This is a genomic window from Prolixibacteraceae bacterium (assembly GCA_019856515.1).
Lineage (GTDB): Bacteria > Bacteroidota > Bacteroidia > Bacteroidales > Prolixibacteraceae > Halosquirtibacter > Halosquirtibacter xylanolyticus.
Genome location: CP082230.1, coordinates 1787816 through 1845486, shown reverse-complemented (window position 1 = coordinate 1845486; position 57671 = coordinate 1787816). Strand labels below are relative to the sequence as shown.

The window sequence follows — 57671 nt, the reverse complement described above, 5'->3', positions numbered from 1 at the left end:
TAGATGCATTTTTTTTCAAATAATTGAGTACCTAATGTTTTTTCTGCCCTCTTGTAAATGAAACGATCGTTAGAGGTAGGTACAATATCTAGATATATGTCAGAAATAAATAGTAAAATATATAATAAACTTTTAATGGATCACTCATTTGTGTGTTATGCACAAGGTGATTTAGAACATCGTCAAAGATGGGATGAGTGGATTCATAAGCACCCAGAGTATGCTAATGAGGTTGAAGAAGCAAAATGTGTTGCTGTGAGCTTAAGATTTGTACAGACTAAAAGTAATGCTTTTAGTCTTCAACAAAAATGGGAGAAGTTGAAGCAGTCTATCGATAATGTCTCTCACCAAAGATTGCTTCGACATCTTAAGTTATGGAGATATGCAGCGTCTATTCTGGTTTTAATTTCATTGGGATTTGTATCGATGTATTTTAAGCAACGAAGTGAAGTCAATGAATATCTTACTCTATCTTCTTTGCCTATAGAGGTTCAAACATCTACTGGTGCTCCATCAAAAGTGGTCCTTCCTGATGGAACGGAAGTGTGGATTAATTCAAGTTCAAAATTACGTTATCCTTCTGTGTTTTCTGAAAAATGTAGAGAGGTGCACTTAGAAGGAGAGGCATTTTTTCATGTGACTAAGAATGTAACTCCCTTTGTTGTTCATGCCCCAAGATGTGATGTAAAGGTGTATGGAACAAAATTTAATGTTGATGCATATCCAGAAGAAGATAAATCGGTTGTGGCCTTGAAGGAAGGAAGTGTTTCTATTTCAGGTGAGGAGATGAAGGAGTATTTCTTAAAGCCAGGTATGGTTGCAGAGATTAAAGATGATCAAAAGGTGGATATAAATAAGGTTGAACATCTTCAACAATATGATGATTGGAAGGATGGAGAGATATCCTTTAAAGGGAGATCACTTATTGATATTACGGATCGATTAGGTCGAAAATTTGGAGTGGAATTTCAATATCTTAATCCTGAAATTGGGAATTATACCTATGACCTAAGTGTGACGACTGAGTCATTAAAAGAGATACTTGAGCTGCTTGAGTTTACAGCACCTATTAAATTTGAACATGATAGTGTAGAGGATCGAAAGATCATTGTACGTAAAAAATAGATTTCATAAATAGGATAAGATATATTGTCCTGTAAGGTAATACTAAATCAATCAATAATTAATTAAATACCAGAATATGAGTAGGTTATATTTTTCTGGCAGGGTGAGTTATGCCCTCAGGAAAGGACTTCGTAAACACTTGATGGCTGTTTCTGTAATGGCTGTAACCATGTGGAGTATGCCTGCAATGGCATCAACATTCGATTTAGATTCTGATATTGTGATACAGGCGAAGCAAACTTCCTTGTCGCATGTCATATCTAAGATAGAGCAGATGACTCCTTATACTTTTGTATATAATAAGGATTTTGTGGACCCTAGTATGAGTCTTTCAGTCGATGTGAAAGAGGATAATATTATGAAAGTGCTTGATAAGGTTTTTGAAGGAACTGACATTGAGTACAAGATCTCTGGTAAGCAGGTGGCTTTAAAAAAAGTAACAAAACAGCAGAAGGAGACAAAAGTGAAAGTTTCTTCTACTATTGTGGATGAAGGTGGACTTCCTCTTCCTGGAGTGAATGTTATCGTGAAAGGAACTTCGCAAGGGATTATCACAAGTATAGATGGAGAGTTTACTCTAGTGTGTGATCCAAATGTTGTGTTGAGTATATCATTTATGGGGTATGCTACACAAGAATTCTCTTTAGTTAATAGTCTACCCGCAAAAATTGTTCTACAAGAAGAGAATCACAATATTGATGAAGTAGTGATTACTGCTTTGGGTATTAAGCGTGAGAAGAAGGTGTTAGGTTATTCAGTTCAAGAAGTTTCGGGAGAAAAATTGAATGAAACCTCTAACTCAAATGTAACAGGTGCATTACAAGGTAAAGTTGCAGGAGTACAGATTACACAGTCGAGTACTGGAATGGGTGGTTCTTCTAAAATTACAATTCGTGGAAATAGTTCTTTGGGGCGTAATAATGAGCCTTTATGGATTGTGGATGGAGTTCCTTTTAATAACAACTCTGATTCGGGAGCATCGCTTTATGGTGGTTATGATAGAGGTGGTGCTTCTGTTGATATTAATCCAGAAGATATAGCGTCTATATCTGTGCTGAAAGGGCCAAATGCTGCCGCACTTTATGGATCGCGTGCAGGTAATGGTGTGATCTTAGTTACGACCAAAAAAGGTGTAAAGAAAGCTGGTTTAGGTATTACCTATAACGGTAGTTTTACATGGTCAGAGATGACTGATCAAATGGATATCCAAAACCAATACGGTCAAGGTACCAATGGGGTATATGATAATAAATCTCGTTATAGCTGGGGTGCTGCGTTAGATGGTAAAGAGGTTGAAGCATGGAACGGCGAAAAAAGAGCTTATTCTGCATTAAGCAATCCTGTACAAGATTATTTTACAACTGGCTTCTCTCAGAATCATAATGTTTCTATGGGAAAACAAACTGAAGAAGGACATTATAGGGCTAGTTTAGGGTATGTTAAGAATGAAGGTGTTTTCTCGGGAAATAAGCAGGAGAAGATGTCTTTAGATATTAATAGCGGCATGAAATTGGCTCCTTGGTTTGCAGTGAATTCAAAAGTTTCGTTAGTTGATTCAAAAAATACCAATCGTCCTATTTTCGGTAATAGAAGTGAAATGTACCAACTGTTGAATATACCTACAAGTGTAAGTATGGAGGATTTAAAGCAGTTTTCATCGAAAGATGAAGTTCATCGAAATTGGTATGGTCCAGATACTCAAATTAGAAACCCATACTACACTCGTGATGCTTTAATGAATGAAGATGAAAGACTTCGTGCTTTTGGATTCTTTGGACTAACAATGGATTTCACACCAGAAATTAAGTTGACATTGAAACAAGCTTTTGATATTCACAAAACGGGTACTGACGAAAAAGATCGTGGTGATGGTATTGGGAAAACTGATGTGAAAGATATTGTAAATGATTCATTTGTAAGAAGGGAATCAACCTATCGTGAATTTAATAGTCAATTTTTGTTGACAGGTGATTTTGAGAGTAACAAATCACAATATGGTTTTACTTTTGGAGGAAACCGAATGTATTATAAGAGTGAAGGTCTAAATGCAAGAACTAGTAATTTGTTTAAAGGTTATTGGTTGTTGCAAGGGGCAAATGATCTATTACGTTCAATAGCCTATAATACATTGACCGAAAAAGAGGTGCAGTCTCTGTATGGTTCTGCACATTTTACCTATAATGGATATGCAACGATTGATGTTACAGCACGTAATGATTGGTCTTCTGCACTTCCAGAGCAAAATAATTCTTATTTCTATCCTTCTGTGAATCTAAGTTTTGTGTTGAGTGAGTTCTTGGAGAAGCAGGATGTGACTATACCTTCGTTTATTGACTTTGTTAAGTTTAGAGGGTCTGCAGCTTCAGCAGGTAAAGATTGTGATCCTTATGAAATACATAGTCTAGTAGACATTGTTGAAAAGAATGGTAAGATGGAATTTCAAGTTCCTGATACTAGACCTAACGATGATCTGAAGCCTGAAATAAGTACCTCTTATGAAGTTGGAGGTGAAGTGAAACTTTTCCGTAACAGACTAGGGCTTGATGCCACCTACTATACGACTAAAACTGAGAATCAAGTAATGGTTGTGGATGATGGTGTGGATTATAAGTATAAGACAATCAATGCTGGTAGTATTACCAATAAAGGTTTGGAATTGATGTTATATACAACCCCAATTCGTACCAAGGATTTTAGTATGGATATTGATGTGAATTATTCTCATAATACAACGAATGTTGAAAGCTTATGTGAAGGGACTCCCAAAGTGTATCTTGGAAGTACAGATGAGTATATGGTGAAAGTTGCAGCTGTTGAGGGACATGAATTGGGAGATATTGAATCGATCAATACTTTCTTGCGTAATGAAAAAGGACAGGTAGTTGTTGGAGAGAATGGTGTGCCAATTAAAGACTCTAAGAGTACCGTTATTGGTAATATTCAGCCTGATTGGATTGGTTCCGTTAGATTAGGGTTGAGATATAAAAACCTTAGCTTCTCGGGATTAATTGATATGCAAAAAGGTGGTGATATTGTTTCTATCAGTGAGGCAATAGCTGCCAATGCTGGAGTTGCTAAAATTACAGAAGATCGTAGTGCATTTGTTTATCCAGGAGTCAAAAGAGATGGAACGGCTAACACAACTGAAATTAGTAAAGAACAATATTATCGTACGGTAGGAGGTGAGCAAGGAATTGCTGAAGAGTTTGTTTACGATGCATCTTTTGTTCGATTAAAAGAGTTGTCAGTAACTTATTCTCTAGGAGCCCATGTTCTAAAAAAGACTCCTTTTAGCTCGGTGAAATTTTCGTTTATTGGTCGCAACCTAGGTTTCTTAAGTAAGAATACTCCGGGTTCACCTGTTGGAGGTTTTAATAGTAGTATTTTCTCACAAGCTATTGACTATTCATCGATTCCTAATACACGTACTTTAGGTTTTTCTGTTAAACTAGGTTTCTAATTTTTCCAATGATCAAATAAAATGTTCAAACTAAGTAATATAAAACGAATAGTTCCTGTTGCACTTCTTCTAGGAGGAATGGTTTCAGGATGTACTGATGGATTTGAAGACATCAATACTTCGATTAAACCAGAGTATTCAACTGATAATGCAGTGGTATTTGATGGCGAACATTATGATGAGGATATTAATAAGTTGATATCTCCATTTATTTTCGAAGGTCCTTATGCTGATTACCAGCGAGCTACGAATCTTTTTCATGATATCTATGCACACTATTTTTCACATAACAAAGCAGATTTCTCTGGATTGTCACCCAATTATGTGTACAACGATGGTTGGATTGGTAAGCGTTGGGAGCACTTCTATTATGAAAGAGTAAAAGAGTATCGATCATTAGTGAAAAAAATGAATGCTGCTCCTGTATGGAATGCGAAAGCTAAAGCTGTAGCAGATATTAATTTCTCTTTCTTGACGAGTATGATGGTGGATACATATGGTTATATCCCATATAAGTATGTTTTTGAAGAGAATATTTCAGAAGCTACAAAGTTAGAGTATGATTCGGATAGAGATATCTATATAGATCTATTTAAACAGTTGAAGAATGCTTCTGCGGTTCTTGCTAAAGCTTCTGATGTAGATCAGTTTCATATTGCACCTGGATCTGATAATTACTACCAAGGTGATTATACAAAATGGCGTAAATTTGCGAATACATTGAGACTGCGTTTGGCTTTAAGAGTAAGTGGTGTGGATCCTATTTTAGCTAAAGAAGAGGGAGAGAGTGCTATCGCAGATGGTGTGTTTTCTTCGAACAGTGATAATCTAGCGACCCATATGATCACTCAAGAAAATATCTATTATCTATGTAGTAATGCATGGTTAGATGCTGTGATGACTAAAGATCTTGAAATTGCTTATAAGTCATGGAGTGAAAATTTAGATCCTCGATGTGGTGCATTATGGTATAAAACAGGTCCAGAGAAAGCAATACGTGATGGATTCGAACTACCTGCCCTTCCAGGAACAACATTTGGACAATATATAGGGCATAAAGTAGGGCAAACCGAAAATCTTATTCATAGCACTACAAATGTGTCAATTTTAAAAACAAATGCACTACAAGACCCTAAAGGGTGGTTCTCAATTCATAGAGAAATTGTATGGTTAGGTTATTCAGAGACCTGTTTCTTAATGTCTGAGGCTAGCTTAAGAGGATGGACAGGAGCTTCCATGACTCCAAAGTCATATTACATAGATGGAGTAAAAGCATCAATGGAGTACTTCCAAATTTCTGAGGATAACGCAAATAAGTATGTATCAGGATTGAAGGATATTCAAGATGGAATATTTGAAGGAAGTGATAAAGAAAAAGTGTTAGAAGCAATACACAAGCAGAAATGGTTGGCTATTTTCCCTAATGGAAATGAAGGATGGGCTGAATTTAGAAGAACTGGATATCCACGTTTACTAAATAATGATAATAATATGTCTGCTACAGTTAAACAAGGTTTGTTTATCAAACGTATTCGCTATACGGTAAAACAGCACGATTATAATGAAAAAAATATACCGTCAGATATTTACGGAGCTGATGATCGAATGGATGTTCGAATATGGTGGGACGTAGATAATTCGAATGACGATAGTGGAAAACCTAAGCCACAAAATAATTTTAGATAGGGTTACGTAAGCGCACATATGCGTATTGAGTTTAGTTGAAGGCACAATCATTTTTGGTTGTGCCTTTTTTTATAAAAAGATCTATGAGAATGAGTACTTCTTATTTATATATGACTCTTATTAATGTAATTAAATGATTGGCCTTTCATTAAATAACCAAATTTCGAAGATGCTTCCTTTACATCTTCTAACTAAAGATAAAACTAAGTGATTTATGAAAAGAAATTTATTCTTAACGCTGCTGTTGATCTGTTCTACATTTTTTAATGTAGTTGCACAACAGCCAATGGGAGGATGTTGGCATCCTGAAGATATTACTAGCTGGACTCCAGAATCAGACCCTCTTGCCAAGTTTAATAGAAGTATGGTTGCTCTAAAACCTCGCTTTAAAGATGAAACAACAAAGGCTGGGCCATATAATTATTATGAGTCACAGGTGACCGCATGTCTTACAATGAATCCTTCTTGTAGTAAGACTCCTGCCCAAGGTGCAAATAATTTTATTGGATATACATTTAATTTCTGGCAGTATCTAGATATCCTAGTTTGGTGGGGTGGTTCAGCTAGTGAGGGTATTGTAATTCCACCTTCAGCACCCGTAGTTGATGTTGCACATAAGAATGGAGTGCAGGTCTATGGAAATGTGTTCTTCCCTCCTGGAGCATATGGTGGCGAACGAAGATGGGTTCGTGAGATGTTGAGAAAAGAGAATGGTGAGTTTATCTATGCAAAGAAATTGGCAGAGATTGCAAACTATTTTGGTTTTGATGGGTGGTTTATTAATGAAGAAACTGGTGGAAGTTCTCACGATGAGTGGGCTGGTTTTGCTGAGGATTTTAATAAATATAAGGCTAGTGCTCATATGGGATTACAGTGGTATGACCAAGGAACGAGTACTGGTGGAACTCTATTTAATTCAGATAAGAGATTTAAGTCAAAGTTTTTGAACTATGGGTCAGCGAGTTCATATAATGTGAAATCAAATGATGACCGAGTTCGCTCATGGGGGAAAAATCCTTTTGAAGTAAACTACTATGGTCTTGAAATTGGTGGTGGCGGATTCTCACATAAGGGTGAATTTGTAGCATTATTCGGAAAAGATAAAAATAATGGGTCTATTGATCTATTCTGTCCAGAAGAGAAGACATGGAAAGATCAAACGAAGAAAGGACATCTGAATCCTTATGAACAGATGAATGAATTTTATAAGACCGCAGGTCGTTTCTGGGTAAATAAAGAGCATGATGTTACTTCATCAAAAGCATATGACGATGCTAACTGGCCTGGAATGTCGGTTGGGGTTGCTGCACGTAGTGTAATCAGTGAATTTCCATTTGTGACGAATTTTAATACAGGAATGGGAAAAAAACGTTACGTTAAAGGTGATGTAAAAGGTACTGGAGATTGGTATCATAGAGGGATACAATCTATTCTTCCTACATGGAGATGGTGGGTTGAAGGTGCTACTAAAACAGTTGCTCCAGAATTTACTTGGGATGATGCTTACAATAGTGGTGCGAGCTTAATGTTTGCTGGTAGTATTAACGGTAATGTTTCAAACAATGTTCGCCTATATAAAACTAAACTTGAAGTAAAAGGATCAGAGCATGCTAAGCTCGTTTTAAAGGGAGCAAAAACAGGATACAAATGTTCTCTAGGTCTTGCTTTTAGTGAAGACAAAAATGCATTTACATATATTCCACTTGAGAACTTTGCTAATGGTACATGGACAACAGTTGATATTCCTCTTGCTGCTTATGCAGGAAAAACAATCTCAATGATCTCTTTGAAATTCGAATCATCATCAAACGTACAAGATCTTGATCTTAAATTAGGTGAAATATATTTGGGAGATGCTGTTCCAGCATGTGGTGTCGTTTCAAATGTCAAAGTTATTGATGACCTAGGAGATATTAAAAAAGTTTTAGGTGATGATCAAGGTGATGCTCGTGTTATCTGGGATGCTGCAGATGGTGTAATAAGCCATTATAATATCTATGTTGAACAGAAAGGTGCTGAGACTCTTGTTGGACAGACAATGGATGAAGCTTTCTATATTGAAAATATTCAAAGAACATCATCAGATGAATTGTCAGTGAATATTATTATCAAAAGTGTAGACCTTTTGGGTGACGAACATGGACGTGTAGTAAAAGTAGCTGAATGGGTGAAACCTACTGCTCCTGTAATTAACCTTACTTCAGATAAGTCATATATTGAAGCAGGCGAGACTGTTGTATTTACCGCTCGTGCTACACAATACCCTGAGTCTTATAAGTGGACTCTTCCAAAAGGTGCAGAGAAAGTTAATGGTGAGTACGAAGAGAATCAGGTTGCATGTCGTTTTCCATCTGCTGGTAGTTATAATATTACTGTTGAAGCTACGAATAAGATTGGAAAATCAACAAAAACTGTTGAAAATGCAGTGAAAGTTGTAGATTCAAGTCAATTAGAAGTGGTTAGTGTAGGCAAAACGATTGATAGCTTTAGTAGTAACATGGGTAGTGAGCATCCTCGTTTCTTAATTGATGGAGTGAATGTTCCTGGATCCGTAGGAGATAAATGGTGTGCTGGTGGCTCTAGATCGCATTGGGTTATCGTAGATTTAGAAGAGCCTTTTGATATTTATGGTTTCAAAACGTTTGATACTGGTCATAAGGAAGATGCTAGAGGCAACTTCGACTGTTGGAAGGTCGAAGTAAGTAACGATAAGCAGAGTTGGACTGAGGTTGTAAACCAACAGGGGCGTAAATCTGAGAATACTAAGGAAGCTGCTATTCCAGGAACGGTTGGTCGCTATGTGAGATTTACTCCATACGACAAAAATGAAGGAATTACAATTCGTATTTGGGAGTTCCAAGTATTAGGGGTTTCTATGGGTATGAAGTTGTCAAGTGTCAAGAATATGAAACTGAATGACACTGAAACAAAAACCGTAAAAGTTACTTATGATTTAGGAACTATAGCAAAAGCCTCGGACTTTGGTTTTAAGGCGACTTCTGAGAATGGAAACATATTGATTTCAAATGGTGTTGTTGATGAAGTAAAATCGACATATCATTTTGATGTTAAGTCTAAAGCTGGATTCTTTGGAACAGAGAAAGTAAATGTTGTATTTGTAAATAATGGATTGTCAAAAGATGTCTCTTTTGATGTGACTGTTGCTTCTCAAAATTGGTCAAATGTATTGGTTGGAAAGACTCTAAAGGCTTATAATACGAGTTGGGACTGGTCATCACTTACTGGTGCGATTGAGGGAGCTGAAAAGTTGGTTGATCAAGATCCAAAAACAGGGATCACAACAAGTTATTACGGTGTTGTTCTTGAGGCAGATTTAGGGGAATCACATTCACTTGCTTGTTTCAAATATAATGGTTCTCAAGATGGTGAAGACCTTAAAATTAAAGTGACTGGTTCGCATGATGGCAAGAATTATGAATTGATTACATCAAAAGATCACTATAATGGTGGTTCGATGTTGATTTTAAATAAAGCTGTATCGTATCGATATGTACGTATCTGGTCATCTGTAAATGGTTATGGAAATGTAACAATCAATGAGATGGTAGCCTTAGGTGAGTCGAAAGATATCTCATTTACTAACGTGAAGAAACAAGCACTTCATTTTGATGAGACAACAGTAATTCAGATTCCATTTACGAATAAAGTTGACTTTAAGTCTAATCAACTAAATGCGAAGGTGCTTAATACGAAATTTGCTAAAGTGACGAATGTCTCTCTTGATATGACTCAACATCTTATTAATGTTACTTTGCAAACCAAACATGCAATTGGTTCAACTCAATTAGAGCTGGAGCTAAATGTTAATGGAAAAACTTTTATTCATGATGTTGATTTACTCGTAACACCTAAAGATGCTGCTAACGTGGCATTAAATAAGAAAGCAATTGACTTCTCTGGTTCAACAGCTAGTGAGTTGCCTTCATATCTATTTGATGGAGAGACTAATCCTCAAAGTGCCTCAAATAAATGGTGTGAAACGGGTGATGGACCTCACTATGTTATTGTAGATCTTGAGAAAGTATACAGTGTATATGAATTTAAGATGTTTGATTGTGGAAATGTTGAGGATGCTGGTTGGAATTCTCGTGGATATACGATAGAAGTGAGTGAGGATAATAATACTTGGACTACAGTAGCTGAGAATGATACAGATGAATCAACGACCAAAGATATTATGACCAATGGAGTGAAAGCTCGTTATGTGAAGTACACAACTGGTGGTGATGATGGAAGAGGTACAATACGTCTGTTTGAGTTTGAAGTTTATGGAACTGAGGATTTAACAACTTCGAATATGTCTTCTGAAATGGCATTGATTAGTGTTTATCCAAACCCAACAACAGATTTTATTCAAGTGCATGGTGTTGGTATTGCAACAGAAACATCGATTGAGATATTTGATATGTTAGGACAATTAGAAAAATCTATTCCTAATTATTCAGGTGAAGAGATCGATATGTCAGGTTTATCAAAAGGAATTCACGTGGTAAGAATTAAAACAAATGATAAGGTGACATACACTAAGGTTATGGTATTATAATGCTTTCCCCATAATACATTAATCTAACTATAAGAGGTAACTGGCTACGGCTTGTTACCTCTTTTTAGTTAATATAATTGTTGTTTCATATCCTTCTATCTGATTTTCACCATTTAAATTAATTTTGTATGATCATCATTCTTAAATGACATTTGACCGATTTTGTTTTATCAATATTTGAGTTTACATAATATTTGATTTTATATTTATTGATACATATATGTTAATAAATATGACATTGTTCTAATATTGTTATTATTAGTTAAACAAATGAATAAAGAGATAAGAGATAAGTAATTATATTTGAATTGAACGACTAAACATTTCATTGATAACTTAGACTACCTAATTATATCTTCTCTCCATATTAACTTGTAGTTGTTCTCTTATTAATATTTCACTGTTTATATCTAACTAAGACTTTATGGGCATCAAAAACTTACGAAAGCTATTACGCTTAATTCAATCAGTAACATTTATATGTTGTATTATATTTATTTGTTCTTCAATAAATATTTGTTTTGCTAATAAAAACACTTCATTACAAGATAAACAATTAACCAAAGTTCAAATAACCAAACATTGTGATTCTCTTAGACTAGTCTTAAGAGACTTGAGGCGGCAATATAATAAGAAGAGAGATTTGAGTTGTACTTTAAAGAGATGTGATCAGTTCGTTATTCAAACAGAAATAAAGGATATAAAGAGTGCGACGGAAATTTCATCGGAACAAGAACTTTCATTGCGTAAAATAATATTAAAATATCGTCAAGATTTTCGTCATTTGCAAGATGAAGACTTCGTAGATAGATTAAAGAGGAAACAGGTTTTTAAAACGGCATTATTACAGAAAGAGAAATCGATCTATGATGTCATTGGTGCCCGTGCCATTCATGATTATCAGGAGATAAAGACAGAGAATAAAAAACAATCAAGAACCTTGTCAAGAACTATTTATAGTCTTAAAGAAGAGATTTCTCAGTTTGAAAATGGGACGCGAACAACTCCTGTTAGTAGAACAAGTAAAGCCATTAGCAAAGATCTTGATGAAATTGAGAGTGAAAAACAATCTACTTTACTGAAAAACAATCTAAATGAAGAAAATGCAAGAGTTCAAATTGCTTACAAATATACTGGAAATGCAAGAGATTCGTTGTATCAAACATTAAATGACATAAATGAACAGAAGCAAAAATTCTCGATATATCATTCAATGAAAGAACAGGATGATGCGAAAGTTGTGAAGATAGAACTTGGTCTCCTTAACAGTGTTTGTGAACTATCACAGAGCCAAAGACAACAGTTTACTACGAATTCATTGGAGAGTAGAAGAAAAATAAGAGAGGTAAAAAATAAATTCAAAAAACCTGAGCTTACTGAAGAGATTAAAAAAATTCAGGTCACTTATATTCGACAACTAATCAGTGTGGTTGGTCCTAAAACATTAAATCATTTTTTTAAGGCTAAGAAGGATTACGAGCGTTCTTTTAAAGAAATAAAGAATAAAGAACGATTAGTTCGTAACAAACTTTCTTTGCGTAAAGATCATGTTGATCCATCACCAGAAAATACAACAGAATTCACTGCAAACAAAGAGGTTGCTACGACGATAGTTCAACAGAGATCAACCACTAATGATTCCCTAAATCATGCAGTTGTTAAGCTGCAAAAACAGTTGAATCTTTTTCAAAGGGCTTTCTTTTTGTATAAAAGGAATGATACTTATGGAACCGATAAGCATATTGAGATTATTTCTAAAATCAAAGAGTTAAGTCCCAAAGAGGAACGATTAATACGTAAATCAATAACCACGTTTCGAAAGGATTACCGGAAGGCTATTTACTCAGTACATCATCCAGAAAAAAGAGCTGCTGTATGTGATGAGCTTAGAAGTAAAGAGATGAAAAATATTTCTGAAGTTATAGGTTCCACAGAAGCTGAACAATACCAAGGAGCTTGCCTCTTGGTATTAAATATGATGGCTACCACTGAAAGAAAATTAAATGATTTGAAACGTTTATTGAACAAAGAAGGAGGAGTTTCAATTAAAGATAAAACTTTAAGTAATAAACAAGAGGTAACAAACTTAGGTGCGGGAATAAAGAGAGATTCATTAATGATTCTTCTTGATACATATAAGGAGACTCAAAAAGAGTTAGAGAAGCAGTTCGATCTGAATAAGAAATTTGACCAAAGCATCATTAATAGTTACATTGAATTAATTTATTCTTATAAGGATATAAATCGTAATAATGATAAAGCTGTTAGAAATGCTTTTATCGTATATCGAGATGGACTTCGTAGTTTAGAGCATCTAGATGATGAAAAGAAGAAGCTTCAATATCATGATGATTATACCTCGATGTTAAAGTTCAAAATAATAGACAAGTTAGGGGAAGATGTATTTGATAAATTTACAACACAACAGGTTAAAGATGAGAAAGAGTATATGAACCTTTGTGTTAAGATCACAAATATTGAGAAAAAGCTTTCTTTGTAGTTTTTCACGGTTTAATAAATGCCGATAAATATTGATATTAAAACTTAAAACAGAAGAATTAGTTTGGATTAAGAAATAAAATGATCAATACATAACATTAGGAGAAGTCGCTCTCTCCAAAATGTTTAGAGAATAAATAGGATGATGAATGTCTGTATATTTAGCATGGATTGACAGTAGAATAAAAATAGTCTTAAGATATTATTACTATATAATATTCATCTATTTAACATTTTTGATGAATCAAGTATCAACGAAGTATCAACAAACTACGGAGGAAACATTTGGAGATCCTCTGCATCATTTACTCATTCTAGTGATAAATTTGCTGTCCTTATCGTTGCCAATTACTTACAACAACTATTTAATAAACACAAAAAGAAGCCATCTCTTCAGTAAAAAGGAGATGGCTTCTATGCAATTTAGTTTACTACGGAAGCAATGAATTAGTTCATGAACATCTTCATGTCTTCATCAACAGTTCCAATACCACCAATGCCGAATGTGTCAACCAAAACTTTTGCGACATTTGGAGAAAGGAACGCTGGTAATGTAGGTCCTAAATGAATATTTTTTACTCCTAAATGAAGTAGTGCCAATAGAACGATAACCGCTTTCTGCTCATACCAAGCAATGTTATAAGCAATTGGAAGTTCATTAATGTCATTTAATTCAAATACCTCTTTCAATTTCAAGGCGATCACTGCTAGTGAATATGAATCATTACATTGACCTGCATCTAATACGCGAGGGATCCCTCCGATATCACCAAGTTCAAGCTTATTGTAACGATATTTTGCGCAACCAGCTGTAAGAATTACAGTATCTTTTGGAAGTTTTTCTGCAAATTCAGTATAGTAGTCACGGCTTTTCATACGTCCGTCACAACCTGCCATTACAAAGAACTTACGAATAGCACCTGTTTTTACAGCATCCACTACCTTGTCTGCCAATTGAATAACTTGGTTGTGTGCAAAACCACCTACGATCTTACCTTTTTCGATCTCAATAGGAGCTTCACATTGTTTTGCATGTTCGATGATTTGGGTGAAATCTTTCGCGCCATCTTTTGCTCTATTTGGAATGTGTTTTACACCAACAAATCCTGCTGCTCCTGTCGTATAAACACGATCAACATAAGATGATTTAGGTGGAGTGATACAATTTGTTGTCATCAAGATAGGTCCATTGAAACTAGCAAATTCTTTATCTTGTTTCCACCATGCATTACCATAGTTACCAACAAAGTGGCTATATTTTTTAAATGCAGGATAGTAGTTTGCAGGAAGCATCTCACTGTGTGTGTATACGTCCACACCTGTTCCTTCAGTCTGCTTCAATAGCTCTTCCATATCCTTCAGGTCATGACCTGAAATCAAAATACCTGGTTTATCACTTACTCCGATATTTACTTCAGTGATTTCTGGGTTACCATAAGTCGATGTATTGGCTTCATCAAGTAGTGCCATTACATCCACTCCGTATTTCCCTGTTTCAAGAGTCAATGCAACCAATTCGTCTGCAGAGATATCATCACGTGTAATCTCATAAAGGGCACGTTGAATAAATGAATGAAACTCTTTGTTTTCAAAGTCTAGATTCCAAGCATGTTCAGCGTATGCTGCTGCACCCTTAAGACCATAAGTAATCAACTCTTTTAATGAACGAATATCCTCGTTCTCAATAGCTAATATTCCTACAACAGAACCTTTTGCTACATAGCCTGCTGTTGTTTCTGGATTCCATGTCGTTGCACCGAAAGATGAAATATTTGCATCCCCTCCTTTTGCAATATACTCCTCTTTCAGGCGATTACGGATTGCTAAACCTGTTGTAATAACCTCGGTGATCTTTTCTGGATCAAAATTAGCATTTGTAATTGTTGTAAAAAGAGCATCGATAATATATTTATTGGCAATGTCATCCTCCATACCTAATGCACGGCCATGGTGTGCATAAGTCGCAATACCTTTAACTACATACATTAGTAGATCTTGTAGGTTTGCTACCTCTTCGTTCTTACCACAAACTCCTTTAATAGTACAACCTGTACCTTTAGCAGCCTCTTGACACTGAAAACAGAACATACTCATAATCTTTATTTTTTAATGTTTTCGAATCTTCCGATGAATTCGAAAGGGTTAAATAAACTTTTGAAATATTTTGTTGGGTTTAAAGTCGTAATACTTATACCAATTCTATCATTTCAATATAGTTATTGGTAATAAAATATCATTTCTCTCTTACTAAGCCCATGATTCATCAAGGATCTTGCCTTGAATACTTACTGTAATCACTTTTACTGGGACCTTACGTGATGCTTCTAAACAAGCCTCTTGTACCAATCGTAATAGTCCACCGCAACAAGGTACTTCCATAAGCATCACCGTAATCGTGTTGATACGAGCTTCATTAATCATCATGATTAATTTGTCAATGTAAGTTTGTTGTTGTGAATCTAATTTTGGACATGCAATAGCCAATGCTTTTCCTGGTAGGAAATCTGAATGAAAGTTACCTACTGAAAATGCGACACAGTCCGCGGCAATCAATAAGTCCGCATTCTTAAGGAATGGTGCATTGGGGTTTAATAGGTGCATCTGTACTGGCCATTGACGTAGTGCACTTGGGGTGGCTGATGTTATATGCTGTGCCATTCCTGCAGGAGCATCAAAAGCTACATTCTGGGATCCAGGACATCCTGATCCTCCCGTACCGCATCCTCCTGCTTGTGCTGGTTCCATAATTAGTGATGATTTCATATTTGTTGTTTTCTCTTCTACTTTCTCGGTTTTTTTTGTTCCTCCTTGGTGGTTGTGAACTATCTGTTTTATCTCTTGTAGATCAAAATCAAAAGCATCCTGGTTTTGAGACATCCATTGAACCCCTTGACGAACAAACTCCATTTCATTGTAATCCTTAAGGTGGCACAGATGGGCAATAACAGTGTTCTTTCCCTTATTAACCATATCTTTGATTACTAAAATTTCGTCATAAGGAGCAGCTTCTCTTGTTTCAATCTCAATAGCACCCTTTGGACAGTGTCCAATACATGCACCAAGACCATCGCACATCAAATCACTTATAAGGCGAGCCTTCTTATCGATGATTCTTAAAGCCCCTTCATGGCAGTTTGGAATACATAATCCACATCCATTGCACAATGATTCGTCTATTTTGATTATCTCTCTCATATTTTTTCCCATGACACTTTTTATTTAGATCTTGAAAGAAATTCCGTAACTCTCTCGATTAACTTTCAATGGCAAATATAGGCTAGACATGAGACCTAAATTGTAACAGTTGTTACACAGGTGAAGTTTTTTTGAAAAAAAGATCTTTTTGTATCTTAAATTGTTTTTTCTACTATATTCACCATGAATTTTAAATGTATCCCATTACCTGTGTTGAGGTAAAATTCAAAATATCACAAAAGTTATGATGGAACAAGTACTGCAAAAGACCATGTTATTTAAAGGTATTCCAGAATCAGAGATTGCTGATATCCTGAATGGTTCAAGATACCGAGTAACGAAATTTACTAAAGAGAGTTTGATTGCCCATGCTGGAGATCCTATCGAAGAGATGATCATTCTTATGGATGGTACCTTAGAGGGTGCGATGTTAGATCTAGCTGGAAATAAATTAAAAATAGAGCTTTTAAATGGTCCAATGCTGATTGCTGCAGCTTTTGTTTATGGTAAGAAAAATAGATTTCCTGTAAATTTACTAGCTAAAACAGATGGCAGATTACTTCGTATTGATAAAAAATCTTTTACTCAATTGTTGACAACACAGTCACAACTTTTAATCAATTACCTAAATATTATTTCGAATAAAGCCCAATTTCTGACGGAAAAGATCACATTCCTCTCTTTTAAGACAATTAGACAAAAACTCGCTTTTTTTCTGTTGAAGAGAGGTCAAAATGAGATTGAACTAAAGGAGTCTCAATCTGCACTTGCAGAACTGTTTGGTGTGACACGTCCTTCTTTAGCAAGAACTATTGGCGAGCTTACTTCAAATAACATCATTTTATGGGAGAGAAAAAAAGTCGTTATATTAGATCTTCAAGCTTTGAAAGATATTCTAATGGAGTAGCTAATTATATTTTTTACAAATGCTATCAGGGTATGAATTGAACAAGAAGTTTAACCGAAAAAAAAGAACCATGAAATTTTATTATTTATCGACATGTTCGACGTGTAAACGTATAATGAATGAAGTAGAACTATCTGAAAATGTAATCAAACAAGACATAAAAACAACTTGCTATACTGAGAAAGATCTTGATGAGATGTGTCATTTAGCAGGAAGTTATGAAGCTCTTTTTAACAAAAGAGCACAGAAGTATAAAGCACTTGACCTGAAAAATAAAAACCTTACAGAAGAGGAGATAAAGCAATATATTTTAAGTGACTATACTTTTCTTAAGCGCCCAGTATTTGTAGACAATAATGTAATCTTTATTGGGAACAGTAAAAAAACAGTCTGCGACCTAAAAGAATATCTAGATGAATTTTCATCAAAGTAAAGCTTTGGGGTCATATAAATTGATTATATTAACCAGCTCATAAATCATATTATAACTCAAAACACATGACGTCAAAAAATCTTAAGATTGCGAAGATAAGTACGCCTAAGAGCATGACAGAGGCTGCTGCTTTATTGGAGAAATTAGAACAAAATAATGTAGATACTGTAAACTGGAATGATTATCCTGTAAAACCAGAGGTTACCTTTCATATTGGTCATGATGATGAAGCCTTTTATATCCATTTTCATGTGCAAAATGAAGAAGTGAAAGCTGTTACAACAGAGATTAATGGAGAGGTATACGAAGATAGTTGTTGTGAGTTCTTCTTTGCTCCAGATGATCAAGGTTATTACAACCTTGAGATGAATGCGATAGGAACATTCTTATTTGGTTATGGCTCTGGTAGAGATCGTGAACGTATTGATGCTTCTAAATTGAATGGAATTAAAGTGTTTAGCTCCCTAGGAACATCACCTGTAGAAGAGACCGAAAAGATAACGACATATACGCTTACTGCGAAGCTTCCTTTTGATGCTTTTGTTAAACATCCTAACTTTAAGCTAGATAAAGAACTATATAAGGGTAACTTTTTCAAGTGCGGCGATAAAACTCCTAAAATGCATTTTGTAACATGGAATCCTATCGGTACTGATCAACCTGATTACCATCGTCCAGAATACTTTGGTGATTTAACTATCAGCTAATTTAAATTTGTTCGATATCTTATGTAAGATATCGAACGAATTTAGTGAGTTTAGAAGCTCAGAACCAAACCGAAATTGACTCCAAAGTTATTGTATTTGATGCCAAGACCATCTTTTAGTGTAAATTCATGATTGGCTCCATTTAATAGACTGTTAAATGTTTTACTACTTGTTCTAAAATAGCTTCCTCCAACGTTAAAATATACATTCTCTGCAATGGAGATATCTACGCCAGCTTTCCATAAAACCCCCAGTCCATTAAAGCTTAAGTCATACTTATTGGGGGTATTATTCCGATCAATCATATTACACGAGGCATAGCCGGCACTGATAGCTGCATAAAAGACCAAATAGTTTGATGCAGCTGTTGTACGTGTCATAATTGATGGGCCGACAAAGAACATACTCGTTTGGTGTTTTAAATCTTGATCAATGACATGTGTCGTGGCTTTGTCCTCATAACTGAAGTCTCCATTATCAAACAGACATTTGTTAAGGTTGGTTTCCATTCCAATACCTAATGATTCAATGATAAAATGGTAATAGCTAGCATCAAAAGCATAGCCACTGTTCTTCGATTCTGTTTTAATTCCTGAAAAATTATTCCAATTCATGCCAAAACCAAAGTTTACTCGGTTTTCCCATATTGATTTCTTGCGATATTCCGATTTAGTTTTTCTCCTTCTCGGTTTTACATATGGATTTTGTTTTAAAGGGGATATCTCTTCATACTGTTCACTTTCGAATTTATTCCCCACTTTATCTTCTGATGAAGCACTACTTATGTTTATATAAAACACAAATGCTACTATTACTAATAATACTTTTCTCATCTTGTCAAAACATTAACTAGAACCATTTATTCAGCTTGATATGTAAATACAATATATCAACACAATAGGTTATCAAATATAGATAAAAAATTATGTTGATTAGTAAACTATTGTCATATTTATTCTCTATCAAATTGATTAGATTTTATTCAAAAGAGTAGAAAAATCAAAAGATTAACAAAAAGAACTAATATGGTGGTATAGTTTTTGAAAGTATATTATCTTGTAAAGGAATTCATTTAATTAAAAAATTGATCTAATTTGAAATCAAATATACTCCTAATTCGTAAGAGATTAATTGTGGTCGTTGCATTAGTTATCCTATGTCTTATAGCCAATCGAAGTTTTGCTCAGTTTAATACCCAACAATATTTCTATCATGGAAGAAGTAAGCTTCATTTTCAAAATTATATAGGATCGATCAAAGATTTTAATATTGTTATTCGCCTAGAATCAAATAATTATGAAGCCTATTTTTTTAGAGCAATAGCAAAACAGTATCTTGAAGATTACTATGGGGCCAAACAGGACTTAGATAAAGCAATTGATATTAAACCATATTATCCTTTGGCATTTATGCAAAGAGGGATGGTAAATCACTCATTAAAGAATTATGAAATTGCTCTTGATGACTATAATCGAGCGATGGAACTTGATGTAAATAACTACTCTATTTACAATAATAAAGGTATAACTGAGATGGCTCTAAAAGATTATAAAGCTGCCATTAAAGACTATTCTCATGCCCTCAAATTGAATGATCGGGCAATCAATACCTATCTAAATCGTAGTATAGCTTACCAAATCGTAGATAGTTTAGATCTCGCTATTAAAGATTGTACTTCCGCAATTAAAATACGGCCTCATTACGATCATGCTTATCTTATTCGTGGGCGTATTAAATTAGAAAAAGATGACTATGCGGGGGCCATTAGTGACCTTAATGAGGCGATTAGACTTAAGCCTCGTTCATCAAATGCATTCTTTGTGAGAGGTCTTGCGAAACAACAACTCGGAGAACTTGATGGTGCTTTGATGGACTATAACATGGCAATTCAGCTTGACCCAAATTTGGCCTCTGCATATTTAAATAGAGGTCTGATAAAGCAAGATCGAAAACAACCAGATGCACAGCGTGATATTCAAATAGCTTCTGCTTTAGACCCTCGTATCGCCAAATTTCAACAACAGCTAAAAGAAGAGGAGAAGAGAAGGGCTAATCCATGGTATTATGCGATTAGTCAAAAAGCAAAAAAGAAGAACCAACAGAAGGTAAACAAAAATAATCCTAAGGTTCAAACAACTCCATCTTCTTCAGCGACGAAATCGACTTCTCCAGATATTATAGAACAGAAAAAAGAGACGATCGATCCTAAGAATATGGATATTGCTCAAAAATTAGAGCGTGGAAAACTTCGTAGGCAGGAAGATAGAACAGGGGCACAACCACCTCTTGTTGTTGGAGATAATGGGAAGGTAACATTAACTACTGAGCAGCCGACAGAAGGGCTTGTCCAAAATATTAATGTCATTATTGAACTAAGCCCGAACTTCGATTTTACTTATTTTGATAAAAATCACCTCGACTATTCTCAGATGCAATATTTTAGTGTTGAGGTCGATGACTTAAACGAGAAGAACCAGCAGAATCCATTCTTAGCCCTAACAAATCATGTGCAGACCTCTGTGTTTAAGTATGATGAGATGCAAAAGTATAAGGAGCATATTGCACTTTTCGATGCATTAGTTGCTACCAGGCAGAATCCAGAGTTGTTCTATTTAGATCGTGCGATATTAAAGAACCTATCCTTTGAGTTCGAAGAAGCCAAGGACGACTTTGAGCAAGCCAAAGAGTATGCGCCTAAAGATATACTTACCTACTTTGGTGCTGCAAATAACCAAGTGGATATGGCTGATTATCTTCGCTCTATTTACAAAACTCAGAAAAATATTCTGATCAATCCAATTAAGGAAGATGGAACAAACTATAGCAGTTATAGGCATGCCATTGAGGATTATAAGAAACTCTTGCGATTGAATCCTAAATTTCATTTTGCATGGTTTAATATGGCAAACACCTATATTAAATTAGAGAATTACCAAGAGGCAATAGTTCATTATAATAAATCAATAGAAGTATATCCAGCTTTTGCGGAGGCATATTTTAATCGTGGATTGACTAAAATCTATTTGAAAGATATCGAAGGCGGTGCTCTAGATTTAAGTAAAGCAGGTGAGCTTGGGATGATACAGGCTTATAATATTATTAAAAGGTACTGTGATTAACCCAATACAATTTGTTGAGAATTTACCTGTTCTCCATAGAATTGGGTAGCTCTCTCATCAAAAAGAGTCGAAGATTCAGTGGTCAAGAAAGATACTACTCCATTCTTTGAACATTGTGAGTCCATCCATGTATGTCTCTCTAGATACGATTTAAGGCTCTCTGCGACAAGATCTCCTTGTGATAACACCGTAATGTAGTTGGGGATGTTGAGCTCTATAATAGGCTTAATTAACGGGTAGTGGGTACATCCCAATAGGATGGTGTCAATATTAGCGGATTGCTGTAATAACTCTTCTACATTTTTTGTTACAAAAAATGCTGCTCCTGATGTGTGAATACTTTGATTCTCTATTAAAGGAACCCACATCGGGCATGCTTGTTGAAATACCTCCATATTTCTTTTTAAAGAAAATTTTGAGATCTCTAATGGATACGATTCTGATTTTACGGTTCCTTCTGTCCCAAGAACTCCTATTACACCAGTTCTGCTAGATTCTATCACATACTCCACACTCGGACGGATTACCCCTAATACTCTCTTATTAGGACCCCAACGATGAAGATCGTTCTGTTGAATGGTTCGAAGTGCTTTCGCACTGGCAGTATTGCAGGCCAGAATTACTAATTCACATCCTTGGGAGAAAAGATAATCAACAGCTTCCTTGGTGTATTGGTAGATAACCTCGAACGAACGAGAACCATATGGATTTCTAGCATTGTCTCCCAAGTATAGATAATCATATTTAGGTAATACATCTACGATAGACTTTAAAACAGTTAATCCACCATAACCCGAATCAAATACTCCAATTGGCCCCATATCTTTTTCTTATATAAACAAATAAAGGTACCCATCGTTCATGGATACCTTTACTATAAGTAAATTCTTTATGTACTTATTTAATACCTAAAGCAACTTTTACTAGAGGTAAAATATCAATGCTTTCGTTTGATTGATACAATACAACACCAGTACTAGTATCCAATACATAAGTCATTCCTTGCTCTTTTGCTACTTTCTTCACTGCAGTTTGAGCTTTCTCTAGAATAGGTTGGAACAATTCTTGTTGTTTCTTTTGAACATCTTGTTGAGCTGCTTGCTGGAAAGTTTGAATACGTTGTTGCATATCTCTCAATTCACCCTCTTTCGTAGAGCGAACAATATCTGTCATGGTTGTACTTGCTTTTTGGTATTCAGCCAATTTCGTTTGGAAATCTTTCTGCAATTCAGCCAATTGATTTTCCAAATTCTTACCATGAGTCTCCATCTGTTTTGTTGCGGCTGCTCTCTCTGGCATCACACTTAACAACTGTTGGAAATTAATATGCCCAATCTTAGTTTGCGCTGAAACCGATCCAGCGAAAAGAACAAAAAATAGAACTAACGTTCTCAATGCGTTTTTCATAGTTATCTTATTTGCGATGTTTTCAACAAATATACTTTATTAATTTTTATATCCAAGTCTTTCAAGTACTACATCACTCAAATCATACTTCGGATCGGAAAAAATGATATTTCCTTGCAAAGCTTTATCCATAATAATTGCATAACTTCCCTCTTCGGCGATGCGTTGCAATGCATTAAAGATATCATCTTGAATTGGTTTTATCAATGATTTTCGTTTCTTAAATATAGATCCTTCTTTACCAAAATACTTTTTCTGAAGACTCTCGTAACTTTTCTGTTTTGTTATGATCACATCCTTACGCCTCTTAATCATATCTGGAGTGAGTAAGATGGACTCTGTTTTTAATTCTGAGCGCATCTTCTCAATCTCTTGGTGTATTTTATCAAGCTCCTCTTGGTATCCCTTTGATGCTTTATTCAACTGCTCTTTTGCAGAGTGAAAGGCTGGAATATTATCCAAAATATAATGACTGTCTACATAGGCAACTTTCTGTGCATATAAACCAAATGTAGTGGCAACAAGCAATAAAAACGATAGAATTATCTTCTTCATGGTGATCTTTTTAAACATTCTTCAATGGTTCAAACATTACATACATCTAACGAATAGATCCATAAATTAGTGTGAATAAAACACTAAAAAAGGGCTTGGTGCTCCAAGCCCTTTTTTAGTTGTCATTAGAATGTTTGTCCGAAGACAAAGTGGTATTGACTTCCGCCATCTGATGCACGCTGTGTATTTGGAATATCAAATCCATAACCCCAATCAAATCCAATTTGACCGATCATTGGTAGGAAGATACGAATACCAGCACCTACTGATCGTTTCAAGTTGAAAGGATCATATGTTGTGGTGTCATACCATGCATTACCCGCCTCTGCAAATGCCAAACCATAGATTGTAGCACTTGGCGATAATGTTAATGGATAACGTAACTCCATCATATATTTATTGTAGATATAGGCTGCACGACCATTCTCTGGAGTGACAGGTGTTAGTGAGTTGTTTCTATAACCCCTCATTCCAATAACACTCGATCCATAATAGCTATATCCCGACATTCCGTCACCACCAACTTGATAAGTCTCAAATGGTGATCTTAAGTTTTCATTATAGTATCCAAGGAAACCATATTCGAACTTAGTTCGTAAGACTAGCTTACGATTCTTTGAAAGTGGAGTATAGATATCTCCAGAAAACTCTGTCTTATAATACTCAATCCATTTATATTTTTCACTATCCTTCATATTTGGATCGCTCCAATCCTTGTTCGAGAATAGAGAATATGGAAGGGTAAATTCAAACATCAATTTAAAGTCTGAACCACTACGTGGATATAGTGGACTATCTACCGAACTTCTTCGTAATAAAGTCTTAAATGTTAGATTATTTGAAACTCCATCCTGCATAAGGAACCCATTCCAGTTATCTAGAGAATATCTTTGATACGAGATTTCATGATACAATGTGAAGAAATCATCAGGCCACTTTAAACGGTGTCCCAATCCAATAGAAGCTCCAAAGACCTGCATCTTAGATGTGATTTCATAGTCCGTAGGATTACCTCCATAACCGTTGCCATAACCACTATTATAACTATTATATCCTGAATAGTAGTTGTAGTTTGAATCGCCACTAGTCTGTTTCGAATAGTAGATATTGAAAGAGAACGAATTTGGCTTCTTACCACCCAACCACGGCTCAACAAATGAGAAGTTGTAGTTCTGATAATACGAACCATTGGTCTGTGCTCTAACACTTAGTGTTTGCCCATCTCCTGATGGTAGAATAGATCCTCCCCAGCCATCATTACTAAATAGTCTTCTTAGTGAGAAGTTATTAAATGTCAATCCTAATGATCCAACAAACATACCAGCTCCCCAACCTCCAGAAAGCTCCACTTTACTATTTGATTGCTCTTCCAATGAGTATTCTATATCTACTGTTCCTTCTTCAGCATGAGGAATAGGAGTAGGGACAATCTTCTCAGGGTTGAAATGTTGTAGCTGTGCTAATTCACGAACCGAACGAATGATGTCTTCACGACTAAATAACATACCTGGTCGGGTACGTATCTCTCTTCGTGCTACGTGCTCGTTGGTTTTGTCATTACCTTTAATGATCACCTTGCTGATGGTTGCTTGACGACCCTCAAAAATTCTCATCTCAAAGTCAATCGAATCATTCTCTACATTTACCTCCACAGGAGTTACGTTGAAGAATAGATAACCGTTATTCATATATTGGTTGGCTACCGCATCATCTTCAACACGTAGACGATCTTCTAGTAGTTTTTGGTCGAAAATATCTCCTGTTTTAATACCCAGTACATTGGCTAGTTGCTCCGAAGTATAAACGGTATTACCTATCCAACGAATATTTCTAAAGAAATACTTTTGACCCTCTTCAACTTCAATCTTAATATCAACACGATTAGAGTGCTCTAAATTAGGAACTACCGTATCCGAAACGATAACCGCATCACGATATCCCTTTTCATTGTATTTATTGATCAAATTGATCTTATCCTCTTTGTATTTATCTTCTAAGAATTTCTTAGAACTGAAAAAGTTCTTTAACTTCCTAGCCTTTGTCTTTTTCATTGCTCTCTCTAATACTCCATCAGTAAGAGCTTCGTTTCCTTCAATAAAGATATCTTGAATTTTAACTTTCTCCTTTTTATCCACTCGGATATCTAGAATCAAGTAATTTTTCATGTCTGGATCATCACGTTGAATAATCGCAACTTCAGTATTGAGGAAACCTTTTTCACGCATCATTGATTGAATAATACGTTTTGCAGTGTTTACACTGTTGTCAGTTACCTGACTACCTTTTAGCAGAAGAACTTTCTCTTCAATATCTTCTCGTTCTCCTTTCGATACTCCTGTAAAGTTAACCTTTGACAAACGTGGACGTTCTTGAAGAAAAATATCAAAATAGATCTTTCCTCGAACAATCTTTGTCGCGGTAATTTTTACATCTGAGAAAAGTCCTTGTTTCCAATACTTCTTAATCGCATTGGTTACTTTCTCTCCTGGAACCATGATGGTTTCACCAACCTCTAGTCCTGAAAGTTGTAAAAGGGTTTCTGTGTCTAGATACTTAATACCTGAGATTTGCAATCCGCCAATCTCATATTCTTTAGGTGTATCATAATATATCGAAAAGTTGGTGCTATCTGAAAGCTGTGCAAACGTGGACAGACACCCCAAAAAGGCAATTACAAAAACTAAGAGCTTCTTTCGCATATGTTATTTATTGATTTGTTCGCTAATTTTACCAAAACGTCTCTCTCGTGACTGATAGTCTTTTAGGGCATCGACTAAATCTTGTTTACGAAAATCGGGCCATAGCACTTCAGAGAAGTAGAACTCACTGTATGCCAATTGCCATAGTAAAAAATTACTTAAACGATATTCTCCACTTGTACGTATTAATAGTTCTGGATCTGGAATATTGCTTGTGTTTAATGAAGTGCCAAATAGGTCTTCATCAATATCTTCGATTTGAAGTTTTCCTTCTTTTACTTGCTCTGCAATTTTCTTTGTGGCATCCACAATCTCCCATCGTCCGCTATAACTCAATGCCAAAACCAAAGTTAGTCCATCATTCTGAGATGTTACATCAATACACTCTTGTAATTTATCTCTGGTCTCCTCTGGTAAACTCGCTACATCACCAATAGTTGTCAGTCTTATATTTTGTTTTAACAAAGTAGGCGTCTCCATTGCAATAGCCTGTACTAACAATTGCATTAAGGCTTGAACTTCCTCTTTTGGACGGTTCCAATTCTCTGTTGAAAAAGCATATAGTGTAATAAACTCTAGTCCAATCTCAACACTTGCTTCCAATGCTGCTCGAACGGATTCCACACCTTGCTCGTGTCCAAAGGATCTGTCGTTCCCCTGCTTTTTTGCCCATCGTCCATTACCATCCATGATGATTGCAACATGGCGTGGGATATTACTCTCATTTAACTGACTTTTTAAACTCATCAACAATTAATTAAAACCGGGACATGCTCTGCACCCGTGGTATACTTGAAAAAAGAGTGAAACTTTCAACTCAAAAATCCAATCATTATTATGTAATGCATCGTTTGCCTTAAACGATGTCGGATATGCTTCTGATAAAATCTTATATGGGTCATCAATATTGTCCGCAGCATCACTAAATAGTTTTTGTGCTATGAATGAAACACTAATACTGCGATAATTTGATAATCTCCATTTTCCTCCTAACTTAAATGGAACACCAACGGTAAAGACCGATTGTTCACCATCAATAGCTGGAGAGAATACATAACCCACATTTTGTGGACCATGTCCATTTTCAGGAAAATATAGAAAATTAAAACCTAGTCCTGTAAAGAATGTGAAATGATTAAAACGACTCTCAACTACAAAAGGTTTCCAATTGAAATCCCAAGATGCACCAATTTCATAATAGTAACGGTTATATTCATATGCTCCCGTACTCGTATTGTCAAGTCCCATCCTGGCGATATTTGGATCAATCGTTCCTTGGTCATATAAGAACCCCACTCCAAAGTGACCTTGAAGTGTGTAACGATCTTTCATATTATATCGTGCTGCTATTCCGAATTTTGGCCGTTGAGCTGAAAATATTGAATTGGAATTAACATCCCCTAACAAATAGTTTGTGGATAAAAAACCTCCTACATCAATAGTGTTTTTATTCTGCCCTATACAACTGCCCATCCACAGCATTCCTAATAAAAGTATTAAACCACGAATTCTAATCATGTAATATGCGATTTATGTGTAATTCTCCTTTATTAGGTAAACGAATGAAATAGAAATATCGTATGATTGGAAAAGCCTAATTATGAATCCAAAATTAACAATCATCTACATTTTCGACTCTAAGATGGGGAATTAATATGAAACGTAAAAACAGATTTATCAATTTCTTTTGTCCGCACCCCACATAAGCTTATTTCTTAACGTATCATAAAAGGTTACGTTCTTTAACTTTAACACTTTGATAACAAATGGAGCTTTATCTATGACAAATTCGCTCCCTATTTCTGCTGGAAAACATCGTGCATCTATGGAAGCCATTATTCGTTCTCCTCGACCTGTAATTTTTAACCTAATCTTTGCATCTTCATTTACAACTAGTGGTCTAACGGTTAAATGATGGGGTGCAATTGCGGTAATCACCAAACTTCCTGTGTTGGGTGCCAATACTGGACCTCCTACACTTAGAGAATAGGCTGTCGATCCTGTGGCTGTGGATACGATCAATCCATCAGACCAAAATGTTGTAAGAAATTCATCATCTACATAGGTCTCTATTTGAATTACTTGTGAGCTATCCTGTTTGTGAACAGTAAAGTCGTTTAATCCAAAAGGAAATGTGCGAAAACATCCATCACTACTTTTGACTCTTAATAACGAGCGAGTCTCTATGCGATAGTCTCCTTTGATAATCGACATTAATGCCGCCTTTAACTCCTCTTTAGGGATATCTGCTAAGAATCCAAGTCTCCCATGGTTAATACCTACCATCGGTATCCCCGAATTTCTTACTAATGCGACACCATCTAAGAACGTGCCATCTCCTCCAATCGAAAAGAAGAAATCACAATCTTCATCTAATTCACTGGGAGTGCTAAATAGTTTGTCAGGTTGTAGATCTTGTCCAATTTCATCTTTAAGATATTCACAGAAAGGACCATAACCTACCACTTCTATATCCTCATCTCTTAAAAACGTAGAAATGCCCTCTAACTCTTTTAAAAAATCCTCTTCCACTGTCTTTCCAAAAACAGCAATTTTAAGCTTCTTGCTCATGTGGACAAATAAATGGTTAAAAATCAAGATATTTCATGAACTCTTCAAAACGATCATGGTACAGATCATTGACTCTTGAGTCATCATTGTAAACACCTTTAATTTTGTAAGTATATCGTTCAAATGTTGCGACAATCGAGGAGACATCCATCACATTCACTTTGATGGTGACCCACATAATTGAGTTGTTAGATTCACTTTTTGTTACAAATAGTGACAATACTTTTGCATTATTGCTCTCTACAATTTGAGATATCTCTGTGAGTGAATAGTCTGTTATCGGCATCTCCAATACCAACAACGCTCCAGGATCTTTTACTGTAGCCAAATCACAGAAGTGCTCTAATACTGTATCTCGTCGAATCGACCCAATATATCTATGTTGATCGTCTAAAACGGGCAATATACTTATTCGAAAACGAAACATCAAACCCAAAATCTCAAATAGATGTTCATCTTTATGTACATGCGGTCGAATAAATTGCATTCGTAAGGACTCAAAGGATGACTCCATATCATTTAATTCTAAGACTCCATTCTCTGAGATGAGGCCAATATAATTCATCCCTTGTATTACGGGTAGGTCCGTAATACGCACCGACTCCATTAAGGATAGTGCTTTTAGTCCATTATCCACCTCCGATAAAGTTGGAATGTCCACTTCTAATAAATCTTTTGCAATCAAAATAATATTCAGTTTATGAAAAAATTAAATTCATTACCTTTGTGATACCAATTCTATGATGAAAGTAGAGGTAATTGGTTTCGAATATATTTCGTCTATGACATGTCAAAAAATGGTAGTACAATCTTTTCCATGGTGATAACTAAAAACGCAGTATATACAAAACCGAACGTAATAACCATCTTCATTTCAATAATGGTATTGTTATAATATAAGAAAGGTCAAAGGTCCTCTCTGTTTTCTTTTAACATTAAATCTCTATCTAAAATGACTAGACTTAGTGTAAATATAAATAAAATTGCCACGCTTAGAAACTCTCGTGGAGCAGATATGCCGAATGTGGTTAACGCAGCAATAAATGCTGAAAAATTTGGTGCAGAAGGGATCACTGTTCATCCTCGTCCTGATGAAAGACATATTACATACCAAGATGTAGACGATCTTTCGAAGGTGGTTACTACCGAATTTAATATTGAGGGATATCCCAATAAAAAATTCATGGAATTGGTTTTGAAATACAAGCCAACCCAAGTAACCCTTGTTCCTGATGCACCTGATGCCATCACTTCTAATGCAGGATGGAATACTATAGACAATAAGTCATTTTTGTCCGAAATTGTTCAAGAATTACGTAATGCAGATATTCGTACTTCTATTTTTGTAGATCCAGACCCTAAAATGGTCGAAGCTGCTGCAAACATCAAAGCCAGTCGTGTGGAACTCTATACTGAACCCTATGCTGCGATGTACTCCATTGATCGTGATGCTGCGATCAAAGATTATATCGAAGCTGCTGATGTTGCTTATATGAATGGTTTGGCAATCAATGCAGGACATGATTTGAACCTTGAAAACCTGGCGTATTTTGCACAACAAATACCAATTCTTGCTGAAGTGTCTATTGGACATGCACTCATCTCCGATGCCATTTATCTTGGCATGGAGCTTACTATATTGAAATATAAAGAGTGTCTCCGACGCTAAAAAATACCGAGGGAATTCACTACTACAATTGAATTCCCTTTTTTAGTTTCTCTTTCCATATCCACTTTGAGTTCAGCCTTTGTAATGATAGATTCTCTATGAAATGATGGAGGATCTCTACTGTATTTAATAGTGGGGTGGTGATAAAAAATTTAAATAAATGAATACCAACATAGCAAACCTTCACTATCGCAAGATGGGCAAGGGGGATCCGTTGATTATTCTTCATGGTCTATACGGTTCATCTGATAACTGGATCTCTATTGCCAAAGCATTAGAGTCAAAATTCACAATCTATCTTGTGGATTTACGTAATCATGGTAAGAGTCAACATAAGTCTACCCACTCTTTTGAGGATATGACGAATGACCTTCTCGCTTTTATCAATGAGCAAGGGATTCAGAAAACGTCACTTCTTGGACATAGCATGGGAGGAAAAGTGGTGCTTCATTTTGCACTTCAATATCCTGAAATGGTTGACCATCTTATTTTGGCAGATATCGTACCACGAAACTATCGAGATAACCCTGGTCGTGCAAATCAAGCAGATCAACATAAAGAAATTCTTCAAGGACTTTTATCTGTCGATTTAGAGAAGCTAAAAAGTCGTAAAGAGGTCGATGAATTCCTTCAGCCTATCATTGAAAATGAGGCATTAAGAGATTTTCTTTTAAAGAACCTAAAGAATAATCTTTCGGAAGGTAAACTACAGTGGAGACTTAATCTTCAAGTTCTATTCGATGCCATTGGCGGTTTAATGTCTAGTGTTAATTATCAGGATATTCAAAATATGGATAAGATCCCACAATTAGATATTACGCTGATTAGAGGATTGCGCTCATGGTATATTGCTGACGAAGATGTAACAAAAGTGAAAGAGTTGTTTCCATCTCTTCGAGTATACAATATTCCTGATGCTGGTCATTGGTTACATGCACAACAACCACAACTTGTTGTGGATGCCATTTTAGATACTACGAATAAGAATTAAAAGAGAACCCTTTGTCCGATTGATTTATCATAATCAGACGAAGGGCTTTTAAATGCTTCTTGTCTTACATCAAAGCACTCTGCTCATTTTTACTCTTGCAACCAGAATATATTTTCGATTCTTGATCTAACGTCGAACTAAATCTCTTTGACGTCGATCTGAAGAACGGAAGCCATTTGATTTGGTATATCATTCGGCAATGTAATGTAAAGACCTTCTTTTTTAAGTCTCCATTTAACTTTTGATGAAGATCCAACCAACTTAATATCTTTAATTTGTTTGAAATTATCTTTATGAGAGCGGTCGAATGATTTTAAATGTACAACTCTTTCTGGTGTTGCTTTCCCAAGTAAGGTGGCATAAATAGTGTTGCCATTGGTCGTATAACGTATATCTTTTTCTGAGTATTTGATCTTAAGAAACTTCTTTCTATTGTCATAATGGCCTACAGGCTCTTTGGTTGGCCCTTCTCCATAAGTGTACCAGGGGTGAGTTTTATATATTGCTTCTCCATATTTTTTTAACCATTTCCCCATCTCTCTCAATACTTCTTGTTGGTCAAAAGGAATAGTTCCGTCTGCTTTAGGGGAAACATTTAATAAGAGAACTCCATTTTTACTAACGATATCTGCTAATACATGTATGAGATCTTGTGCTCTCTTTATCTTTAAATTATTCGTATAACACCAGCTACCTTTACTTATTGTTTCATCAGTCATCCAGATGTGGTCCTCTTTCTTATTCTTACGTGACTTTTCTAGATCATCAACAGTGAAACTTAGTGGAAGGTCTTGTTGTTTTCGAACAATAACTACTTCCTTGCCCCATTTTTCTGCTTGATTAAGATAATAAGCACAAAATTTCTTTCGATACTTCTCCGGAATTTGATCTAACCATGAATCAAACCAAATAATATCTGGTTGATAATTGTCGATTACTTCTTTTAGTTTCCCATACCATACCCTTTCATTCCAATCTTCTTCTGGAAGGTTACCATACAAAAGTGCCAATAGAGAGTCGTTACTTGCAGTAGCTGTGCCAGGTATATTTCTATAATGTGAAGCTCTGTTCCTCCCTGTGAAATTAGTAGGATTATTACGTTGTAATTGTCTTGCATGGTGAAATGTCGCGATGAGTTTCATATCACGTTTTTCTACCTCTTTTTTGATTTCACCCAGTATATCACGATGTGGTCCAATATCCATCGAGTTCCATGGTGTAACATTACTTTCCCACATGGAATAACCATCATGATGTTCGGCTACAGGGCCTACAAATTTTGCACCAGCATCTTGGAATAATTGAACCCATTCTGATGCATTAAAATATTCGGCTTTAAACATTCTAGCAAATTCATGATACCCAAAGCTCTCAATAGATCCATATGTCTCTTTGTGATGTTTTTGGATATCGGTCTCTTTGGTTTGATATAATCGAAATGGATACCACTCATCTCCATACGCTGGAACAGAATAAATACCCCAATGAAAATAAATACCCAATTTTGCATCGGCAAACCATTCAGGTGATGCTTTGTGTTTTGATAAAGATTCCCAATCTGCCTTATACTCCATTTTATCTTGTGCATGGACACCAGACAGTGTAAAACACGATACACATATGAATGCGATAAACTTTCTTATGTATTCACACTTAAGTTGATTCATTTTGTTATTGTTTTATAGGTTACTCTTGATATTTAAATGACAATATGTTTCGATATTTAAATATTTATCAAAAATAGTATAATTCAATGGATTGAATTGTGTGAATATGTAGTTTTATAACATATTTTTATGCAAATAACTATATGTGAAAAGATGTGTATTTAGCGATCATAGATGTCAATCATCTCTTGTAGCCATGAGATCTCTGGAAGGAGCTTGTCTGTCATGCGCCACTGCCAATTTCCTATTATTGTACCTGGCGTATTCATTCGAGCACTTTCGCCCAAGCCCAATAAATCTTGCATCTGTAAGATCACACCATTGGCATGGGATTGCATCAATAACCGAACGACTTGTTTAAATGAGTCATTTGCAGTTCCTACATAAGCTTCAAATAGACTTACAGCCTCTGGCGCGAGTGAATCCACCCATTCAGTATAAGTAGGATTGTCATGGGTGCCAATATAAGCACAACATCTATCGCTATAGTGCATCGGTAGATGTACATTCGATCGATCTCCATTAAAACCAAATTGAAATACGCCCATGCCATCGAATTGGAAATGATCTCGTAAAGCTACCACTGGTTTGTCAATCACCCCTAGGTCTTCTGCGATAATACGATCATGAAAAACAGTTGGTAGTTTGGATAGCATCTGTAGTCCATCTGCTTCCATCCACTCGCCTTCGATACCATCTTTACGACTCGCTTCAATGGCATAATATGAACTTAATCCTCTAAAGTGATCTATGCGTAAACGGTCATATAGATGAAGTTGGAAACCTAGTCTTGAACACCACCATTGATAATTATCCTTGGCCATCTGATCCCAATCGAAAAGAGGATTACCCCAATGTTGACCTTGGTCGTTAAATGAATCCGGTGGAACACCTCCAACATTCACCATTTGAAAGGCATCATTCAATTGAAATTGATCAGGATGTACCCATACATCTGCACTATGATATGCAACATATAGCGGCAGATCTCCCATCATTTCAACACTCTTACTCGAAGCATATTGACGTAGAAGTTCCCACTCCATAAAAAAAACATACTGAACAAAACGGTGATAAAGCACATCTGACTCCAAGTCATAGTAGGCTTGAGATAAAGCACTTTGGTTGCGTTTAGAGATCTCTTCAGGCCACTCATCCCAAGTTAAACCTTCATAATGTTCTGTTAAAGCCATAAAAAGGGAATAGTCCTCTAACCAATAACGATGACGTTCCCAAAAACTAAGGTAATCTCTACTATCAAATTGATTTTGATAACGGAAACCTTCAAAAGCGTCTAACAATGAAATTCGTTTTCTCTTCTTTACTTCATCCCAATCAACCCTATTCGTAACCTCTTGGTTTCCGAAATATGTAGGTAGTTCAGGTAACCATCCTCTTCCGTGAAGAAAGGCCAGATCGATATAATATTCATTTCCTGCAAAACTCGAATAACATTGGTAGGGCGAATGTGAATTATCTGTTCGTCCTAGAGGCAAGATTTGCCAAACCTTACTTCTTGCGTGATGAAGAAAATCAACAAATTGATAAGATTCCACTCCCAATGTCCCTGTCATATCCGCTCCCTGTAGTGAGCTAATATGCATCAATACGCCACTATATCTCTGTTTCTTATTCATAGACCATACATTTGGATATCCCAAGAAACAAACTTTTTTGCGGAACCACAACCTTCTATGATTCTCTTCGTTGGTTTAAGTTTCGAAGAAGAAGTCGAACAGAGAATACAACGATGATAAGTAACAGAATCACAAAAGCCATCCCCATAAAAAATAGTCGGACAAAAACATCTCCCTTACAAGCATAGATCACCATCGGTGCCAAACTCTGGGCAAGAAAAACAACCGTCAATAATTTGTATTTCCAAAGTCCATAGACATCACTAGGAATATGGTGACGGATGGAGCTGTAGGCAGTAGTGAATAGTAAACCTGCGCCAGTTCCTACAAAAAGCAACGACAGAAAAACACGGTTTATATCAAAACTAGTACTTAGAATATAGGTTCCTAAGCCGATAATGACTAACGTGAGATAGTATATCTTCTCTCGTCCAATATAGTGGTAAATAGGACTGTAAAATGTGCCTCCTAGAATAAATAGTATAACGAGTAGACCTAAAAGACCTGCGGTCTGCATATGATCGGTATAGGGGAGACGTTCCACTAAGAATGGCAGTTGTAAGAAATAGAACGTCATATACATCACAAACAAAAATACTCCCCCAATCAACATCCAGAACTTTTGATTCATAAAATATTTCTGTGGTCGATCCACCTTTCTTGGGTGTAGTCCTATCCCTTGGATATACATCCATAAACCATACATGATTGGTACAAAAGCTAGCAAGTAGATTAAAAATGGCATATTCCAACTCATCTCACTTAACCATCCTGAAAGTAGAATTAAAAACATGATCGATATACCAACAACAATACCTTGTGTTCGTACAAAAATACGTTCTTTGGCTTCGCTCATGTATAAATGACCTCTTTGCACCAGTAACATTGAAATCAGCCCCATGGCAACACCTAATATTAAACGAGTGATAAACATCGCAGTAAAGGTCGATTCCCAATAACAAAGCACTCCTGTTATGCCATAGACCAATAAGGAGATAAGAAACAATAGCTTACCCCAAAAATGATGCGGAATCCTAATTTTGGTCCATACCACTGACAGTAGTAAAGCACTTAGTGCAGGGGCTACTACCAGTAATTGACTCTTAATAATTGCATCGGGACCATCAAATAAACGTGCCATTGGCAGAAGATTCGGCGCCAAAATAACACACGTCATAAACGTGATGATACTGATGCAATACATAAACCAGATGATGTTTTTGTTTGATCTCATATGTCTCGTTTTAAGTCAATTATATCTCGAAATTGATTGTTGTTGTTTCGAATCAATTTTGTTTAAACCAAATGAAAGATAGTGATAATCGATACCAATTAAAATCTTAAATAAACCCTAAATTATTACGACTCTCTTTTTTAAATCACTGTGAATATTGTCGTATAACGCTACTTTATTTGATGTATTTTAACACCGTGAAACTAAAAAAAGAACATAAATTTAAACTTTCTTCCCAAGTATTATTGGCATTTGCATCGATGATGTTTTTAACGTAAAAAAACAAAATTGATCTTACTTATCATCTTTTTTCAATATAGTAATTGATGTTTATCTTTTCAACATATGATACCTTAAATTGTTTGCCAAACTCATCTATTTTACAACATATTTACTTTAATCAAAACAATAACTCATTTATAGCTTGTTTTTTTCTGTCTATTGGCGACATCAAACACTCATTGTGTCCCATCTAATAAACAAAAAAGAGTATACCATCTAAAGTGATATACTCTCCAACATCGCCAGAAAACAAACTATCTTTTTTCTAAAGATTATTCCACATTATTCCTTCATCTGACTTTTATATCTATGTATTTCGTTAAATCGAAACTATACCCCAAAGAGCCGAACCATTGGTTTAGGTACTCAAAGTTTATCATAAAAAATTTGATCTTCTCTTTTGTATACCATACCTCCGTTGGTTCTACGAATCTAATTTCCTAAATATTACCTCGATGAAAGTGTCAATAATTAGATGTTAAAATACAGATAAATGCCATTTCATAGAGTCTTAAAAAGAGGAACCATATACTTTAAAATATCGTGTAGGTGTCCGTTTAACTATTTAAATGTGTACTATGAATCTCTCTTTTCATAAAGATGTACCTCCATCCCAACGAATAGATATATCGCTCCTGTATTGATTTAAACATCTCACATGAGAAATGGTTTATGTATGAACTATTTAATTTGATGATCAGTATACAATCTTATGGCAAGAGTGACCAGCTCACAGAATGAGGCTGCCATTCTTACATGTTGATATGATTAGAAAGGTTGCTCTATGCAATCTTATCTAAGGTGTCATCGGTCATGTAACACATCACATCATTTTCAAAATAACTGTCGTTATCGATGACAAAACAAAATATACATGAAAATGATTATGGTCTATTCTGTATGGAAATAGAGTGAAAGTTGCGAAATAAGTTGTATTTGTCGATAGAATTTACGATCATTAATGTGGATAACAATTCTATTTTGTATAATGAGGATTAATCTGTTTCGAATATAGGTTGTTTGCATAATATCACAAAAGACGCTAGTGCTTTATTTATGTTGATTTATGCTTTGAAGAACAATCTAAAACGAACAGTTAATGATCATTTTAAATAGTATAACTATTAATCTATAAAACACAAACTAATGAAATTTAAAGAACTTGTCTACAGTACACTTGCTGTAGTACTGCTTATGTCATGTGGAGTCAATAAAGAGACCTTTATTAAGTCTAATACAGATTTTGCAGACAAACAATTTACCAATGCAATCAATGCATCTAATGACATAAACCTAATTCCGAGATCAATCAAGGAAGATGGCAGTTTGAAGAGTGTTAAGGTGTATAATTGGACAAGTGGATTTTTCGCTGGCGACCTGTGGTATATGTATAAGTTAACAGGCGATCAAAAGTGGAAAAAAGAAGCGATCAAAAGAACGGAAGTATTAGATACTATTCAATATTGGAGCGGCAACCATGATGTCGGTTTCATGATTGGGGATAGTTATGGTTTAGGATATCGTTTTGCAGATATGAAAGAGTATGGTCCTGTAATTGTTCAAACGGCAGAATCTTTGATAAAACGATATAGCGACAAAACAAAGGCAATCAAATCATGGAACTACAGAAAAGCATGGGATAAGAAAACAGAGTGGTTCTATCCTGTGATCATCGATAACATGATGAATCTTGAATTGTTATACGAAGCAAGTATTATCAGTGGTGATAATAAGTATGCTAAGATTGCAACACAGCATGCTTTGACCACCATGAAGAACCACTATCGTAAAGATTTTTCATGTTTTCATGTAATCGACTATGATGTAGAGACAGGAAAAGTGAAGGATAAAGCCACATGTCAAGGGTTTGCTGATAATTCTGCATGGGCTAGAGGACAAGCTTGGGGACTGTATGGTTATGTTTTGTGTTACAGATATACCAAAGACAAGCAGTTTCTAGAATTTGCAGAGAATATTGCAGAATATATTCTTAATCATCCTAACATGCCTGAAGACTTAGTACCTTACTGGGATTATAATGTATTTGATAAAGGATATACTGCAGAGTGGAATTATGATCCAAAGCATAAACTGATCGGATCAAGAGATGCTTCAGCAGCTGCCATCACCTCTTCTGCTCTATTCGAATTGGCCGAATTAACTGGTAATACTCACTATAAAAAGAGTGCAGAGAAGATGTTGATCTCTCTATCTGATAATTACAAGGCACGACCAAATAACAAATATTTTATCCTGGATCATAGTGTAGGAAGTTTTCCTCATAATGGAGAAATTGATGTGCCACTATCGTATGCCGATTACTATTTCCTTGAAGCACTATACCGTTTTAAAGAAACAAAATAGATGTGAGGTACCATTTAATTTTTTAATGAGTTATAAGGCTTGCCAATATATTTGGTTCTGACAAATCACAAAAATGGAAACAAAGCCATCTTTACAGTGATATCTCTTAACGACGGATAAATATTATAGAATGCAAGGATATCATTCATTTCATGATTTAATTGGTCTAAAATAGAACATAAGAATAAGTAGTATTTTTAATGTAGTATGATAACAAAAAAAGAGTGTCTGATGGGACACTCTTTTTTTTGCCATTTGGTCAACTATATGATGCAAGAGATGTAAACGTCCCTTTTTTGTGATCAGTTTAATTATGTTTTTAACCTTAGCTTTGAAGTCTTTTATACCCTATTTGATGTGTTAACTATTTTATGGCTAGTTGTTTGTATTTGTGTGATTTAATCTGTTATATCTTTGTGCTAATGAGATTTATTTTATGTCATTAGCACTCTCTCTATGGATTTTAGTGAAGATCAATATCTAAATTTATGTGTTACAGATATTCATATGTTAAAAAAGGCATGTATAAAGAGGCTTATTGTAATTATGAAATATTCCCGATACTAATATGATGTTTATCCATTATTACAGTGTAATGCCCCTTATATCACAGGGAGATTACTATACTTAAGATCGTATTTAGAACGGATATTTAACGGTTCAAGAACGGTGCTCTTTCATAGTTGCCTCATAGTTCTTTCATAGTTGGTTCGATAAAAACGGCAAATCTTCGAATGAACTTCGAATGAACTTCGAATGAACCTCGACCGATGTTCGAATCATCACCGTATTCAAAGCGTTAAATATCCGTTTTGAATACGGTTTGATTATTTGTTTAGGAATAGTCAATTAATGGGATAGTCATAGTCCTGTCAATACTAGAGATAATTACGGTCCAATATAGAGAGGCATTAAACTTCTAAAAATAGCCGATTCTAAATAAGGTTTTTTTGCCTATATACCCTTTATATATACTATTAACATTTTTGGTAAATTTATTTAGTCTAAATAGTGTGTGTTGTAAGATGAAGTTAAGTATTTCCATATTTATATTTAGCGTTATCTACACTTTAAATATTTTTGCTAGTAACAGATTTATTATAAGCAAAATAAAATGTTTTTTGACTAAATGTAATAGCATAAACGAAATAGATTGATATTCTTGTCTCTATTTAGTGGCGTTATTTAATGACGATATTTGGGAGAAATTATTTTACCAAGAGACCTAAGATTCGTAGATTTTGAAATGTGAGCATTATGTTTGTTTTGTCAATAATTAACAACCATGATATCTTTTTAAGGGGGGTAAGAGGTGTGGTAAGCTCACGCCGAATCACGAAAAATCGCGCAGAATCATACATTATCATACAGGCAGTCTTGATTTCCTTGTTTTTCAAAAAACTATTCTATAGCTTAAGTACGAAAAAATGTATTTATTAACTAAAAATGAGGGTCTTATGGCTGTCTTGTTTAATGGAATCCTTGGTGGATTTAAAGGAAAAGTTGGAAGTGTTGTAGGTGCAAAATGGAAAGGTATTCAAACCATGCGTTCTTTGCCAGAAGTGGTGAAAAGAAGACACAAGTCAGAGAGATGTCGACATGATAGAGCGTGCTTTGGGAAGGCTGCTATTCTTATGAGAGATGCTCTTAAATTGGTTCGTGTAGGTTTTGGTGTGCAAAAAAAACAACGAACGGCATATGTTGCCGCAATGTCTGAGAATAGAAAATTCTTCTATTGGGAGGATGACCAAGTTAAAATAGACTTTCCACAAATAAAATTATCCAGAGGTAATTTGCCTCGCCTAGACCATTTTACAATCCATAATGATCTCGAAGATAAGTTAGTGGTGCAATGGGATTGGCATGAGAGCTTCTATTTGAATAAGGTGTTCTGTGATCTCTTTCTTTTTGTTTGTAGAGAAGATCTCGATTATACAAAGTGCTATAAAGCAGATGCAAAGGCTTCAGATCTCCATTTTGAAATTCCAATAACCAATGATATGAAAGGGCATCAACTACATATATATGGGTTCTATGGGATTAATAATGAACTTAAGACAGATCGTTTTTCTGGAACCTCTTACGTTACTATTACGTTGTAGGTGGATGTCTCTTTTCCTATGATGATTGAACCACATTAGGACATATGATTTTCTTGGATCTATTGTATTTAAGATTTTCGAGTTTTATTCTTTGCTTCAATTTGATTTAGATGGGGGACTGTTTCTACTCTTATTCTGAATACCTTCAAACAATAGCCATATGTTTTTAGACATCGAACTGTGGCTATTTTAGTTACTTGTACTATCCAATAGGAGATACTATAGGTTGATAAAAAGGTAGATTATGAGATTATTTAGATGTACTGTATTTTTTTACTGTCTGTTATGCTGCTTATATTATGTTAGAGGTGAGGATAATAGACCTAATGTCATTTTGGTGATGGCAGATGATATGGGCTGGGGAGATACAGGATATAATGGACACCCCAGAATAAAGACCCCTAATTTGGACTCTATGGCGGAGGCTGGATTTTGTTTGAATCGTTTTTATGCGGCAGGACCCGTTTGTTCTCCGACTCGAGGAAGTTGTTTGACAGGGCGAAATCATAATCGATTTGGAATATCTCAAGCCAATAAAGGGCATCTAAAGAAAGAAGAGATCTGTTTGGCAGAGGTGTTTAAGATACATGGATATCAAACGGGTCATTTTGGGAAGTGGCATTTAGGAACTTTGTTTGATAATTATAGTGGAAAAGGGGCAAAGCGACAACCTGAGTTGAATTATATGACGCCAGGTATGTCTGGTTTTGATGAGTGGTTTTCGACTGAATTTGCTGTGGCAACTTATGATCCTTATAAGCAGAGTAAATTGCATGAGTTTAAGGGCGATATGAGGCGAGGCTATGTCCATAATGGCAAGGTTATACCTCAGGTGTTGAATGGATGTGATTCAAAAATTATTATGGATAAGGCTTTGCCATTTATTGAAACATGTGTGAAAGATACCAAACCATTCTTTGTTGTCGTTTGGTTTCATGCACCGCATGCTCCAATTGTTGGACATCCTAAGTATATGAAAGAGCTCTATGCGGATTGTGATAAAGATAAACAGAGTTACTATAGTGTGATCACAGCCCTTGATGTTCAAGTCGGGAGATTGCGAAAAGAGTTGAGACGATTGGGTGTTGCGAACAATACTATGGTCTGTTTTAGTAGTGATAATGGCCCCGAAGGTGATGGTAAGATGAAAGGAAGATATCAAGGTTCAGCATCCGTTTTACGAGGGAGAAAGCGTAGCTTATATGAGGGAGGTATTCGTGTTCCAGGAATCATTGAATGGCCTGATAGAGTAGAAGAGGGGATGGTCTCAGATGCTCCAATGGTGAGTAGTGATTATTTTGTCACATGTATGGATATTTTGGGATACACGGTGGCTGATGATAGGCCGTATGATGGGATTAGCTTGATGCCTCTCTTCGATGGGAAGAAATGTAAAAGAGGTTCTAATATTGGCTTTTGGTTTGAGAATGGACATCAAGAGGCATTGATCGGAGATCACTATAAGTTGGTTCATAATAGATCCACGAAGCGAAGTAGATCGGACAACTCAACAGTGCCTTTATATGAGTATGAACTGTATGATGTTGTAAAGGACCCGAGTGAAACAGAGAATATTATCTCTTCGGAGCCTTCTGTAGCCCGAGAGATGAAAAAAGAGCTGTCGCTCTTTATCCGTTCATGTAAGAAAAGTAATGCAGGAGAGGACTATTAATTCAGTGACGACTTATCCTAGAACTGTTATGATGATTCCTTCTCGTTCAATTTTATTTTCTCGAAACAGAATGTATTCACAAAATTACCAATTACAATATCGAATTGGTATGGTAACTACTCTTGGATAGTGAAAACTATGAAAATAAACACTATGAAAAAAACAATTGCTTTACTCTTATTTGCTACCCTTGGATGTAGTGTATATGCAAAAGAGAAAGAGAAAAATCGTCGACCTAATATTATCTTCTTATTAACGGATGACCAAAGGTATGATGCGTTGGGATGTATGGGGAATACGGAGATTAAAACCCCCAATATAGATAGAATTGCTAGTAAAGGGGTCCGTTTTACCCGTCACTATAATACCACTGCTATATGTATGGCAAGCCGAGCTTCTATTATGACAGGCTTGTATGAGCATAAACATGGATGTAATTTTATGCATGGAGCCATGTATCCTGATAGATTTGATAACAGCTACCCTATGATTCTTAAGAGAGAGGGATATGCTGTTGGTTTTGCTGGTAAATTTGGTTTTGGAGTGAAAGAGAGTACTGATTATTTACATAACTCTTATGAGGACTTGCCAGTGGAGAGGTTTGATTGGTGGGCAGGCTGGACAGGTCAGGGCTATTATGAGACGCATAAGAATAAGTATTTAACTCAATATGCAAAGGCGTATCCGCATGTATCAAGTGCTTTGGGAGCCGCAGGATCGGATTTTATAAAAAAGTATGGTGATAAGAATACTCCTTTCTGTTTATCTATTAGTTTTAAAGCGCCCCATACCCCTGTTAGACCTGATCCCCAATTTGATGATGTGTATGCTGATACAAAGTTTACACCAAGCCAAAACTATTGGGTTGATAATGGAGCTCATCTCGCAGAACAATCTAGAGGAGGTCGTCAGTTTAAGATATTAAAGAATCAGTGGAAGCCAGGGGTTTATGATAAGTCACTTGCAAAATACTATCAGCAAATTTATGGTGTAGATCAAGCTGTCGGTATGTTAGTGGAAACATTAGAGAAGGAGGGAATAGCAGATAATACGATCATCATTTACACCTCTGATAATGGGTATCATTGTGGTTCGCATGGTTTTGGAGGAAAAGTATTGACATACGAAGAGGGGGCAAGAGCACCACTGATTATCTACTCCCCAAAAGCAAAAGCGAAGCGTCGTGAGTGTAATGCATTAACAGGAAATATTGATATGGCTCCTACAATTTTGAATTTGGCTGATGTAAAAGTGCCTAAAAATATGGATGGGGTGAGCTTGAAGAAGCTGTTGGATAATCCTGAGAGAGAGATGAAAGATCATCAGATGCTTATTCAGGCATGGGGTAGTGATCCGATTCATAGTCTAAGTGTTGTATCCAATAGATATAAATATACTTATTGGCCTTATGGAGAGGGTATGGCTCCACAAGAAGAGTTATTTGATCTGAAGGTTGATCCTTATGAGATGAGAAATATATCAGGTGAGAAAGGGAGTCATAAAATCTTAAAAAAGATGCGCAAGGCATATGATAAATATGTTGCTGGTTGGGAATCAGAAGCTGTTAGTGTAAATAGCTATAAGCAGTATGCACAAATATATAATCGCCATATTCCTTGGGCAGATAAAAAAGAGTTGATGACGTATAACGATTATTGGACCAATAAGATAAAAGCAAAGAGACTTGCAAAGAGAAAGAAACGCTAGGTTGATTCAAGAAGATATGTTCCAATTTATGCATCCTTCATGTATCAATAATTTTTCATAAACGATGACAGATTAGTCCTATCGAGTTTTAAGGGATTACTCGATAGGATAAAGTCTGTTTTGTGCCGCAGTTTAATTACCAATTTATTTTGGCGAACTCCTGCTTCATTGCTGGTCTATTACTGTATGTTTGGAGCAGTACGTTTTGTAGCTCCTTTGCTTTGGTTAAGCCACCGTCTATTGTTGCCATTTTTTCAAGAAGCCTTGCCATGTAGATGTAATTATCGCGGCCTAGCTGTTTTGCTTGCTTGGTGATCCCTATTTTGTAAAGGTCGATTAATTCTTCACTATAGTGATCTTTTAACTGGCTATGATAGTTTTTTAAGGTGTCGATATCGCCATGTTTTTTGATTAAATCTAGAAGTTTATCGATCATTTTTTCTTCGATATACAGTTTGGCTAGAGAATGAATGTCTATATGGGAAGAAGCAAGAGTGGATATGAGATTATCTCTTAGTGGTATCCATTTATTTTCAGGTGTTGTTTTCTTGTAGAGTAGAAAATATTCTATTTCAGAAGGACGATCTTGAAATAGATCTAAAGCAAGTATATTCACTTTGGATGTTTGCTTTTGTTGCTGGTGAAATGCTATGAGTTGTTCCTTCCAATTGCGTGTTGTTCCCCAATTATTCTCTTTCTGTGCGATATTGATGCCATCTAATAGTAGTTTTTCGTGTTGTTTAATATTTTTTGAGGCGATGGCTTGGTCGATCCTTATTTGTCGAATACCAGGGATTTTTAGATGGCTGTCGATAGTCGCATCTGCTTCCACATTTCTTCCATCGGACTGGAGAAAGTTGATTTTCATCAAAAGAATACTTTCGAGTCTATAAGCTCCATACTTCTCCTTTTTCTGTTTTTTGATCTCTTTATTAAGATATTCATATACAGCGTTTTTATCTCCTAACTTATGAGCAGTCGAGAAAAATAGGGACTCAAGTTCGTCACTAGACCCATAGTTATAATAGTCAGAATTGTCTAGTTGCTTTTTTGTCCATTCAAAAATGGAGTTCTTTGTCTTGGGGCTTTTTGTTTGATTGAATATGTTCTGAATATCTATGATAGCGGTAGATATAAGCCCTCCACACTCTCCGGAAGAGTCATCAACAACAGGAACCGCTTTGATACACTCCATGGCTATTGCTGCAGATATCGAGAATGCTTCGTCATATTTCTCTTTTTTGCAATAACCATCCGTTTTTTGTTGTATGTCTGATATGTCACAATCAAGGTTAAACATATCACGATAATTAAAATAGCCATCATAACTATACTTTTCAAAAATACCTTCAACGATACGTTGATGGTATTCAATACTGGTTTCTCCTTCCGTAAGGTCTGATTTTGCTAACATCACCTGAACTTGATGTCTGAATTCACCATTTCGATTACCGTACTCTATCATAAAATCTCGGAGTTCATCAAGAGATGCATTTTCAATTATGTGTTGCCAACTATTTTGTATTGTCACTTCTGTTTGATGCTCAATAAGTTTCTCTTCTTCCATTTTTAGAGCAACAGCAGCGAGATGTTTACAGATCCCATCATCATATGGACAGTCACAGTTATAATTGGTAATATTATTATTGTTGTCCATCTTAAACATGATGTTATAGTTCCCATAATTGCCTTCTACTTCTCCATGCCAATTGGTTTTATTTATTTGGTCTATGTATCTAATATAACCCATTTCGTAATACTTCTGACCTCTTTCTAGTATCTCGGGATATATTTGTTGAAGAAAATCGTTTATTGTCATAATACCTTTATGTTATGATTAAAGATGCATTTGGGGCGGGCATATAATTAGATATTCTCAAAGAGAAGATCGTTTCCCTCTTTGAGAACCGTGTTATTTATCCACAACATTTTTTATATTTCTTACCACTGCCACAAGGACAAGGTTCATTACGCCCTACCTTCTTCGTTTCATGAACAAATGGTAGTTCTCCATTATGAATGACTTGATTAACTTTTTTTTGTTTTGTGTCGCTCATTGGCATGTTTTTTTGACCGAAGATTTTATCAAGAAGTGAAGTGTTAATTTCCTTCTCTTTGACATTTTCGATATAATCAGCCAAAGCTCCCAACTGTGAAATCTCTTCGCCCAATTGATCTTTAATTTCATTAAAAGGACTGTTCTTTATTTCGGCACTTTTATGGAAAAGTTTATTTTCATAGATAAATTCATTCTCCGACACAAAATCCGGCTTAGGCCAATGATGAACAAAGTTTGCCTTCCATAAAGATGGAAAATATTCGACAATAGCACGAGCTTTAAGCTCCATGATGGCTTCTTGATTTTTCTGATGAGAAGCTTGTGAGATAAAGTTATGTTCGTGTAGAAAATCATAAAAATATACACTTCCCCAATAAGCAACTATAACCTTTACCTCATCAGTAAAAAGAAATTTGTTGGTCGTATTTGTTATGGTCTCTTCAAATGAATCCACATCGATGTCACTATATTTTTCAATCTTTTTGATTCTAGCATTTGCTTTCGAGAAGTAGCGTTCTAAAAGAATAGCGATTTCTGTAGATAAATAAAATGGGACTCCTTTGTTATGCATATAACGATTGAAATAGATGTTAAGGATGATAAAGGCTTCATCCCTTGGTCGTTTTTCAATTTCTTTGAGCCCAATCATTGGGGAAACAAAAAATGGATCGAATTCTTCTCCAAAAAGATCATATTTGGATGTTTTTTTTCTTGCAATAGAGAGTTGTTCTGGAGCTCCCTTGAATTTTTCATAAATTTCTTGCCCTAAGAGATTCCCTTTCGTTATTTGTAATTCTTTTTCTGCACCCTCAATTAGCGTATCACAAGCTATGACCTTGTCTAAATTCTTTGTAATAGTATGAGATAAAAGTTCAGTTTGCTGTGTATATATAAGTTTGTTGAAGACTGTCAGAAAAAGATCGTAATCCTGTAATGGATCATTGTCGTAAAATTTAAATGTCTCCTTTAGCTTTTCATACTCTTGTTTAAAAGAGTAATATGTGATTAAGAATTTATCCGCATAAAGAAAGACTTCTTTTTTGTAGAAATCAGGATTATTTGCTTTTACTGTTTCAACAAATTTTGCCGCTTTATCGAATTCTGTTTCCTCCTTGAGTCGCCCCATTATCTCAATAACCATCTCAACAAGATCATACTCCTCTTTTGCTTTATTTGTAATTTCTTGAGAGAAGTATTCACAAGCATCATCATAAATATTTAGGCCATTTTCTTTAATGTATCTTTTCCAAAGTTTTTCTATTGTGATCATCACTTATGTTTTATGTTTTTATTCCTTACAAAAGAAAGAAAAATATACTATACACATTCGATCTTTGTATGCATATATTTTTTCATAAAACTATCTTATAGTCGATAAAAGGACTCTAACTTTAAATATCCCACGAAAGTATTTGTATTAATAACCATAGCAATGGGAAGAAGTCTATTTTATTATTCCCATCGTTATGGTTGATTTCTGGATCATTCTATTCGATATCGAATTTACTACTTTCTTTATGTGAATTGTAACGTGGATTATACATTGATGTAGGCGTTTCACCTTTCTCTTTTAGTTGTGCCATATATTGTTCGCAACAATTCCTGAGATCGTCCAAGAACTCAGTATTTAGTTTCGAATCTTCCGTTTTATCAAAATCTGGGTCATATGCTACCCTAAAAGCCAAAGCAACAAGGTGTTTGCATGCAATGTGCTGATCACAACAGTTACATTTGTAGGTTGAGATATGACTATTTTGATCTAATTTTAGTTCTACAGTAAAATCGTTTGTCAGAGCTTTTACTTTTGCACTGTATTGGTGGTCGTTGTGTTTTACAAAGTCGTGTAGTGCACCCGATTCATAATACCACTGGCCTCTATCTGCTGCGTAAGGAGTAGCAGATTCTATAAAATCTTCTATTGTCATAATATATTAATTAGGTTATAATAGATTGAAGTTAATAAGTAATCTTTAATTTATTGGTGATGAAAACTATATTTTTTTGACATCACCATAAACCTTTCGTAGAATATGAGATAACGTTTTGATGGATAGGAAATAAAAAAGAACTACAAAGATGTAAAGGTTTTATGTCTCGTAGAGATACGATGCTCGTGTCTAAAATACGAGTAAAACGATATAGCAATTTTCTCTATGATACAAGTTTTTTTTGCCTGTTCTAATGATAGATTTGATTGTTGTTAGATGTCTCTCTCGTTCCAATGAATTGGCACAATTTATGTCATAATAGATTTCGAATGGATAGTTTTTCCTAATTCAAGAAGTAAAATATCTGGATATTACAAAGATTGGATTGGTTAAAGGTGCTGTTTTCGTTGGAGATGGACTATGGTGCTGAGCTGGAGCTTATCGGTCCCCGCAGGCTTGCGGAATTCGAAGAGGGAAGTCCAAATGTTCAAAAGCCTCTAGGGCTCAGATTGTGGAGCCCTTATGAGACTAAATGAGGTCAATGTTGTAGCTGTTTTATTTGCTACAGGGTGAGTTGTAAATCTTCTTAAAATGAACTTCAGAAGAAAATAACTTTACCAATTATCCGAATCACTATTTGAAAGGTTTATGGTGATTTTTTCAATATACTCATTGAAGAAATGTTCTAAATCTTTTTTTGCTTGAGGAGATTTGATCTTATTCTTTCTACCGTAAATTCCAAGATCAGAACCATAGAAACTGAACTTATCCCACCTTAAATGTAATGTCTGTTTAGTACGGTTGTAAGAGGTGAGTTCGAAATGTGGCTGTTCAATCTTTATTTTTCCATCTTTAAACCTAAGTGTAAGTGAATAATCCATATTAAATTCATGACGTTTCCTTCGAATACAATTTCTTGCCACTTCGTGGATGGTTATAAGTTCATTGTCAACTTTACTAATTACATCTTTGGGAGATTTGTATATTGAGTTGAAGCAGATTAAAGATTTCTTGTAAAGGGTTTCTTTGGTCTGATTCTCTAATTTAAGTATGATATAATCGTGATGTGTTTTTTTTGAAATAAAACCTTTAGAGGTGAGAATGAGCTTGTCAATGTTTTGTGTAAAAGAAATTGCTGGACGCAATAATAATAGTACGATAGTGAAAAGGTGTTGCATTTTGTTTTATAGATTAATGTTAGTTTTGCATAATAGGTTTTATGCAGTTGTCTTGTAAGGGGTTACATATAAAGATGTAATTTTTTTTTCATAGATCACACCCAATCATTGTTATAAGTGGAGATGTTAAGTTGTTTTTTAATGGGTATGGTGAAGTGTAATTAAGGTGTCTTTCATGACCTATATCATATTTTAATGAGTCTTCTCTATTCTTTTATTCTTAGTTCAGGTCTTCTTGTAAAGGGGTTGTGCTGTCACATATATTGCAATTTAGTTAAGCAACTATCTATACTGAATGATAAGTACTAAAAGAAAATATTACGACAAGAAATATGATATGTGTGATTCGTGGTATGTTGTACCCAAGGCTCATTCTTATGTAGCACATCCGCGCTACATATTCATTTCACCATTGGGCTAGGTTCGGTCGCCCCATTCGGGGCTGGTTGAAATAATGGTGATTCGTGGTATGTTGTACCCAAGGCTCATTCTTATGCAGCGCATCCGCGCTACATATTCATTTCACCGTTGGGCTAGGTTCGGTCGCCCCATTCGGGGCTGGTTGAAATAATGGTGATTTACTATTACGAAAAATGAATGACGATTCCATTGTTATTTACATACCTATCATCTTTCGTTGACGTTGGGTTGCGTAGTTTGTGCCAATTCATTGGCACGTATTTCGCGTTGTATTTGTATGGATAACCTTGGATACCATATAGTTCAAATGACTATGACTGCAACTTTCCCTGAAAGGGAAACCGAACATAGCCCAATGGTGAAATTTCTATGTTGCGCGGTGGCGCAGCATAGAAATGAGCCTTGGGTAATAAAATATCCCCAACACGAAGGGCTGAAGGCCTGACCCCACCATCATATAAATCGACATTGGATTGTGATGGTTTGTGTCAATTGATTGTCACATCTGTGTGTGTCGGATTTGGAATTAATGAGGAGTGATGAAGTTAGTATATTGTTAAGTATAGCTATTTTTGTTTACTTTTGTTAAATATGCTTTTGGGAGTATATTTCTATTATCCATTACATTTTAAACGATTTTACGACTCATGTCAGAGAATGTCAACTATATTGATAAGTTAGAAGACTGTCTGTTGAAATATAAGAAAGAGCTCTTCTTTTCTATTTTTCTCTTCTTGTTTTATTTACTTAATGAAAGTAATATTCAGAAGGCTGTGTCTAATTTCTGCGTTAATAACTCCGCAACCTTTTCTAGCTTTGGTTATATCAAGTTAATCATTGCATTATCCTTGTTGTTGCTTATTATATCCTTCAATATACGACGGTTAGTGAAAAATAGCTATCATTTTTCTTCTACTCAAATATGTGTTATTCTTAACGTATTTATATATACATCGTTATTGTCGAAGGAATTGTATAATTCCTTAATTAAGTATAATGAGGAATTATCGTTAATAAATTGTGGACTTTACATATGGGTTGTTTTTATTGTTTTTACGTATATAATTTCATGTCCCTTTCGATGTAAGAAGCGAGAAAAGGAAGCGGAAAAGAAAAAACGTACTGGATTATTGTCTGATAAGGAGGTTGAGAGTTATAAAGATCTTTTTCCTTCAAGACAACAATTGGTGCGTAATTTATGTGATGAAATTGTTGCGTTTGATTGTTCTCGTTCTATATCTATCGGAATAAATTCTCCATGGGGTAATGGTAAAAGTTCTGTAATAAATGGATTAAAAGATTACATCTGTAATGGTCAAAGTGCTTTAGAAAATGATATTAATTTTTACCCAAGAGATTTGCATAAAGACATCATTTGGGTTGATTATAGACCTTGGTTTGCAAAGAATGTAGATGATGTGTCTATACATTTTATTAATACGTTGGCATTTAAACTTAAGCCTTATCATGGAGGCTTGGCTTCTTCATTGAAGCGATATAAACAACTACTTATGACCATAGATAATGGTTATCTTGGTAAGATATGGAATTCGTTTGATTGTTTTTTTGATGAGAATAGGGACTTAGAGGCCCAGTTTAAGTTAGTTGATGATTCGATTTCAAAGATAGGTCGTAAAGTTGTTGTGGCGATGGATGATTTGGATCGTTTAACTGGTGATGAACTGATGGCCTGCCTAAAGATATTGAGGGTTACTGGTAGTTTTAAGAATGTAATTTTCTTGGTTGCATATGACCCCGAATATGTGAGAAATCAGATTGCTGTGAAGATGTCTGTCAATGAAGTCCAGTCTAGGCGGTATTTAGAAAAATTCTTTCAGTTGAGTATTAATTTGCCTGAGGTGTCAAAGAGAGAGAAGAGGAAGTTATTATGGAATATTTTAAGCGATAAGTTAAAAGAGAATGGTCGTGATGAAAATATAACAGAACTTGAATTCGAATCGTATTTTACGTTTGGTCAAAAGTTGCGTAATCACTTAAGGAACTATTCTCTTGAACAAAAAAATAAGAATGAATTGGAAGAGAATGATTCTAATAGTAGTTTATATTATACTGTTCATGAAATAGAACGGGAGTTTGATTTAATTGAATTTCTCGATACACCAAGAAATATCTCGCTATGTGCAAATCGTTTGTCAGAAACAGTTTCATCTAATTTATGTGAGACAGAGCAGTTGTTGTTAATGAAAGTGTTTATGGAGCGATATCCAAAACAAGCTATATGGATATCTCAAGAAATCAAGAAAAGTGAAGATTTAAGATCATTACGTTACAGAACTGCAAGTGATGAATCAAAGTTAAAACTTATAAGTCCTGTATTTGATAAAGAAAAGGTTGCTCAAGCAATTTATGAGATAGGGGATTATGATATTACCTATATGAGGTTTATCGAAGCACTAGATTATAATCACGAAAAGAAAGATATTGGATTTCATAAGAATTACTTATTGTATTATAATTTGGCAGAACAATCATCTTTTATGGATGATAAGGAATTTGAGAGCTATTTAAATTATTTACATAAACTAAAGAAACTCGTAGATAGTAAAGATGAACAGAGTAATGAAAAAAAGAATACATTTAGGGCACTGTTAGATTTCGAGCTGGAAGATCAAGAAAAGAGTGTAAGTACAGAGCAACTTTTTGCGGTCCTAATGTTAGATGAAAAAAGATTAGAAGAAGATGGAGGAGAGAAAGATTTCTTAAATGTTCATATTATCGATCGATTTATTAGCGGTTTTGATACAGAAAAGTTTAAGGCTCTCTATAAGCAATATAAAGACGATTTAAATATATATGTTCTTGTGAAATGTATTGTATCTATGGTAGATTATCGGGTTATAGAAGATTATATTAAAAGATCCGATAAATACACTGATAAGATTGATGAAATGGTTCGGTCTTTGAATAAAATATTGGTTGAATTTAGTGTTAGAAGAGGTCGGATTACAATCGAAATTCAATTATATTCCAGAGTAGTGGGGTATTTAAATAATTACCGAAAGAAAGAAAGTGATTTAATGAAAATGAAGCTGAATATTCTTTGCAAGAATATACCGAGTTTAGAGAATGATTAACTTGAAATGACAGCAACATATTACAATCTCATTATTCTTCTATCGGGTTGATCAAAAATGGTAAACCAAAAAAGTCGCTATGAAATGGTTCGTAGCGACTTTTTTTTGCCAATATGGTCCAATATATTGGTATTAGAATGCGATCTGATCAATCAATGTTTTGAAGTCATTGTATTGGTTGGATAGCGCAATAGATTTCTTCTCTTTGTTGAGGAAGGCTTTTAGTTTTTCTGGGATCTCGATGTCACCTAGAATGTCTTCCATCGTTTCGTTGAATTTGGCTGGATGGGCTGTCTCTAAGAAAATACCTACTTGGTCTTCTTTTAGGGCTGTTTCTAAAGATGCAAATCCAGTGGCTCCATGAGGATCACAAATGTAGTTGTGGTCTTTGGCTACTCGTAAGATGATTTCACGTATCTCTTGGTCGCTATATCTTGCGCCTTCGAGGATTGCTGTGATTTTCTTATGATCGTGTTGGTAAAGGTCTAGGACACGTGCAAAGTTACTTGGTGCTCCTACGTCCATGGCGTTGGCAATAGTCTCTACGGATCGTCTTGGCTTATATTCTCCGGTTTGGATATATTCGTATACCACGTCGTTTTCGTTGTTGGCAGCAATGAAGCGGTGGATAGGTAGTCCCATTTGTTGTGCAATAATACCTGCGGTGATGTTACCTAGGTTACCACTAGGTACGGATACAACCACCTCTTTGGCTTTCTCTTCTGCGCTTAGTTGTGCCCATGCGTGGAAGTAGTAGAAAGCCTGTGGTAAGAAACGCGCGACGTTGATAGAGTTGGCAGATGTTAGTTTGTGGCGCGACTTTAGGTCTTGGTCCATAAATGCCTCTTTTACCAATGCTTGGCAATCGTCGAAAGTTCCGTCGATCTCTAGGGCAGTGATATTTTGTCCTAAGGTAGTGAACTGCTTCTCTTGTAGGTTACTTACTTTTCCTTTAGGATAAAGAACAAACACTTTGATGCCATCGACTTCGTAGAATCCGTTGGCCACAGCACTACCAGTATCTCCGGAGGTTGCAACCAATACGTTGACATTCTCTTTCTCTTCGTTTAGAAGGTATCTAAGGATACGAGCCATGAAACGTCCACCGACATCTTTAAATGCTAATGTAGGGCCGTGAAAAAGCTCTAGAGAGTGAATGTTTTCGTTTACTTTAACCAAAGGTGTGTCGAAACTCAATGTGTCGTATACAATGTCTTTAAGGGCCTCTTCTGGGATATCTTCTCCGAAGAAGTTTTTGGCTACTTCGAAAGCCATCTCTTGAAAACTCATAGAAGAGATGTTTTCAAAGAAAGAGGCTGGAAGTGCTTTGATCTTTTCTGGCATGAAAAGCCCTTTATCGTCTGCTAGTCCTTGTATTACGGCTTGACTAAGTGTTACCTTATTGTTTTTGTTCTCTGTACTATAGAATATCATCTTTCCCTTGGTGTTATTGTTGGTTAAGCAATAGTTTCATAAACTCCATTTTCTCTACTTCTCCATAGGCTCCTTGCGCAGCATCTTTCTCGGCATAGTGTGCTACACTATCCGAAGGGTTATGTGGATGGTAGATGGCAAAAGGTACGGCATCTCTTGTATGGGTTTTTAGTTCCCATGGTGTTGGATGGTCTGGAAGTAGTGCAATCGCAATATCTTTTTGTTCTAAAGCAAACTCCAGAATAGGTCCTACTACTTTCTCATCGATATCTTCGATAGCCTTAATCTTTATTTTAGCATCTCCTTCATGACCCGCTTCATCTGGGGCTTCGATATGAAGGTATACATAGTCGCATGTTTCTAATGCTTTGATGGCTGCATCACGTTTGCCTACATAGTTGGTGTCCCAAAGACCTGTGGCTCCATCTACTTTGATCACTTCCATTCCTGCATATATTCCAATACCATGAATAAGGTCTACAGCAGAGATTACGGCACTCTTTTGTATGTTGTAAGCCTCTTTTAGTGTTGGCATCTGTGGCTTATATCCAGGAGACCATGGCCATATAGAGGCAGCGGTTGCTTTCCCTTTTGCTTTTCTTTCTAAGTTAATAGGGTGTGAAGCGAGTAGTTCTTGTGATCGTTTGATTAGATCTGTCACAAGAGCTGCTGTCTCTTTACTTGCAACAGCTTCTTTTAGTGTTTTAGGTAGATGATCTACTTCATCGGCACCGGGTACATCGTGAGGTGGAGTGCAGTGTATATGTTTATCTCCTCCTTTGATCACCATAAGGTGGCGATAGGAAACCCCTTTGTGGAAAGCGACACGTTCGTCTGCTAGATGGTCGTTAAGAAAATCGATCAATACTCCTGCTTCTTCGTTTCCGATATGTCCAGCAGAGTGATTATGAATAATGCCATCTTCTAATGTAATCAGATTACAACGGAATGCAAGATCGTCGGAAGCTAATGTTACACCGATACTTGCCGCCTCTAGTACTCCACGACCTTCGTATAAGTTCTCTACATCATACCCCATTACTGCCATGTTGGCTACTTCACTTCCAGGGTGTAGTGATTCGGGTACTGTATGAAATAGACCTGCTTGTCCCAACTTCGTCAGACGATCCATGTTAGGAGTATGGGCCTTTTCTAGTGGGGTAAGGTTATCAAGTTCTAGAGATGGAAGGTCTGCCATTCCATCGCCTAATATTACGATATGTTTCATTCTTGTTCTTTTTAAAATTTACGGAATACTTGTTCCAATGACATCATGAAATGAGCTATGTGTTCATCTATATTGTAATCATCGATAGATCACCTCATGAAGTAGTTGGGATTAACTATTTTGTGGGGGAGTATATCAGAAAAGGATACAACTATCTACCCCCTCTAGATATAAGGGGGTAGATATGATGTTATACTAATTAATATTATTAAATGAGTTATACTCTAGTGGTCAATACTATTTACTGCCCATTTATTAATCTAATTGGTATAGGTATCTCATCTTAGATGTTTGCGATTTTAATGATATCTGCAAAAACTCCAGCAGCTGTTACTGCCGCTCCTGCACCGTACCCTTTGATTAACATAGGGTATTCTTTGTATCTTTCGGTGGTCAGTAGCACAATATTATTGCTTCCTTCTAAATCGTAGAATGGATGAGATTTGTCGACTTCTACAAGTGAACATGATCCTTTTCCATTTTCGAAGGTTCCGACAAATCGCCATTTCTTCTCTTCGGACTCTAAACGTTGACGTCGTTTCTCAAAATCGGCATCGACTTTTGGTAGTGCTTTCCAGAAAGTGTCCACCTCTCCATCGAAAAGTTCCGTAGGAATAAATGGTTCGATTGTTACATCTTCATCTTCACAAAGATATCCAGATTCGCGTGCAAGGATGATGACTTTTCGTTGTACATCTTTGCCACTTAGATCGATACGAGGATCTGGCTCGGCAAACCCCTCTTCTTTTGCTAAACGAACAGTCTCGCTGAAAGGTATATCTTTCGATATGGTGTTGAAGATGTAGTTAAGTGTTCCTGAAAGAACAGCCTGAACTTTTAATATTTTGTCGCCTGATTTTCTTAAGTCATTTATCGTAGAGATCAGAGGAAGACCAGCCCCTACGTTTGTTTCAAATAATAGCTTGACACCATTGCGTAACGCAAGATTCTTAAGCATCTTATAGTTCTCGTATGATGATGATGCGGCAATCTTATTGGCCGCAACAACAGAGACGTGATTCTCCAAGAAGCGTTGATAAAGAGTTGCTACACTTTCGTTGGCCGTACAGTCTACAAAAATAGAGTTGTATAGGTTTAAATCAGCCACCCTATCAGTGAAAGCATCTAAAGAAGATTTTTCACCATTGCTCTCTAATGCTTCCATATATCCATCAAATGGAATACCATTCGCATTAAAATACATCTTTCTTGAGTTGGCAATTCCAGCCAGTCGTATTTTAAGACGATGCTCTTTCTTTAGCTTCTCTTGTTGCTGGTTAAGTTGGTTTAGTAGGTCACGTCCGACAGTTCCCATTCCAATTACAAAAAGGTTTAGTTGTTTGTATTCAGAAAGGAAAAATGCTTCGTGTACTACGTTTAATGTTTTGCGAAGTTGAGGTGTTCTTACCACCCATGAGATGTTTTGCTCTCCTGCCCCTTGTGCAATGGCTACGGTGTTGATACCACCTCGACCTAATGCTTCGAAGAGCTTTCCTGCAATACCTGTAGATTGTTTCATCTGTTCGCCGACAATGGCTACAATAGACATGTTGTCTTCGAAAAGGATTTTATGAATACTCCCTGAGGCAATCTCTGGACGAAACTCACTGTGAATGGCCTCTTTGACCTCCTCTTTATGATGACAGTCGAAAGCGAAGCTAATACTGTTTTCTGAAGAGGCTTGAGAGATCATAATAACACTTGTATTGACCTTCGCCATAGCACTAAATAGGCGCATAGACACACCAGATACCCCTACCATACCTAGGCCTTTAATAGTACCTAAAGTGATATCCGATATGGATGAGATCCCTTTAACAGGGCGTGCATTGCTAGAGATATCTCCTCTGTCCACTTTTGTTCCACAACCTTCTGTATTACAGATGTTTTTAATTTGTAGCGGAATGCCCATTTGATATACAGGAAGGAGAGTAGGAGGGTAGACCACTTTGGCTCCAAAGTGAGATAGCTCCATCGCCTCCGTGTATGTCATGGCAGGAATCGCATAGGCTTTGTTGATGATGGTCGGGTCGGCTGACATGAAACCATCTTGGTTTGTCCAAATCTCCAACTCTCT

At 35.8% G+C, this 57671-nt stretch carries 38 protein-coding genes (2 of these 38 running past the window's edge); 17 read left to right on the top strand and 21 right to left on the bottom strand.

Annotated features, from left to right (window positions below; all coding sequences use genetic code 11):
* The 6 genes from K5X82_06410 to K5X82_06385 all read left to right on the top strand — a co-directional run.
* A protein-coding gene (locus K5X82_06410; GenBank protein QZT38522.1) for a sigma-70 family RNA polymerase sigma factor crosses the window boundary here: on the top strand, positions 1-3 show its 3' end. 603 nt of this gene lie to the left of the window's left edge; 3 of the gene's 606 nt are visible here — the last part of the coding sequence; its start codon lies off the left edge, out of view; its stop codon occupies positions 1-3.
* Between the two features lie 93 nt (positions 4-96).
* Entirely contained in the window at positions 97-1125 is a 1029-nt protein-coding gene (locus tag K5X82_06405) for a FecR domain-containing protein (GenBank protein ID QZT38521.1), read from the top strand.
* A gap of 76 nt (positions 1126-1201) precedes the next feature.
* Positions 1202-4585: a SusC/RagA family TonB-linked outer membrane protein gene (locus K5X82_06400; protein ID QZT38520.1), complete on the top strand. Its 3384-nt coding sequence runs from the start codon at positions 1202-1204 to the stop codon at positions 4583-4585.
* A gap of 21 nt (positions 4586-4606) precedes the next feature.
* Positions 4607-6271: a SusD/RagB family nutrient-binding outer membrane lipoprotein gene (locus tag K5X82_06395; protein QZT38519.1), complete on the top strand. Its 1665-nt coding sequence runs from the start codon at positions 4607-4609 to the stop codon at positions 6269-6271.
* Between the two features lie 214 nt (positions 6272-6485).
* Positions 6486-10835, top strand: coding sequence for a discoidin domain-containing protein (locus K5X82_06390; protein QZT38518.1), 4350 nt, complete (start codon positions 6486-6488; stop codon positions 10833-10835).
* Between the two features lie 643 nt (positions 10836-11478).
* Positions 11479-13335: a hypothetical protein gene (locus K5X82_06385; GenBank protein ID QZT38517.1), complete on the top strand. Its 1857-nt coding sequence runs from the start codon at positions 11479-11481 to the stop codon at positions 13333-13335.
* Between the two features lie 446 nt (positions 13336-13781).
* Here K5X82_06385 and hcp read toward each other — a convergent pair whose 3' ends face one another.
* Positions 13782-15428, bottom strand: coding sequence for a hydroxylamine reductase (gene hcp / locus K5X82_06380; GenBank protein ID QZT38516.1), 1647 nt, complete (start codon positions 15426-15428; stop codon positions 13782-13784).
* A 153-nt stretch (positions 15429-15581) separates the two neighbouring features.
* On the bottom strand, positions 15582-16529 hold the full coding sequence (locus K5X82_06375) for a 4Fe-4S binding protein (protein QZT39095.1): 948 nt from the start codon (positions 16527-16529) through the stop codon (positions 15582-15584).
* A 244-nt stretch (positions 16530-16773) separates the two neighbouring features.
* Here K5X82_06375 and K5X82_06370 point away from each other — a divergent pair, with 244 nt between their 5' ends.
* The 3 genes from K5X82_06370 (at position 16774) to K5X82_06360 (ending at position 18576) form a co-directional block, all read left to right on the top strand.
* On the top strand, positions 16774-17436 hold the full coding sequence (locus tag K5X82_06370) for a Crp/Fnr family transcriptional regulator (GenBank protein QZT38515.1): 663 nt from the start codon (positions 16774-16776) through the stop codon (positions 17434-17436).
* A 70-nt stretch (positions 17437-17506) separates the two neighbouring features.
* Positions 17507-17869: a hypothetical protein gene (locus K5X82_06365; protein ID QZT38514.1), complete on the top strand. Its 363-nt coding sequence runs from the start codon at positions 17507-17509 to the stop codon at positions 17867-17869.
* Between the two features lie 65 nt (positions 17870-17934).
* A complete protein-coding gene (locus K5X82_06360; protein ID QZT38513.1) occupies positions 17935-18576 on the top strand; it encodes a hypothetical protein in 642 nt (213 codons plus the stop codon).
* A gap of 50 nt (positions 18577-18626) precedes the next feature.
* Here the strand turns inward: K5X82_06360 and K5X82_06355 are convergent, their stop codons facing one another.
* Positions 18627-19409, bottom strand: a complete 783-nt coding sequence (locus K5X82_06355) for a hypothetical protein (GenBank protein ID QZT38512.1) — start codon at positions 19407-19409, stop codon at positions 18627-18629.
* Positions 19410-19670: 261 nt separating this feature from the next.
* Here K5X82_06355 and K5X82_06350 point away from each other — a divergent pair, with 261 nt between their 5' ends.
* The gene (locus K5X82_06350) at positions 19671-21695 is read left to right on the top strand and encodes a tetratricopeptide repeat protein (GenBank protein QZT38511.1); all 2025 of its coding nucleotides are present in this window, start codon (positions 19671-19673) and stop codon (positions 21693-21695) included.
* Here K5X82_06350 and murI read toward each other — a convergent pair.
* The 8 genes from murI to K5X82_06310 all read right to left on the bottom strand — a co-directional run bounded on the left by murI (position 21692) and on the right by K5X82_06310 (position 29612).
* Positions 21692-22516, bottom strand: a complete 825-nt coding sequence (murI, locus tag K5X82_06345) for a glutamate racemase (protein QZT38510.1) — start codon at positions 22514-22516, stop codon at positions 21692-21694. The two genes, K5X82_06350 and murI, sit on opposite strands and share 4 nt — an antisense overlap.
* Positions 22517-22592: 76 nt before the next feature.
* Positions 22593-23102 carry an OmpH family outer membrane protein gene (locus tag K5X82_06340; GenBank protein ID QZT38509.1) on the bottom strand — a complete coding sequence of 170 codons (510 nt, stop codon included), beginning with the start codon at positions 23100-23102 and terminating at the stop codon, positions 22593-22595.
* Positions 23103-23141: 39 nt separating this feature from the next.
* Complete coding sequence (locus K5X82_06335) at positions 23142-23657, bottom strand: OmpH family outer membrane protein (protein ID QZT38508.1); 516 nt, start codon at positions 23655-23657, stop codon at positions 23142-23144.
* Between the two features lie 125 nt (positions 23658-23782).
* Entirely contained in the window at positions 23783-26356 is a 2574-nt protein-coding gene (gene bamA, locus K5X82_06330) for an outer membrane protein assembly factor BamA (protein QZT38507.1), read from the bottom strand.
* A 3-nt stretch (positions 26357-26359) separates the two neighbouring features.
* Positions 26360-27103 carry an isoprenyl transferase gene (locus K5X82_06325; protein QZT38506.1) on the bottom strand — a complete coding sequence of 248 codons (744 nt, stop codon included), beginning with the start codon at positions 27101-27103 and terminating at the stop codon, positions 26360-26362.
* 6 nt (positions 27104-27109) lie between these two features.
* Positions 27110-27874 carry a DUF6089 family protein gene (locus K5X82_06320; protein ID QZT38505.1) on the bottom strand — a complete coding sequence of 255 codons (765 nt, stop codon included), beginning with the start codon at positions 27872-27874 and terminating at the stop codon, positions 27110-27112.
* A 159-nt stretch (positions 27875-28033) separates the two neighbouring features.
* A complete protein-coding gene (locus K5X82_06315; protein ID QZT38504.1) occupies positions 28034-28927 on the bottom strand; it encodes an NAD kinase in 894 nt (297 codons plus the stop codon).
* Positions 28928-28943: 16 nt separating this feature from the next.
* Complete coding sequence (locus K5X82_06310; protein ID QZT38503.1) at positions 28944-29612, bottom strand: CBS domain-containing protein; 669 nt, start codon at positions 29610-29612, stop codon at positions 28944-28946.
* 267 nt (positions 29613-29879) lie between these two features.
* On the opposite strand from K5X82_06310, the gene K5X82_06305 reads away from it, so the two are divergent.
* Positions 29880-30596 carry a pyridoxine 5'-phosphate synthase gene (locus K5X82_06305; protein QZT38502.1) on the top strand — a complete coding sequence of 239 codons (717 nt, stop codon included), beginning with the start codon at positions 29880-29882 and terminating at the stop codon, positions 30594-30596.
* A 160-nt stretch (positions 30597-30756) separates the two neighbouring features.
* Positions 30757-31587: an alpha/beta fold hydrolase gene (locus tag K5X82_06300; GenBank protein QZT38501.1), complete on the top strand. Its 831-nt coding sequence runs from the start codon at positions 30757-30759 to the stop codon at positions 31585-31587.
* 137 nt (positions 31588-31724) lie between these two features.
* Here the strand turns inward: K5X82_06300 and K5X82_06295 are convergent, their stop codons facing one another.
* From K5X82_06295 to K5X82_06285, 3 genes are all read right to left on the bottom strand, one after another.
* Complete coding sequence (locus K5X82_06295; GenBank protein ID QZT39094.1) at positions 31725-33161, bottom strand: alpha-L-fucosidase; 1437 nt, start codon at positions 33159-33161, stop codon at positions 31725-31727.
* A gap of 254 nt (positions 33162-33415) precedes the next feature.
* On the bottom strand, positions 33416-34891 hold the full coding sequence (malQ, locus tag K5X82_06290; GenBank protein QZT38500.1) for a 4-alpha-glucanotransferase: 1476 nt from the start codon (positions 34889-34891) through the stop codon (positions 33416-33418).
* 55 nt (positions 34892-34946) lie between these two features.
* Entirely contained in the window at positions 34947-36068 is a 1122-nt protein-coding gene (locus tag K5X82_06285; protein QZT38499.1) for an MFS transporter, read from the bottom strand.
* A 1485-nt stretch (positions 36069-37553) separates the two neighbouring features.
* Between K5X82_06285 and K5X82_06280 the strand changes: the two genes are divergently transcribed.
* The 4 genes from K5X82_06280 (at position 37554) to K5X82_06265 (ending at position 44252) form a co-directional block, all read left to right on the top strand.
* Positions 37554-38771, top strand: coding sequence for a glycoside hydrolase family 88 protein (locus K5X82_06280; GenBank protein ID QZT38498.1), 1218 nt, complete (start codon positions 37554-37556; stop codon positions 38769-38771).
* A gap of 1457 nt (positions 38772-40228) precedes the next feature.
* Complete coding sequence (locus K5X82_06275; protein ID QZT38497.1) at positions 40229-40873, top strand: DUF6266 family protein; 645 nt, start codon at positions 40229-40231, stop codon at positions 40871-40873.
* A gap of 244 nt (positions 40874-41117) precedes the next feature.
* The gene (locus K5X82_06270) at positions 41118-42545 is read left to right on the top strand and encodes a sulfatase-like hydrolase/transferase (protein ID QZT38496.1); all 1428 of its coding nucleotides are present in this window, start codon (positions 41118-41120) and stop codon (positions 42543-42545) included.
* 153 nt (positions 42546-42698) lie between these two features.
* Positions 42699-44252, top strand: coding sequence for a sulfatase (locus K5X82_06265; protein ID QZT38495.1), 1554 nt, complete (start codon positions 42699-42701; stop codon positions 44250-44252).
* Positions 44253-44388: 136 nt separating this feature from the next.
* Here K5X82_06265 and K5X82_06260 read toward each other — a convergent pair whose 3' ends face one another.
* From K5X82_06260 to K5X82_06245, 4 genes are all read right to left on the bottom strand, one after another.
* Positions 44389-46071: an SWIM zinc finger family protein gene (locus K5X82_06260; protein ID QZT38494.1), complete on the bottom strand. Its 1683-nt coding sequence runs from the start codon at positions 46069-46071 to the stop codon at positions 44389-44391.
* Positions 46072-46168: 97 nt separating this feature from the next.
* Positions 46169-47581, bottom strand: a complete 1413-nt coding sequence (locus K5X82_06255; GenBank protein ID QZT38493.1) for an SEC-C domain-containing protein — start codon at positions 47579-47581, stop codon at positions 46169-46171.
* Positions 47582-47798: 217 nt separating this feature from the next.
* Positions 47799-48236 (bottom strand): hypothetical protein, encoded by a 438-nt coding sequence (locus K5X82_06250; GenBank protein QZT38492.1) that lies wholly within the window; start codon positions 48234-48236, stop codon positions 47799-47801.
* A 617-nt stretch (positions 48237-48853) separates the two neighbouring features.
* The gene (locus K5X82_06245) at positions 48854-49417 is read right to left on the bottom strand and encodes a DUF4468 domain-containing protein (protein QZT38491.1); all 564 of its coding nucleotides are present in this window, start codon (positions 49415-49417) and stop codon (positions 48854-48856) included.
* 1067 nt (positions 49418-50484) lie between these two features.
* Here K5X82_06245 and K5X82_06240 point away from each other — a divergent pair.
* Positions 50485-52932: a KAP family NTPase gene (locus K5X82_06240; GenBank protein ID QZT38490.1), complete on the top strand. Its 2448-nt coding sequence runs from the start codon at positions 50485-50487 to the stop codon at positions 52930-52932.
* A gap of 132 nt (positions 52933-53064) precedes the next feature.
* On the opposite strand, the gene thrC is transcribed toward K5X82_06240, so the two are convergent.
* The 3 genes from thrC to thrA all read right to left on the bottom strand — a co-directional run.
* The gene (thrC, locus tag K5X82_06235) at positions 53065-54366 is read right to left on the bottom strand and encodes a threonine synthase (protein ID QZT38489.1); all 1302 of its coding nucleotides are present in this window, start codon (positions 54364-54366) and stop codon (positions 53065-53067) included.
* 13 nt (positions 54367-54379) lie between these two features.
* Positions 54380-55594, bottom strand: a complete 1215-nt coding sequence (locus K5X82_06230) for a cofactor-independent phosphoglycerate mutase (protein ID QZT38488.1) — start codon at positions 55592-55594, stop codon at positions 54380-54382.
* Positions 55595-55877: 283 nt separating this feature from the next.
* A protein-coding gene (gene thrA / locus K5X82_06225; GenBank protein QZT38487.1) for a bifunctional aspartate kinase/homoserine dehydrogenase I crosses the window boundary here: on the bottom strand, positions 55878-57671 show its 3' portion. It continues 627 nt past the right edge of the window; the window shows 1794 of its 2421 coding nt (coding positions 628-2421); its start codon lies off the right edge, out of view; its stop codon occupies positions 55878-55880.

Excerpts from the sequence above, each read along its gene's own strand:
- K5X82_06265 (QZT38495.1), top strand. The coding sequence starts at position 42,699 with ATGAAAAAAACAATTGCTTTACTCTTATTTGCTACCCTTGGATGTAGT.
- malQ (QZT38500.1), bottom strand. The coding sequence starts at position 34,891 with ATGAATAAGAAACAGAGATATAGTGGCGTATTGATGCATATTAGCTCA.
- K5X82_06340 (QZT38509.1), bottom strand. The coding sequence starts at position 23,102 with ATGAAAAACGCATTGAGAACGTTAGTTCTATTTTTTGTTCTTTTCGCT.
- K5X82_06370 (QZT38515.1), top strand. The coding sequence starts at position 16,774 with ATGATGGAACAAGTACTGCAAAAGACCATGTTATTTAAAGGTATTCCA.
- hcp (QZT38516.1), bottom strand. The coding sequence starts at position 15,428 with ATGAGTATGTTCTGTTTTCAGTGTCAAGAGGCTGCTAAAGGTACAGGT.
- K5X82_06400 (QZT38520.1), top strand. The coding sequence starts at position 1,202 with ATGAGTAGGTTATATTTTTCTGGCAGGGTGAGTTATGCCCTCAGGAAA.
- K5X82_06245 (QZT38491.1), bottom strand. The coding sequence starts at position 49,417 with ATGCAACACCTTTTCACTATCGTACTATTATTATTGCGTCCAGCAATT.
- K5X82_06390 (QZT38518.1), top strand. The coding sequence starts at position 6,486 with ATGAAAAGAAATTTATTCTTAACGCTGCTGTTGATCTGTTCTACATTT.
- thrC (QZT38489.1), bottom strand. The coding sequence starts at position 54,366 with ATGATATTCTATAGTACAGAGAACAAAAACAATAAGGTAACACTTAGT.
- bamA (QZT38507.1), bottom strand. The coding sequence starts at position 26,356 with ATGCGAAAGAAGCTCTTAGTTTTTGTAATTGCCTTTTTGGGGTGTCTG.
- K5X82_06260 (QZT38494.1), bottom strand. The coding sequence starts at position 46,071 with ATGACAATAAACGATTTTCTTCAACAAATATATCCCGAGATACTAGAA.
- K5X82_06360 (QZT38513.1), top strand. The coding sequence starts at position 17,935 with ATGACGTCAAAAAATCTTAAGATTGCGAAGATAAGTACGCCTAAGAGC.
- K5X82_06285 (QZT38499.1), bottom strand. The coding sequence starts at position 36,068 with ATGACGTGTGTTATTTTGGCGCCGAATCTTCTGCCAATGGCACGTTTA.
- K5X82_06325 (QZT38506.1), bottom strand. The coding sequence starts at position 27,103 with ATGAGTTTAAAAAGTCAGTTAAATGAGAGTAATATCCCACGCCATGTT.
- K5X82_06315 (QZT38504.1), bottom strand. The coding sequence starts at position 28,927 with ATGAGCAAGAAGCTTAAAATTGCTGTTTTTGGAAAGACAGTGGAAGAG.
- K5X82_06250 (QZT38492.1), bottom strand. The coding sequence starts at position 48,236 with ATGACAATAGAAGATTTTATAGAATCTGCTACTCCTTACGCAGCAGAT.
- K5X82_06365 (QZT38514.1), top strand. The coding sequence starts at position 17,507 with ATGAAATTTTATTATTTATCGACATGTTCGACGTGTAAACGTATAATG.
- K5X82_06280 (QZT38498.1), top strand. The coding sequence starts at position 37,554 with ATGAAATTTAAAGAACTTGTCTACAGTACACTTGCTGTAGTACTGCTT.
- K5X82_06405 (QZT38521.1), top strand. The coding sequence starts at position 97 with ATGTCAGAAATAAATAGTAAAATATATAATAAACTTTTAATGGATCAC.
- K5X82_06300 (QZT38501.1), top strand. The coding sequence starts at position 30,757 with ATGAATACCAACATAGCAAACCTTCACTATCGCAAGATGGGCAAGGGG.
- K5X82_06275 (QZT38497.1), top strand. The coding sequence starts at position 40,229 with ATGGCTGTCTTGTTTAATGGAATCCTTGGTGGATTTAAAGGAAAAGTT.
- K5X82_06355 (QZT38512.1), bottom strand. The coding sequence starts at position 19,409 with ATGAGAAAAGTATTATTAGTAATAGTAGCATTTGTGTTTTATATAAAC.
- K5X82_06230 (QZT38488.1), bottom strand. The coding sequence starts at position 55,594 with ATGAAACATATCGTAATATTAGGCGATGGAATGGCAGACCTTCCATCT.
- K5X82_06395 (QZT38519.1), top strand. The coding sequence starts at position 4,607 with ATGTTCAAACTAAGTAATATAAAACGAATAGTTCCTGTTGCACTTCTT.
- K5X82_06270 (QZT38496.1), top strand. The coding sequence starts at position 41,118 with ATGAGATTATTTAGATGTACTGTATTTTTTTACTGTCTGTTATGCTGC.
- K5X82_06320 (QZT38505.1), bottom strand. The coding sequence starts at position 27,874 with ATGATTAGAATTCGTGGTTTAATACTTTTATTAGGAATGCTGTGGATG.
- murI (QZT38510.1), bottom strand. The coding sequence starts at position 22,516 with ATGGGGCCAATTGGAGTATTTGATTCGGGTTATGGTGGATTAACTGTT.
- K5X82_06305 (QZT38502.1), top strand. The coding sequence starts at position 29,880 with ATGACTAGACTTAGTGTAAATATAAATAAAATTGCCACGCTTAGAAAC.
- K5X82_06240 (QZT38490.1), top strand. The coding sequence starts at position 50,485 with ATGTCAGAGAATGTCAACTATATTGATAAGTTAGAAGACTGTCTGTTG.
- K5X82_06335 (QZT38508.1), bottom strand. The coding sequence starts at position 23,657 with ATGAAGAAGATAATTCTATCGTTTTTATTGCTTGTTGCCACTACATTT.
- K5X82_06295 (QZT39094.1), bottom strand. The coding sequence starts at position 33,161 with ATGGAGTATAAGGCAGATTGGGAATCTTTATCAAAACACAAAGCATCA.
- K5X82_06255 (QZT38493.1), bottom strand. The coding sequence starts at position 47,581 with ATGATCACAATAGAAAAACTTTGGAAAAGATACATTAAAGAAAATGGC.
- K5X82_06375 (QZT39095.1), bottom strand. The coding sequence starts at position 16,529 with ATGAGAGAGATAATCAAAATAGACGAATCATTGTGCAATGGATGTGGA.